The sequence below is a fragment of the Pseudomonas sp. EMN2 genome, from assembly GCF_009650555.1.
Classification (GTDB): domain Bacteria; phylum Pseudomonadota; class Gammaproteobacteria; order Pseudomonadales; family Pseudomonadaceae; genus Aquipseudomonas; species Aquipseudomonas sichuanensis.
In genome coordinates, this window is the sequence record NZ_VZZR01000049.1 from 1 (window position 1) to 54,312 (window position 54,312).

Annotated in this window: 54 protein-coding genes and 1 riboswitch; of the genes, 15 read left to right on the forward strand and 39 right to left on the reverse strand. The window is 65.1% G+C overall.

Features of this window, described 5'->3' with window-relative positions; all coding sequences use genetic code 11:
* Positions 1 to 25: 25 nt before the first annotated feature.
* Positions 26 to 3,430 (reverse strand): Ig-like domain-containing protein, encoded by a 3,405-nt coding sequence (locus F6X61_RS15405; RefSeq protein ID WP_153787343.1) that lies wholly within the window; start codon positions 3,428 to 3,430, stop codon positions 26 to 28.
* A gap of 238 nt (positions 3,431 to 3,668) precedes the next feature.
* Here F6X61_RS15405 and F6X61_RS15410 point away from each other — a divergent pair, with 238 nt between their 5' ends.
* Positions 3,669 to 4,415, forward strand: coding sequence for a sulfite exporter TauE/SafE family protein (locus F6X61_RS15410; protein ID WP_153787344.1), 747 nt, complete (start codon positions 3,669 to 3,671; stop codon positions 4,413 to 4,415).
* 97 nt (positions 4,416 to 4,512) lie between these two features.
* Entirely contained in the window at positions 4,513 to 5,241 is a 729-nt protein-coding gene (locus F6X61_RS15415) for a hypothetical protein (protein ID WP_153787345.1), read from the forward strand.
* Between the two features lie 22 nt (positions 5,242 to 5,263).
* Here the strand turns inward: F6X61_RS15415 and F6X61_RS15420 are convergent, their stop codons facing one another.
* Positions 5,264 to 5,587, reverse strand: coding sequence for a DUF2790 domain-containing protein (locus tag F6X61_RS15420; RefSeq protein WP_153787346.1), 324 nt, complete (start codon positions 5,585 to 5,587; stop codon positions 5,264 to 5,266).
* Positions 5,588 to 5,696: 109 nt separating this feature from the next.
* The gene (locus tag F6X61_RS15425) at positions 5,697 to 6,158 is read right to left on the reverse strand and encodes a PaaI family thioesterase (protein ID WP_178125828.1); all 462 of its coding nucleotides are present in this window, start codon (positions 6,156 to 6,158) and stop codon (positions 5,697 to 5,699) included.
* 208 nt (positions 6,159 to 6,366) lie between these two features.
* Here F6X61_RS15425 and F6X61_RS15430 point away from each other — a divergent pair, with 208 nt between their 5' ends.
* The 3 genes from F6X61_RS15430 to F6X61_RS15440 all read left to right on the forward strand — a co-directional run bounded on the left by F6X61_RS15430 (position 6,367) and on the right by F6X61_RS15440 (position 8,459).
* A complete protein-coding gene (locus F6X61_RS15430; RefSeq protein WP_153787348.1) occupies positions 6,367 to 6,612 on the forward strand; it encodes a type II toxin-antitoxin system prevent-host-death family antitoxin in 246 nt (81 codons plus the stop codon).
* The gene (locus F6X61_RS15435) at positions 6,602 to 6,883 is read left to right on the forward strand and encodes a type II toxin-antitoxin system RelE/ParE family toxin (protein WP_153787349.1); all 282 of its coding nucleotides are present in this window, start codon (positions 6,602 to 6,604) and stop codon (positions 6,881 to 6,883) included. The genes F6X61_RS15430 and F6X61_RS15435 overlap by 11 nt, the downstream gene beginning before the upstream one ends.
* A gap of 238 nt (positions 6,884 to 7,121) precedes the next feature.
* The gene (locus F6X61_RS15440) at positions 7,122 to 8,459 is read left to right on the forward strand and encodes an OprD family porin (RefSeq protein WP_153787350.1); all 1,338 of its coding nucleotides are present in this window, start codon (positions 7,122 to 7,124) and stop codon (positions 8,457 to 8,459) included.
* Positions 8,460 to 8,549: 90 nt separating this feature from the next.
* On the opposite strand, the gene F6X61_RS15445 is transcribed toward F6X61_RS15440, so the two are convergent.
* From F6X61_RS15445 to F6X61_RS15455, 3 genes are all read right to left on the reverse strand, one after another.
* Entirely contained in the window at positions 8,550 to 9,122 is a 573-nt protein-coding gene (locus tag F6X61_RS15445) for a ComF family protein (RefSeq protein WP_153787351.1), read from the reverse strand.
* Positions 9,123 to 9,281: 159 nt separating this feature from the next.
* The gene (locus F6X61_RS15450) at positions 9,282 to 10,097 is read right to left on the reverse strand and encodes a protein phosphatase 2C domain-containing protein (RefSeq protein WP_153787352.1); all 816 of its coding nucleotides are present in this window, start codon (positions 10,095 to 10,097) and stop codon (positions 9,282 to 9,284) included.
* Positions 10,098 to 10,190: 93 nt separating this feature from the next.
* Positions 10,191 to 10,787, reverse strand: coding sequence for a hypothetical protein (locus tag F6X61_RS15455; protein ID WP_153787353.1), 597 nt, complete (start codon positions 10,785 to 10,787; stop codon positions 10,191 to 10,193).
* Between the two features lie 132 nt (positions 10,788 to 10,919).
* On the opposite strand from F6X61_RS15455, the gene F6X61_RS15460 reads away from it, so the two are divergent.
* The 3 genes from F6X61_RS15460 to F6X61_RS15470 all read left to right on the forward strand — a co-directional run bounded on the left by F6X61_RS15460 (position 10,920) and on the right by F6X61_RS15470 (position 12,752).
* A complete protein-coding gene (locus F6X61_RS15460; protein WP_153787354.1) occupies positions 10,920 to 11,276 on the forward strand; it encodes a glyoxalase/bleomycin resistance/extradiol dioxygenase family protein in 357 nt (118 codons plus the stop codon).
* A gap of 88 nt (positions 11,277 to 11,364) precedes the next feature.
* The gene (locus tag F6X61_RS15465) at positions 11,365 to 12,198 is read left to right on the forward strand and encodes an AraC family transcriptional regulator (protein WP_153787355.1); all 834 of its coding nucleotides are present in this window, start codon (positions 11,365 to 11,367) and stop codon (positions 12,196 to 12,198) included.
* Positions 12,199 to 12,272: 74 nt separating this feature from the next.
* Positions 12,273 to 12,752 (forward strand): VOC family protein, encoded by a 480-nt coding sequence (locus tag F6X61_RS15470; RefSeq protein ID WP_153787356.1) that lies wholly within the window; start codon positions 12,273 to 12,275, stop codon positions 12,750 to 12,752.
* A gap of 57 nt (positions 12,753 to 12,809) precedes the next feature.
* Here the strand turns inward: F6X61_RS15470 and yddG are convergent, their stop codons facing one another.
* From yddG to F6X61_RS15495, 5 genes are all read right to left on the reverse strand, one after another.
* Entirely contained in the window at positions 12,810 to 13,709 is a 900-nt protein-coding gene (gene yddG / locus F6X61_RS15475; RefSeq protein WP_153787357.1) for an aromatic amino acid DMT transporter YddG, read from the reverse strand.
* 106 nt (positions 13,710 to 13,815) lie between these two features.
* Positions 13,816 to 15,987, reverse strand: a complete 2,172-nt coding sequence (locus F6X61_RS15480) for a TonB-dependent siderophore receptor (RefSeq protein ID WP_153787358.1) — start codon at positions 15,985 to 15,987, stop codon at positions 13,816 to 13,818.
* A 157-nt stretch (positions 15,988 to 16,144) separates the two neighbouring features.
* Positions 16,145 to 17,017 carry a TIGR03915 family putative DNA repair protein gene (locus tag F6X61_RS15485; RefSeq protein WP_153787359.1) on the reverse strand — a complete coding sequence of 291 codons (873 nt, stop codon included), beginning with the start codon at positions 17,015 to 17,017 and terminating at the stop codon, positions 16,145 to 16,147.
* Positions 17,008 to 18,228 carry a putative DNA modification/repair radical SAM protein gene (locus F6X61_RS15490; RefSeq protein ID WP_153787360.1) on the reverse strand — a complete coding sequence of 407 codons (1,221 nt, stop codon included), beginning with the start codon at positions 18,226 to 18,228 and terminating at the stop codon, positions 17,008 to 17,010. The genes F6X61_RS15485 and F6X61_RS15490 overlap by 10 nt, the downstream gene beginning before the upstream one ends.
* Positions 18,229 to 18,313: 85 nt before the next feature.
* Entirely contained in the window at positions 18,314 to 19,177 is an 864-nt protein-coding gene (locus F6X61_RS15495) for a toll/interleukin-1 receptor domain-containing protein (protein ID WP_153787361.1), read from the reverse strand.
* Positions 19,178 to 19,412: 235 nt separating this feature from the next.
* Between F6X61_RS15495 and mqo the strand changes: the two genes are divergently transcribed.
* Positions 19,413 to 20,996, forward strand: a complete 1,584-nt coding sequence (gene mqo, locus F6X61_RS15500; RefSeq protein ID WP_153787362.1) for a malate dehydrogenase (quinone) — start codon at positions 19,413 to 19,415, stop codon at positions 20,994 to 20,996.
* A gap of 183 nt (positions 20,997 to 21,179) precedes the next feature.
* Here mqo and F6X61_RS15505 read toward each other — a convergent pair whose 3' ends face one another.
* Positions 21,180 to 21,668, reverse strand: a complete 489-nt coding sequence (locus tag F6X61_RS15505) for a signal peptidase II (protein ID WP_153787363.1) — start codon at positions 21,666 to 21,668, stop codon at positions 21,180 to 21,182.
* A gap of 192 nt (positions 21,669 to 21,860) precedes the next feature.
* Between F6X61_RS15505 and F6X61_RS15510 the strand changes: the two genes are divergently transcribed.
* Positions 21,861 to 22,907 carry a class I SAM-dependent methyltransferase gene (locus F6X61_RS15510; RefSeq protein WP_153787364.1) on the forward strand — a complete coding sequence of 349 codons (1,047 nt, stop codon included), beginning with the start codon at positions 21,861 to 21,863 and terminating at the stop codon, positions 22,905 to 22,907.
* A 105-nt stretch (positions 22,908 to 23,012) separates the two neighbouring features.
* Here the strand turns inward: F6X61_RS15510 and F6X61_RS15515 are convergent, their stop codons facing one another.
* Together F6X61_RS15515 and F6X61_RS15520 are read right to left on the reverse strand one after the other, a co-directional pair.
* Entirely contained in the window at positions 23,013 to 24,257 is a 1,245-nt protein-coding gene (locus F6X61_RS15515; RefSeq protein WP_153787365.1) for a saccharopine dehydrogenase family protein, read from the reverse strand.
* 30 nt (positions 24,258 to 24,287) lie between these two features.
* Positions 24,288 to 25,385: a carboxynorspermidine decarboxylase gene (locus F6X61_RS15520; protein WP_102683737.1), complete on the reverse strand. Its 1,098-nt coding sequence runs from the start codon at positions 25,383 to 25,385 to the stop codon at positions 24,288 to 24,290.
* Positions 25,386 to 25,619: 234 nt separating this feature from the next.
* Between F6X61_RS15520 and F6X61_RS15525 the strand changes: the two genes are divergently transcribed.
* Complete coding sequence (locus F6X61_RS15525) at positions 25,620 to 26,117, forward strand: metallophosphoesterase family protein (RefSeq protein ID WP_153787366.1); 498 nt, start codon at positions 25,620 to 25,622, stop codon at positions 26,115 to 26,117.
* Here the strand turns inward: F6X61_RS15525 and F6X61_RS15530 are convergent.
* The 14 genes from F6X61_RS15530 to lpxO all read right to left on the reverse strand — a co-directional run bounded on the left by F6X61_RS15530 (position 26,096) and on the right by lpxO (position 40,915).
* Positions 26,096 to 26,761, reverse strand: a complete 666-nt coding sequence (locus F6X61_RS15530; RefSeq protein ID WP_153787367.1) for a M24 family metallopeptidase — start codon at positions 26,759 to 26,761, stop codon at positions 26,096 to 26,098. The genes F6X61_RS15525 and F6X61_RS15530 overlap by 22 nt on opposite strands.
* A 40-nt stretch (positions 26,762 to 26,801) precedes the next feature.
* On the reverse strand, positions 26,802 to 27,419 hold the full coding sequence (locus tag F6X61_RS15535) for a TetR/AcrR family transcriptional regulator (RefSeq protein WP_153787368.1): 618 nt from the start codon (positions 27,417 to 27,419) through the stop codon (positions 26,802 to 26,804).
* 89 nt (positions 27,420 to 27,508) lie between these two features.
* Positions 27,509 to 28,426 carry a pyridoxal-phosphate dependent enzyme gene (locus tag F6X61_RS15540; protein ID WP_153787369.1) on the reverse strand — a complete coding sequence of 306 codons (918 nt, stop codon included), beginning with the start codon at positions 28,424 to 28,426 and terminating at the stop codon, positions 27,509 to 27,511.
* A gap of 14 nt (positions 28,427 to 28,440) precedes the next feature.
* Complete coding sequence (locus F6X61_RS15545) at positions 28,441 to 29,133, reverse strand: transcriptional regulator (RefSeq protein ID WP_153787370.1); 693 nt, start codon at positions 29,131 to 29,133, stop codon at positions 28,441 to 28,443.
* Between the two features lie 156 nt (positions 29,134 to 29,289).
* On the reverse strand, positions 29,290 to 30,993 hold the full coding sequence (locus F6X61_RS15550; RefSeq protein WP_153787371.1) for an amidase: 1,704 nt from the start codon (positions 30,991 to 30,993) through the stop codon (positions 29,290 to 29,292).
* Between the two features lie 184 nt (positions 30,994 to 31,177).
* Positions 31,178 to 31,762: a hypothetical protein gene (locus F6X61_RS15555; RefSeq protein ID WP_153787372.1), complete on the reverse strand. Its 585-nt coding sequence runs from the start codon at positions 31,760 to 31,762 to the stop codon at positions 31,178 to 31,180.
* Positions 31,763 to 31,777: 15 nt separating this feature from the next.
* Positions 31,778 to 32,353 carry a hypothetical protein gene (locus F6X61_RS15560; RefSeq protein ID WP_153787392.1) on the reverse strand — a complete coding sequence of 192 codons (576 nt, stop codon included), beginning with the start codon at positions 32,351 to 32,353 and terminating at the stop codon, positions 31,778 to 31,780.
* A gap of 157 nt (positions 32,354 to 32,510) precedes the next feature.
* Positions 32,511 to 33,350: a glutathione-dependent disulfide-bond oxidoreductase gene (yghU, locus tag F6X61_RS15565; RefSeq protein ID WP_153787373.1), complete on the reverse strand. Its 840-nt coding sequence runs from the start codon at positions 33,348 to 33,350 to the stop codon at positions 32,511 to 32,513.
* 302 nt (positions 33,351 to 33,652) lie between these two features.
* On the reverse strand, positions 33,653 to 34,858 hold the full coding sequence (locus F6X61_RS15570; protein WP_153787374.1) for an NAD(P)/FAD-dependent oxidoreductase: 1,206 nt from the start codon (positions 34,856 to 34,858) through the stop codon (positions 33,653 to 33,655).
* A gap of 222 nt (positions 34,859 to 35,080) precedes the next feature.
* Positions 35,081 to 36,136 carry a GlxA family transcriptional regulator gene (locus F6X61_RS15575; RefSeq protein WP_153787375.1) on the reverse strand — a complete coding sequence of 352 codons (1,056 nt, stop codon included), beginning with the start codon at positions 36,134 to 36,136 and terminating at the stop codon, positions 35,081 to 35,083.
* Between the two features lie 158 nt (positions 36,137 to 36,294).
* A complete protein-coding gene (locus tag F6X61_RS15580) occupies positions 36,295 to 38,412 on the reverse strand; it encodes a TonB-dependent siderophore receptor (RefSeq protein WP_153787376.1) in 2,118 nt (705 codons plus the stop codon).
* 109 nt (positions 38,413 to 38,521) lie between these two features.
* A riboswitch (cobalamin riboswitch) is annotated at positions 38,522 to 38,728 on the reverse strand.
* 129 nt (positions 38,729 to 38,857) lie between these two features.
* Entirely contained in the window at positions 38,858 to 39,427 is a 570-nt protein-coding gene (locus F6X61_RS15585; RefSeq protein ID WP_153787377.1) for a GNAT family N-acetyltransferase, read from the reverse strand.
* Positions 39,428 to 39,506: 79 nt separating this feature from the next.
* Entirely contained in the window at positions 39,507 to 39,851 is a 345-nt protein-coding gene (locus tag F6X61_RS15590) for a carboxymuconolactone decarboxylase family protein (protein ID WP_153787378.1), read from the reverse strand.
* Between the two features lie 164 nt (positions 39,852 to 40,015).
* Positions 40,016 to 40,915: a lipid A hydroxylase LpxO gene (gene lpxO, locus F6X61_RS15595; protein WP_153787379.1), complete on the reverse strand. Its 900-nt coding sequence runs from the start codon at positions 40,913 to 40,915 to the stop codon at positions 40,016 to 40,018.
* Between the two features lie 205 nt (positions 40,916 to 41,120).
* Here lpxO and thpR point away from each other — a divergent pair, with 205 nt between their 5' ends.
* Positions 41,121 to 41,666, forward strand: a complete 546-nt coding sequence (thpR, locus tag F6X61_RS15600) for an RNA 2',3'-cyclic phosphodiesterase (RefSeq protein WP_153787380.1) — start codon at positions 41,121 to 41,123, stop codon at positions 41,664 to 41,666.
* Between the two features lie 6 nt (positions 41,667 to 41,672).
* Here thpR and F6X61_RS15605 read toward each other — a convergent pair whose 3' ends face one another.
* The 4 genes from F6X61_RS15605 to F6X61_RS15620 all read right to left on the reverse strand — a co-directional run bounded on the left by F6X61_RS15605 (position 41,673) and on the right by F6X61_RS15620 (position 46,386).
* Entirely contained in the window at positions 41,673 to 44,111 is a 2,439-nt protein-coding gene (locus tag F6X61_RS15605) for a TonB-dependent receptor (RefSeq protein WP_153787381.1), read from the reverse strand.
* Between the two features lie 93 nt (positions 44,112 to 44,204).
* Positions 44,205 to 45,182, reverse strand: coding sequence for a FecR family protein (locus F6X61_RS15610; RefSeq protein WP_153787382.1), 978 nt, complete (start codon positions 45,180 to 45,182; stop codon positions 44,205 to 44,207).
* Positions 45,179 to 45,685, reverse strand: a complete 507-nt coding sequence (locus tag F6X61_RS15615; protein ID WP_153787383.1) for a sigma-70 family RNA polymerase sigma factor — start codon at positions 45,683 to 45,685, stop codon at positions 45,179 to 45,181. Before F6X61_RS15615 ends, F6X61_RS15610 begins: the two co-directional genes overlap by 4 nt.
* 101 nt (positions 45,686 to 45,786) lie before the next feature.
* Complete coding sequence (locus tag F6X61_RS15620; protein WP_153787384.1) at positions 45,787 to 46,386, reverse strand: NAD(P)H-dependent oxidoreductase; 600 nt, start codon at positions 46,384 to 46,386, stop codon at positions 45,787 to 45,789.
* 92 nt (positions 46,387 to 46,478) lie between these two features.
* On the opposite strand from F6X61_RS15620, the gene F6X61_RS15625 reads away from it, so the two are divergent.
* From F6X61_RS15625 to F6X61_RS15635, 3 genes are all read left to right on the forward strand, one after another.
* Positions 46,479 to 47,075 carry a TetR/AcrR family transcriptional regulator gene (locus F6X61_RS15625; protein ID WP_153787385.1) on the forward strand — a complete coding sequence of 199 codons (597 nt, stop codon included), beginning with the start codon at positions 46,479 to 46,481 and terminating at the stop codon, positions 47,073 to 47,075.
* 79 nt (positions 47,076 to 47,154) lie between these two features.
* Positions 47,155 to 47,724 (forward strand): SPOR domain-containing protein, encoded by a 570-nt coding sequence (locus F6X61_RS15630; RefSeq protein WP_153787386.1) that lies wholly within the window; start codon positions 47,155 to 47,157, stop codon positions 47,722 to 47,724.
* Positions 47,725 to 47,839: 115 nt separating this feature from the next.
* Entirely contained in the window at positions 47,840 to 48,265 is a 426-nt protein-coding gene (locus F6X61_RS15635) for a GTP pyrophosphokinase (RefSeq protein ID WP_153787387.1), read from the forward strand.
* Between the two features lie 25 nt (positions 48,266 to 48,290).
* Here the strand turns inward: F6X61_RS15635 and F6X61_RS15640 are convergent, their stop codons facing one another.
* The 7 genes from F6X61_RS15640 to F6X61_RS15670 form a co-directional block, all read right to left on the reverse strand.
* Positions 48,291 to 48,533 (reverse strand): DUF1654 domain-containing protein, encoded by a 243-nt coding sequence (locus F6X61_RS15640; RefSeq protein ID WP_153787388.1) that lies wholly within the window; start codon positions 48,531 to 48,533, stop codon positions 48,291 to 48,293.
* A gap of 245 nt (positions 48,534 to 48,778) precedes the next feature.
* Positions 48,779 to 49,213, reverse strand: coding sequence for a GNAT family N-acetyltransferase (locus F6X61_RS15645; RefSeq protein ID WP_153787389.1), 435 nt, complete (start codon positions 49,211 to 49,213; stop codon positions 48,779 to 48,781).
* Positions 49,206 to 50,372, reverse strand: a complete 1,167-nt coding sequence (locus F6X61_RS15650; protein ID WP_110993191.1) for a cupin domain-containing protein — start codon at positions 50,370 to 50,372, stop codon at positions 49,206 to 49,208. Before F6X61_RS15650 ends, F6X61_RS15645 begins: the two co-directional genes overlap by 8 nt.
* Before the next feature lie 81 nt (positions 50,373 to 50,453).
* Positions 50,454 to 51,824 (reverse strand): adenylosuccinate lyase, encoded by a 1,371-nt coding sequence (gene purB, locus F6X61_RS15655; protein WP_125859280.1) that lies wholly within the window; start codon positions 51,822 to 51,824, stop codon positions 50,454 to 50,456.
* Between the two features lie 201 nt (positions 51,825 to 52,025).
* A complete protein-coding gene (gene hflD, locus F6X61_RS15660; RefSeq protein WP_110993193.1) occupies positions 52,026 to 52,652 on the reverse strand; it encodes a high frequency lysogenization protein HflD in 627 nt (208 codons plus the stop codon).
* A complete protein-coding gene (gene mnmA, locus F6X61_RS15665) occupies positions 52,649 to 53,773 on the reverse strand; it encodes a tRNA 2-thiouridine(34) synthase MnmA (RefSeq protein WP_153787390.1) in 1,125 nt (374 codons plus the stop codon). Before mnmA ends, hflD begins: the two co-directional genes overlap by 4 nt.
* A 58-nt stretch (positions 53,774 to 53,831) precedes the next feature.
* On the reverse strand, positions 53,832 to 54,272 hold the full coding sequence (locus F6X61_RS15670) for an NUDIX hydrolase (RefSeq protein WP_153787391.1): 441 nt from the start codon (positions 54,270 to 54,272) through the stop codon (positions 53,832 to 53,834).
* Positions 54,273 to 54,312 lie beyond the last annotated feature (40 nt).

The window sequence follows — 54,312 nt, forward strand, 5'->3', positions numbered from 1 at the left end:
CAAGCCCGCTCCCACGGTTTTTACTTCACTTGATGCTCAACGGTGCAGTCACGGTCTGCCCCAGCGCCGACTTCACGGTCACCGACGGTGGCGAGGCCGGGCCACTGCCGGTGGTGGTCACCGACAGCTTCCAGCGTGCCCCGGTACCACTCACAGTCAGTGTCGCCAGGCCCAGATCGAGCGGGCCGCTGGTGGTGTTGGTGCTGACGCGGATGCTGTTGCCACTGGCCACGCTGGTGGTGCCGGCGATTTCCCAGGTCCAGCGGCTGTTGCTGCGCAGTTGCACGCTGGCGCTGCTGACCACCACCGTGTCGGCCTGCACGGCGGGCGATACGGCGATGCTCACCGTGGCCGGGGCCAGCGACTCCAGGCCTTTGGCATCACGCGCCAGGTAGGTGAAGCTGGCGGTGAACGGGGTGGCGACAGTGTCCGGCGGGGTATAGGTCACCTGGGTGCCGTTGCTGCTCACCGCGCCCATGCCCGAGTCGGGCTGGGCCAGGCCACTGACCGTCAGCGGCAGGTTGCCGTCGGGGTCGGTGTCGTTGGCCAGCACGTTGAGCACGATCGGCTTGCCGGCACTGGTGGCGGCGCTGTCGTTCATCGCCACGGGCGGCTTGTTGCCGGGGTCTTCATTGCCACCACCGTCGCCGTCGGCTTTGCGGAAGGTCGGCAGGGCGGCGGAGTTGACGTATTGCACGCCATCCCAGCCGGGCAGCGGCGTGGGCATCAGCTGGAACTGGCCAGGGTGCTCGATGTCCCAGCGCAGCAGCATCGAGGTGTCTTCATGCTGGGTGTTGTGGCAGTGCTCCATGTAGGTGCCGGCGAACTCGCGGAAGCGAATGGCCATTTCCACTTCCTCGGACGAGTCTTTGTCCGGGCCGATGCGGTACACGTCCTTGCGCGCCCACTTCTCCCATTCCGGCGGCGCCTTGCCGTCGCGGCTGAGGATCACGCCTTCCTCGAAGTGCACGTGCACCGGGTGGCTCCAGCCGTTGCCGCCGTTCTTGATCTTCCATACCTCGAGTGTGCCATCGCCGCTGAAGCCCGCGTCGGTGGCCTCGTTGGCCAATTGCGGAGCGGCGCTGATACGCCGTGGGTCCATGCTGTAGCCGAAGCCGCCGTCGGTCTTGATGGTCCAGGGCGTGCTGTCGGTGCCATCCGAGCGGCCGAAGATGAACTCGCGGTGGCGCGCGGCCTTGATCTTGGCTTGGTCGCCTGCGTCGCCGGGGTTGATGCTCAGCGGGATCATCACCAGCCCTGCGGCCTTGCCAGGCTTGGCCGGTTCATACAGGGCCGGGTCCATGCTCACGTCCTGGCCGCTGTAGGGCTGTACCAGCAGTTGCAGGAACTTGCCCACCGCCGGGTCGCCGCCGTCCCATTCGGGGCCGTTGCTGGTCTGCTTGATCACGGGCTTGTACTTGCCCGACAGCACGTCGGCCAGAGGGATGGGCTGTTTCGGCCCTTTGCCGGTTTCATGCTCCATCAGGTTGACGAAGTACAGCTTGTCACCGGCCTTGATGCCGTTCTTGGCGAAGTTGACGATGATGTCGTAGCGCTCGGCGATGCCCTGCAGCGGCAGGATGGCGTTGTTGTCCTGGCGGTCGCCATCGCCGTTGAGGTCCATGCTGCCGTCGAACGGCACGGCGTGTTCCATGATGTTGCCGTCGTTGGCGATCATGTGGAACGGCACGCGGTTGTACGACACATTGGAGCCGCTCGGGCCCTTGAACTCGCCGGTGTTGCCGGCCACTTCACGCACGATGGCAAACTTGAAGTAGCGCGACACCGAGCCGTTGAGCAGGCGGAAGCGGTAGCTGCGCGCGCGCACTTTCAGCTTTGGCTGGTACTGCCAGTTGACGAGGATCTGGTCACCGAGGAAGCCATCGGTGTTGAACGGGTTGAACCACAGCTGGCCATTGGCATCCCAGGCCTTGTCGGCGATCACCAGGTTGACATCGTAGTCGCGGTTGCCCCAGGGCATCGCGCTGCCGCTGGGGAAGCGCAGGTTGACGCCGTCCTGCAGGGCTTCGTTGCCGCGGTCGATGGCCGAGTAGTAGTTCATCATCACCGCGTTGCCCTTGTAGACGTTCTGCGCGGTGAAATCGAGCATGTGGTCGTGGAACCAGTGGGTGCTCATGGTTTCGCGCCAGTCGCCGCGGATCTTGATGCTGCCGTTCTCGCAGGTCTTCAGGCCCGGTGAGCTGTCATTGACGAACAGGGTTTCGCCGGGCGAGCAGGGGAAGGCGGCGCGTGGGTCCTGGGCGCGGGTGTTGATGGTGTCGTAGCCGGCCAGCTGGATCGGCCAGCGGTAGTCGTAGTACTGGCCGGGGAAGAAGTAGGCGTTGGCGAAGCCGTCGCTTTCAGCCGGCGAGTGGCCGTTGTGTTCGTGGGTGGAGATGGTGTGCAGGCCGAAGCCGTAGTTGGCCGACGGGTCGATCGGCAGCGCGTTGTAGTGGCGCATCAGCACCGGCTGGCCGTAGCGCACCATCAGCAGCTTGACCGGGAAGGTGCCGTCGAAAGTCCACAGCGCCTTGTGGTTCTGCAGCGGCATCTTCGGGTGGAAGCGTGTGTCGATGCCTTTGGTGGTACCCAGGGTGGTGGGAATATCCGAGGTCTGGTAGTACAGGCCGCCGGGGCCGAATTCGCCCTTGCTGTAGCCGTGCAGCTGCTTGCGGTCGCGCAGGCCCTGGTTGATGCGCGCACCGGCCTGCGCGGTCTTGAACGCGGCCTGCGGGTAGAACTCGTTCCAGCGTTGGTGCGACCAGCCCTTTCCTGGCGGGCGGCCTTCGGCGGGCGAGCCTACCGAGTTGCGGTTGAGGAACATCTCGATCTGCGCCTTCCACGGGTTGCGGTCGAGCACGTTGGCATACTGCGACGGGAACGGCGTCAGCCCGGGCTGGGTGAGGAAGGCTTCCAGGGCGTTGCCGTTGGGGCTGCTGCGGGCCACGATGTTCGGGTCCTGGGCGGGGGCCGGGCCGAGGATGGGTGGCGGGAACGTCAGTTGGTAGGGCGGGGTGGCCGGGTCGAGTTTTTCCGGGCCGAATTCTTCGAACAGCAGCAGTTGCTGGGTAAACGGCTCGGCGCCGAACAGCGGGCTGGGCTTGCCGTTGGTAGGGTACTTGCGTGATGTCTGCTGCGCCGGCTGTAGCACGTTGTCGGTGGTTACCGTGGCGCGGTCGCCGTAAACCCCATTGGTCAGCTCCAGCGAGCCTTGGTTGGCTTCGGGCATGCTTTTCAGCGCTTCAAGGGCCGCCGCTGCCGCCACTGGGTCGGCGGGTGGGTCGCTGTAGGCGGAAGGGTCGGTAGGCGGTGGCTGGCTCACGTCGTCCAGCGACCCGGCAACCGCGCCCACCAGCCCGAAGCTGAGCAGCAACGCCGTGATCGAGGACAACCTGAACATCTGTAGGGATGTTGCTGCTGGTTTCTTCATTGCGGTATGCCCCGTGTTGTGCAACGGGCATCTGTTGCCCACCCTCGGGGGTGGCGCCGTGCCCTGTAGGTGGGATGAGCAACGGCTGTGCCAACGGCAATGTGGCCATGGGCCAGGTATTTCAAGATGTTACAAAAGATGCGAACGCGATACGCTCAGGCTTTGCCGCAAAGCTGGGGATAGTCACCCACTGATGGGTGGGGAATGCTGCCCCACTGGCCACCTTTACGGAGTGTTCATGGACCCGCTGTTACTGATCGCCCTCGGCGCTGTCGTCGCCGGTTTCGTCCAAGGCCTGTCGGGCTTTGCCTTCGGCATGGTGGCCATGTCGTTCTGGGCCTGGGGCCTGGAACCCCAGGCGGCGGCGGTGCTGACCGTGTTCGGCAGCCTCAGCGGCCAGCTGATCGCCGTGTTCAGTGTGCGCCGGGGGTTCAGCTGGGGCCTGCTGTGGCCCTTCGTGCTCGGCGGCCTGGCTGGCATTCCGCTGGGAGTTTGGGTGCTGCCGTACCTGGACATGTTGTGGTTCAAGGCGGTATTCGGCAGCCTGCTGGTGCTGTGGTGCCCGCTGATGCTGCTGGCGCCGCGCCTGCCCAGGTTGCGCGGCGGGCGCCTGGCCGATGGCGCGGTGGGCATGGTCGGGGGTGTACTGGGCGGTATCGGCGGCTTCACCGGCACCGTGCCGACACTGTGGTGCACCTTGCGCGGCTTCGAGCGCGACACCCAGCGCGCGGTGATCCAGAACTTCAACCTGTCGATGCTGGCGGTGACCCTGCTCACCTACATCGGCAGCGGGCTAGTGACGGCGGCGCTGCTACCGTCATTTGCCGTGGTGGCGCTGGCGATGGCGCTGCCAACCCTGTTCGGCACGCGCTTGTACCTGGGCATCAGCGAGCTGGCCTTTCGCCGGATCGTGCTGGGGCTGCTGACCCTGTCCGGGGTGGCGATGCTGGTGGTGGCGGTGCCGGGGTTGCTGAGCAGAGGATGAGCCAGCCAGGACAAAGATGCCTTGCCCCGGCCCCCGCTTCTTGGCACCCTTGCCCGCCATTGCCTGTCGCCAACCCTGAAGTACAAGGAACCCCAAGGTGAGCTGGGAAAAAGTCGGTAAAGCCCTCGCGGGCCTGCTGGTCGTCGCGGTCGCCGCCACCGCGCTCTACGCCCTGCTGCGCGACGACGACCGCCTCGAAGCGCGCCTGACCTACGCCCACCTTACCTACCCGGGCCAGTTCAGCGAACGTATCAGCACGGCCAACGCGTTGCTCAAGTACGAGCGTCTGCATGGGCTCGTCCGCCAGATCGGCAACGGCACGCTCGCTGACCCGCAGGTCGACAAGCTGGTGGAGCTGGCCCAGGCTCCGTACCTGCAGTTGTTCGCCAAACCCTTCGAGGCGGGGCTGGTGGACCACCGCACCGGGCTGCTGATCGAACTGCTCAACCACCGGCAGCGCCCTCTGCAGGCCGTGCACATCCGCCTGCCGGCGAAGGGCCTGGTGCAGATTCGCGACGCCGCTGGCAACGATACCCTGCTGGAGGCGCCCACCAACCTTATCGAAATCCCCAGTATCGAAGCGGCGGGCGAGAGCCGGATATGGGTGTATTTCGACACTGACTACTCGCAGGTCCGCCAGGGCGGCATCAGCATCCGGCATGCCGACGGCAGCGCCGATATCCAGGTGTACCGTGAAGTGCTCGGCTTTGCGGCGCTGGTGGCACGCTACAGCGTTGAGCTGATGGTGCTGCTGGGGGCGTTGCTGTCGTGTGTGCTGTGGCTGGGCTATCGCAGCCTGGCACAACGTGGGCGTGTCGGCGTCTGAGGCCAGGCGTGGCGCCAGCAGGTCATTTGTTGTTGATGCACTGCGACTGCATCACGTAGCGGAGGGTGCGCAGGGTGCCCTGGCTGTCCTCGTATGTCATCAGGCGGGGCACGACGTTGCAGTCGCGTGGGTCGGCCGACTGGCGCACCAGGCGGGCAACGTCCAGGCGCATGCCGTAGCGGTAGTCGACGATCTCCGGCATGGGCTTGGCGCGCTCAGCCGCGTAGGCGGCCACGGCTTGCTGGTGGTCCTCCAGCAGTTGTTCGTTGGGCCGGGTGGTAAAGCCTGTGGCCTGGGCCGAGAGGGATAGCGCCAGCAACGCGGCGCTCAGGGTCAGTCGTAGCATGGTGGGCCTCCGAAAGGGGTACGGTTTCGAAGCCCAGGCTAGCCAGCGCCAGCCAACAGGGGCATGACGCCAGGGTTACAGATGCGCAAGGTATGGCACTGCAAGGGCGTCAGCCCGGCTCGACGGTGCCCTGCAAGACCCCACCCGGCGGCAGGGGGATGACCTTGTAGCAGGCCTTGGCGGTCGCCAGCAGCGTACCGTCTTCGGCGTGCAGTTCACCGCTGGTGTAGTGCAGTTTGCCGGTGCGGCGGGTGACTCTGGCCACACCGGCCAGGTGGCCCGGCAGGGCCGGGGCCAGCAAGCGGGTTTCCAGCCTGGCACTCAGCGCCACCTCTTCAGGGCCGAGGGCGGCCAGCACCGCAGCGCCCATGCAGTCATCCAGCATGGCCCCGAGCATGCCGCCGTGGATGCACTGCAGCGGCGTGGTCAACGCAGTCGAGGCATGGAAGCGCACCCGCACCTGGCGCTTGTCCGGCTCATAGAAGATGAACTCCCAGCCCAGCAGCGAAGACGCATGCGGGCAGGGGTGGTCGCCATTGGCAACCTTCCAGAACAACGTGGCGCTTTGCATGGCGGGCACTCCCTTCGGGCCGGCAGTTGGCATGTTTCGGGAGGGGCTGACGTGTGTCTACTGGTAGAAATGCCAGGTGACGGGGGAGAGAGGCTGCGTCATTGTGGCGGGCCCAAAGCGTCGTTAGCTGATTATGGAAAGCGACCTTTACGGCTTGAATGAGCCCTAAATAAAGACCAAAATCTAGCCCTTCATTGAGGGCTTTATCATGCAGAACATCTTTGCCGACATCACCGTCAGCGTCTCGGAATTGAAGAAGAATCCCACGGCAGTCATGGCAGGTGCACAGGGGCAGCCTGTGGCAGTGCTCAATCATAATCGCGTCATGGGCTACATGGTGCCCGCTGAACTCTATGAGGCGATGATGGAGCAACTGGAAGACATCGAACTGGCGGAGCTGGTCAAGGCACGTGCGCACGAGAAGGGCGTGCCGGTAAAGCTGGATGACCTATAAGCTCGAGTTTCTGCCCTCTGCGTTGAAGGAGTGGGAGAAACTCGGCCATACCGTGCGTGAGCAAGCCAAGAAGAAGCTGCGTGAGCGGCTGGTACTGCCCAGGGTGCCAGCGGACGCGATGCGCGACTTGCCCAACCACTACAAGATCAAACTCAAGTCCTCAGGTTATCGGCTGGTCTATCGGGTAGAGGATCAGCGAGTCGTTGTGCTGGTGGTGGCGGTAGGCAAGCGTGAGCGTGCGGCGGCCTATCGCTCTGCTCTGAAGCGTTGAAGCAAGCCCTCCTGTCTCGCAAGCCTCACCCACCTCAAGTACCTGCCCACCCAGCATCCCATTGCCAGGCGCCAGCGCGCATGACGCAATTGTAATCCGCCCATCACCTTGCCGTTATCCGCCAGCAGCGAGCATCAGCCTCGGCCGAAGGGGCTGGGTGCACGCGCATCTGGCCAGACCAGGGACGCTCCAGCGCCGAGGCCGTACAACTACAACAGCCGCAGCGAAGGAGCATCGCATGAGAAACGGTCCGACACTTTCCCTGGCCGCCCTGGTGGCAATGGCCGGCCCCGCCGCCTGGGCCGGCGACGCGCAGCAGGAGGGGTTTATCGAAGGCAGCCGCCTGAATGTGCTCAACCGCAACTTCTACTTCAACCGTGACCACCGCGACGGCCCGGCGCCGACCTACAACAGCGGCAAGGCCAGCGCCAACGGCTACTCCGAGGCCTGGGCCCACGCCATCATCACCCGCTTCGAGTCCGGCTTCACCGAAGGCACCGTGGGCGTGGGGCTGGATGCCTTCGCCATGCTCGGGCTGAAGCTCGACACCGGCGGTGGGCGCAATGGCGGGCGCAGCTCGTTCGACGTGCTACCGGTGGACCGCGACGGCCAGGCCCGGGACGAATACAGCAAGGTCGGCGGCGCCGCCAAGTTGCGCCTGTACGACACCGTGCTGCGGGTGGGCGATGTGTTCCCGGCCAACCCGATGGTGGCCGCCGGCGACTCGCGCCTGCTGCCGGAGAGCTTCCGTGGCGTGACCGTGGAGAACACCAGCCTCAAGGGCCTGACCCTGCAGGGCGGGCGCTTGCACGCCATGAGCCAGCCGGTGTCCAGCGACCTGCGCGACAACTTCGTGACCTTCTACGGCGGCCCGGTGGATTCGCCTTGGATTGCCTACGGCGGTGGCGACTACGCGATCAACGACTACGTCAGCGTCAGCCTGTTCGGCAGCCGCCTGAAGGATGTGTGGAACCAGTACTACGCCGGCACCAGCGTGACCTGGCCGCTCAGCGACGAGCTGGCGCTGATCGGCGGGTTCAATTTCTACAACGCCAAGGATGAAGGCCGTCAGCGCCTCGGCCAGTTCGACAACGACATCTGGAGCGCCAAGCTCGGCGTGCGCTACGGCGCCCACACCCTGGCGCTCAGCCACCAGCGCAACAACGGCGACGATGACTTCGACTACCTGCGCCAGTCCGATTCGATCTTCCTCGACAACTCCATCCAGTACAGCGACTTCAACTCGCCCAAGGAGCGCTCCTGGATGCTGCGCTACGACCTGAACATGGCCGCTTACGGCGTGCCGGGGCTGACGTTCATGACCCGTTACGGGCGCGGCAGCGACGCCGACTACAGCAACGCCAACGCCTTCTACATGCGTCGCGACGGCAACGGCGACCCGCTCACCGACCAGAAGCGCTGGGAGCGCGATATCGAGGTCAAGTACGTGGTGCAGACCGGCGCGGCCAAGGATCTGTCGCTGCGGGTGCGCCAGGCCACCACCCGGGCCACGGCGTTCGAGTCTGACCTGGATGAGGTGCGGCTGATCGTCGAGTATCCGTTGTCGATTCTGTGACTACCCGTATTCACCTTCAGAAGCCCACGCGCTCCTTTGGTTACAGGTGAATGTTTTGGCGCCTCCGTCAGGCGCCTTTTTTTTGCCTGCTCAGTGCCTGCGTGTCAGGGCAACCAGCGAGATGCTGCGAATGCTGGCGCATTCGCGCAGGGCAGTGCAGGCAGCCTCCAACGAGGCGCCGGTGTCGACCAGGTCGTCCAGCAGCAACACATCGGCGCTATGGCGCAAGGTGTCGTTGACGATGAAACAGCCGGCCAGCGCCTCGGCCCGTTGTTCATAGTTGGCGAGGTCGGACATCAATGCGGTGGGCCAGGTTTTCAGCAAAAGCTGGTCGCTGTAGGTGCTGCCCAGCAACACCGCCACCTGCCTGGCCACTTCGTGGACCGGCTGGCAGGGGCGTTGCCTGCTGGCAGGCATGGGGATGACCAGATCGAAGCGTTGCCCGGCCAATGCGGCCGCTACCGAACGAGCCAGGAAGGCAACCTGCTGGAAGTCATCGCGGTACTTGAGCTGGAACAGCGCCTCGCCGATGTCGGTGCGCAGGATTTCAAACTGCATGTGACCCTGTGCGTTCAGGCCGATGGGGGTACTGAGCACGGTATGCCTGTCAAGGCTGATGCCTTGGTCCCAAGGGCCATGGGAGGGAAGGGGTTGGATCAGCATTGCACGCTTCCTTGTACATGAGTCGATAGGGCGGGTGTTTGTCCGCTGCACTTGTAGTTCGCGGAAACATCTTGCGTCCGACTTTGCGCGTAATCGACTTCATGCTTTCTGTTTTGCGTGTAGTCCTTTTCTGATGGCTGCCGTTCTCTGCGGCTGGCCTCAGCCCACCCTCAACCAGATCGCCGACGCATCGTCACTCATTTTGAAGCGCGGGTAGCGCACACAGGCGGCGTCTTCATGCTCGATGCTGCGCAGGGTGCGGGCCAGGTCGGCCAACCCGTGGGTCAGCAGGTGGGTGATGAATGCGGCCGGGTCGCAGGCCTGGTAGGTGTCGAACAACGCGGCAAAGCCGTCGCTCATCAGCAGCACATCGTCGCCCCTGGCCACCGGAGTGCGGCTGTAGCAGGTGCCGGCGCGGGCCTGTTCGGGTTCGACACCCAGCACGGCCCGAGGCCGCTCGCGGGCGGCGCGGCGATCGGCCAGCACCGCGGGAGTGCGCACACCGAAGGCGCCGGTGCCGGGGCCCAGGGCGGCGGCTTCGGCACGTTCGGCCTCGCGGTCCGGGGCCGGGGTAAGGAAGGCAACGCCCCGGGCGCTGCGGTGCAGCACAACGCAGTCGGCCAGGTGCGCGCAGACCAGCTCGTCGCCCTCCAGGGCCACGGCGGCGAAGGCTGCGCGGGGCAGCTCCCACGGGGCCAGCGGCTCGCGCTGGCGGGTTTGCTCGTAGTCCTTGGCCAGGGTGTCGAATACCTGCTCGCAGATACCTTGCAATGGCCCGCAAGCGCCAGCGAAGGCACGCTGCGCCGCGCCCGCCAGCCAGGCCGCACCGCCGCGCTCGCCGAGCAGGCCGGCCGGGCCGAGGTCGGTGGCACCGTCGATGACCCAGGCATGGCGCTCGGCGCAGCCGAGGCGGTCATCGTTGGGCACATCCGGCTTGCCGGCCAGGCTCAGGGTCTGGATCAGGTCGAAATGCATGGCGGTCTCCGTGTCAGGCCAAGGCTGGGTTGCTCTGTGCAGCACCGACCTTGAACGCTGCGGCGCCCGGCGTCAAACCTGGCGCCGGCCAGGTCATTTGGATAGCGGCTTGTCCCAGCAGTCTTTGTACAGCGCGCAGACCTTGTATTGGCGGTCCATCAGCGCCATGCGTTGCATGTGATTTTGCAGGGTGGTGATGGTGGCCTTCTTGTCATCCGTTATATAGGTCAGCAGGCGCTCGATCATGCGTTGGGTCCAGGCCCGGCTGCTGGCCTTGTCCAGGCTGTCGGGCGCAGTGGCGAGGCGTTGCAGGGTCTGGTCGTCAGCGCGGTTGAGCTGGTCGGTGTAGACAGCGGTGTAGGCGGCGCGCCCGGTAACCTTCTGCTGCTGCATGTCGGTGCGCAGGGTGTCGAGGTTCTGTTTGTACAGTGCCCAATACTCATCCGGCACAGGCAGATTGCGCTCTTTGCGCAGCGTGGCCACAGTCTCGTCGGTGCTCGGATAGACAGCTGGTTTGTCCTTGGGATTGACGAGCGGGTCCCGCGCCAGGGTCTGTTCGATCCATTGGCTGCGTTGCGGTGTACCTGGCAGCACGGGGCCAAGCGGTGGAGCGGGGGGCTGCGTGGCACAGGCACCGAGCAGCAGTGTGGTGGCCAGAGTCAAGATGGCCGGGATGGAGCGCGACAACATGAATCCTCCTTGATAGGGGCGGGTGATAGGCGAGGCATTGTGCCACTATCGCTGCCCGCTGCCAGCCCTTGTCGCCTTGGGTTGTTAACGGTGATGATCCTCAGCCCAAGGATTTTCATCGACGAGGCCAGCATGCCCATTGCCCTGCTTCTGCGTTGCACCGATCTGGAAGGCACACGCGACTACTACCGCGACGTACTCGGCTTTAGTGTCAGCGACAGCGCACAGTCGACCCTCACCGCACGCCTGCAGGACTGCACGCTGGTGTTCACCCAAGACGACTTGTGGCAGCAGCCGATGGCCTGCTCCGGCACCTTTTACCTGATCATCGACGATGTCGATGGCTACTTCGCCCAAGTCAGGAAGCGAGCCGACATCGCCTGGCCGTTGCAGGACATGGCGCATGGCTCGCGAGAGTTCGGGGTGCGTGACTGCAACGGTTACCACCTGGCCTTCAGTCAACATCGAGCCGAAGGACAGGCTCGCTGAAACAGGCTGCGATGGCTGCGCGCAAGAACGATCAAGTGGTCCGCCAACACCCTTGGTAGTGTGGCTGCGCTGACTGAGGAGCAAGGGAATGCGAAGCATCGAACACATCCTGTGGTACATCGAGACGGCCCTGGACACCGACCTGGACCTGGGCCGTGTCGCTCGGCACTTCGGGCTTTCGCCGTTCGCCCTGGCACGCCAGTTCGCCGCTGCCACCGGCTGGCCGGTGATGCGCTATGTGCGGGCCCGGCGCCTGAGCCGTGCCGCGCAGGCCTTGCGCGGTGGCTGCCCGGACATCCTTGAAGTAGCGCTGGCCGCTGGCTACAGCTCCCACGAAGCGTTCACCCGGGCCTTCTGCGAGCTGTTCGGCATGCCGCCGAGCCAGTTGCGCGGCCAGGCCCACGACCCCTCTGCCTTGCTGGAGCCCCTGCGCATGAAAACACTCGACTTCATCCCGCTTGCCGAACCGCGTTTCGAACACCGCGATGCCTTCATCATCGCTGGCCTCGGCGGGCGCTTCACCTTCGAGCGCAACGAAGGTATCCCTGGCCTGTGGCAGGCCTTCGACCCTTACGTGGGGCGGGTGCCGGGCCAGGTCGGTGATGCCACCTACGGGGTGTGCTGCAACCCCGGCGACGACGGCAGTTTCGAGTACATCGCTGGGGTAGAGGTGGCCAGCAGCCGCGACCTGCCGCCGAACTTCAGCCACTTCCGGCTGGCGCCACGGGATTATGCGGTGTTCCGCCACCAGGGCCATGTGTCGATGATCCACCAGACGGTCTACACCGTGTTCAACCAGTGGTTGCCGGCGTCCGGCTACCAGGCCGCCGATGCGCCGGAGTTCGAGCTGTACAGCGCCGATTTCGACCCGCTGCACGGTGGCGGTTACGTCGACCTGTGGATCCCCCTGGCCGGCCGCTGATCGCGTACCGCCAGTGCTGGCGGGCAGGGGGGCTAGACTCCTGGGACCTTCGCAAGGCCACAGGAGACCTGCACATGACCCCGAAGAACAGCATCTGTCTGTGGTACGACACCGATGCCGAAGAGGCCGCGAATTTCTACGCCCGGACCTTCCCCGACAGCCGGGTGACCGCCGTGCACAAGGCCCCCGGCGACTACCCGTCGGGCAAGCAGGGCGATGTGATCACCGTCGAGTTCACGGTAATGGGCATCCCCTGCATCGGCCTCAACGGCGGCAAGGCGTTCAGCCACAGCGAGGCGTTCTCGTTCCAGGTGGCGACCGACAGCCAGGAAGAGACCGACCGCTATTGGAACGCCATCGTCGGCAACGGCGGTCAGGAGAGCGTGTGTGGCTGGTGCAAGGACAAGTGGGGGCTGTCGTGGCAGATCAGCCCGCGCGTGCTGACCCAGGCCGTCGCCGGCAGCGACCGGGCGGCAGCCAAACGGGCCTGGGAGGCGATGATGGACATGGGCAAGATCGACATCGCAGCCATCGAGAAAGCCATCAAGGGGTGAGCCGGTTCGGCCAAAGAATCACCTAGCCACTGTAGGAGGGCAGGTGACCGAGCCGGATCAGGTACCAGCGCGAGGTTGGCGGGTCGCCTGCCAGCACAGCAAGGAACCCAGGGTGACCAGCAGCGCTCCCTGCCAGAACTGCAGGGCCAGGTGCGCCCCGAGCCACAGCGCGGCGAACGCCGACGACAGCACCGGGGCGAAGTACGAGGCGGTGGCCAGCAGGGTCAGGTTTCCGCGCAGGATCCCTAAGTTCCACAGCGCGTAGCCACCGGCGATGGACAGGCCCGCCCCGAGCAGTTCCAGGCTGGCGCCAGTACTGAAGGCCGGCAGTGTTTCTGCGCTGATGGCGTACTTGAGCCACAGCACCGCTGCGGTGAGCAGGAAGAACAGCACCACATGGTTCTGCCCGTCGGCGTAGCGGCGAGTGATGTTGCAGTACAGCGCGAAGGTGATCGCGCAGCTGGCCGCCAGGCCATAGCCCAACGGGTTGGAGCGGATGTTGGCGAGCACGCTGGCCAGCGACAGGCCATCGCTGCCGACCACCCAGAGAATGCCGAGCAGTGCCAGCGCGGTGCCTGGCACGATGTACCAGCGCGCCGCCTGGCGGTTCATCACGATCGCCAGCAGCACGGTCAGGCTCGGCCACAGGTAGTTGACCACCATCAGCTGGATCGCCTGGGTGCTGTCCAGGGCGTAGCCCAGCGCCAGTGACAGGCAGATCTCGTAGGCGACGAACAGTGCCGAACCGCCCAGCAGATACCAGGGCGAAGCTTTGCGCAAACGTGGCTTGCCCAGCAAGACCAGCAACAACAGCGCGCCCAGGGTGTAGATCAGCGCCGCTCCGCCAATGGCGCCGAAATGCTGGCTGACGCTGCGGATCAGGCCCGAGGCGGTGCTCCATAGCAGGATGGCGGCGAGGCCGCAGAGGGTGGCGTTGCGTCCGGTAATCCTGGCCATGGGCGGGCTCGCTGGAAAAGGCGCGGAGTCTAACCGGGTAGACAGTTTGTATACAAGTCTGGCCGCAGGGCAGGAGGGGAGCGGCGCATCCATGCGCCTGTGAACGTCAGAAGCTGTACTTGGCGGTCAGCATGAAGTTGCGTGGGTCGCCAAAGGTGTCGCCACCGTAGTCCACCGAATCGGAAATCGACGAGTAGTAGTGCTTGTCGAACACGTTGTTGGCGTTGAGCTGCAGGTCCAGATGCGGGCTGACCTGGTAGCCGGCCATCAGGTCGGTGACCGCATAGGCGCCCTGGATCAAGCGGTAGCTGCTGCCATCGGTGAGGGCGATGTCGTTGTACATGCGGCTCTGCCAGGTGACGCCGCCTCCCACGCGCAGTTTTTCCAGCGGGCCCTGGAAGCGGTACGTGGTGTAGAGCTTGAACTGATGCTCGGGGGTGTCGGAGTTGAGCGGTTTGTTGATGTTCTGCGGGTTGTTCTGGTCTTTGATGGTGTGGACGCGGGCATAGGTGTAGCCGCCACCGATTTGCCACTGGTCGGTCAGCGCGCCCTGCAGTTCGAAGTCGATGCCCTGGCTGCGCACCTCGCCGGAGGCCTGGTAGCAGCTCAGTTGCGGGCAGTCCGGCAGTTTCACCTCGACCTGGCGGTTTTCCTGGTCGATGCGGAACACGGCCAGGCTGGCGTTCAGTGCGCCGTCGAAGTACTCGCCCTTGATGCCGACCTCGTAGTTCTTGCCGACGATCGGCGTTACCGGCTTGCCGGAACCGTCGCGTCCGTCCTGCGGGGTAAAGATGTCGGTGTAGCTGACGTAGACCGAGTGATGGTCATCCAGGTCGTAGATCAGGCCGCCGTAGCGGGTGACCTTGCGGGTGACCTTGTAGTCGCCGGCATCGTTGTCGCGCTGGTCGTAGTCGTACCAGTCCAGGCGCCCGCCGAGGATCAGCTTGAGCGGGTCGGCCAGGCTCAGGCGGGTGGTGCTGTAGACGCCTTCCTGGTTGATCAGGTAGCGGTTGTTGCTGGTATGCACGAAGCCGGGCTTGCCGCCATTGAGGGGGTAGTCGGTGTTGTACGGGCTGTAGTTGTCCTCGTTCATGTCGTAGAGGCGCTTGCTGGCGCCGACCACCAGTTCGTGGGTGCGGCCCAGGGCCTGGAACGGGCCACTGGCGAAGGCATCCAGGCCCAGCTGGTTCTCGTCGTGTTTGGACTGGTAGACCGTGCGGCTCAGGGTCTTGGCGGCGTTCCAGCGCGACTGGTACGAGCCGCGGAACAGCGCGTCCTGCTCGCTGTAGTTGGCGTTGACCTGCAGCTTCCAGTCGTTGGCCAGGCGGTGGCGCACTTCGGCGAACAGGGTGTTGATCTCCTGGTCCTTTTTCTCCCAGTCGGTGCCCGGGTTGTACGAGCGCGACAGGTCCAGGTGATGGCCGCCGAGGTCAGAGGGGATGGCGCCCCAGAAGAAGTTGGTCTTGTCCTTCTGGTTGGAGAAACCGAGGGTGAGGGTGGTGTCCTCGCTCAGGTCGGCTTCGGTGATGGCGTAGAACAGGCCGTGATCTTCTTCCTGGCCATCGCGAAAACCGTTGGCGTCGCGGTACGAGGTGACCACCCGGCCGCGCAGTGTGCCGCTGTCGTTGAGCGGGCTGGAGGCGTCGATTTCGCCGCGGTAGTTGTCCCAGCTGCCGGCGGCGCCGGTCAGGGTGACTTTCTGCTCGGCCAATGGGCGCTTGCGCACCAGGTTGATGGCTGCCGAGGGAGTGCCGGCGCCGGTGACCAGGCCGGTGGAGCCGCGCACCACTTCCACCCGGTCGAACATCGCAAGGTTGGGCTGGGCGCCGACCACCCAGCCGGTGTACGCGCTGGGGATGCCGTCGTACATGATGTTGTCGACGTCAAAGCCGCGGGCAGTGTAGCTCTGGCGGCCCGGGCCGCTGGACTGGTTGAGGAACAGGCCCGGCGTGTACTTGGCCACATCGTTGATGCTGGTCATGGCCTGGTCGTCCATGCGCTGGCGCGTGATAACGGTCACCGACTGGGGTGTTTCGCGCATGGTCAGTGGCAGCTTGGTCGCGGTGGACATTGCCCCGGTGGTGTACGACTGCGAACCTTCGGTGGTGCTGCCCAGGCGGCTATCGTCGATGGCCGTGGCACCCAGCTCGACCACGGCCGGCGCATCGGCTTGCGGCGTTTCGGCGGCGACGGCGAGAGGCAGGGAAGCCATGCAGACAGCCATGGCCAGCAGGTTGCGCGTGGGCGTGAAGCGGCGGGGCAAGCGAAGCGAAGACATGCCGGGCTTTATCCTTATTGCTAGTGCTTATGAGAACGATTAGCAATAAGTCTGTCAGGATTTCTCGCTCGGTCATAGCCCGAACGGATATAAATTTGACGTAATTTTCACAATTAGCATTCGGACGAATGATTTGCGCAGGGTTGACGCACGCTGCTCAAGGCTTGGAGGAAGGTGACCTGACAGGCCGCGCGGGGCTGGCGGTGATCTGTTTGCCAGGCTGTTGCGCCACTTCCCGTGCCTGGCCGTCCCGCTGCTTGCCATGGCGCGCCTGGCCCACCAGTTGCGGAATCAGTGGCCCTTCCGGCAGATGGCGCCAGAACCGCCCGGGCAGGTGCTGGCGCAAGGCGTCCGGGTTGAGCCGGGCCGGGTTGAAGGTGTGGCGGTAATAGGTCAGCCACAGCTCGGCGTCGGGGTCTTCGGCAGTGCGCGCCCATTGCTGCCAGGCTTCGGGGCAGCGCCGCTGGTATTCAAGCGACGCACCGTCGTAACGTACGCCGTCGCGGGGCGTGGCGATCAGCCAGCGCTGGCGCCCCAGGCGCTCGGCAAAGTGGCCGCTGGCACTGTCGAGGATGTCGTGGGCCGGTTCGTGGTAGGCCACCAGGTCCAGCTGCAGGTGTTCGGCCAGCGCCGCAGGCAATGGCACGAAGCGCACGAAGGCATGCAGGTGGTGGGCTTCGCGGCCGACCTGTTTGATGCGCCGTTGCAGCTCGCTGCCCAGGCGGTCGCCGGCGAGCATGGCGGTGCGGTCGCCGTGGGCGACGCGCCAGAGCACTTCGTACAGCAGGTTCCAGCGCTGTTCACCGCGGTAGCGCCCGGCCTGTTCCAGTTGCGCCAGCAAGGCCGCCGGCACCCGGGCATGGAAGGGGCCTGGGCCTTCGGGCAGCGCCTGGGGGACGGCCAGCAGGTCGTCCATCGGGCCCTGGCCCCAGGTGACTTCGGCCGGGTCGATACCGTGGCCGAGCAGGCGCCTGGCCTGGTCGCGCCAGGTGGCGAAGCAGTCGTCGCAATCGAGCGCGATCACCCCCACAACCCCATCTGCACGGGGGCCTGGGGTTCGCGCAGGCGCTCGCGCAACAGCCCGCTGCGCAGTTCGGCCTGGGCCGGTCGGTAGTCGCTGGTGACGATGAACGGGCGGGCTTTTTCCAGCATGCAGCGCAACTGGATCAGGTCGTCGTAGCGGATTCGCCGTTCGCGACGCAGGGCCACCATGCGTTGCACGCTGCGCAGGCCGATCCCGGGGATGCGCGCCAGCAGCGCAGGTTCCGCGCGGTTGACGTCGAGCGGGAACACCTCGCGGTTGGCCAGCGCCCAGGCCAGTTTCGGGTCGATGTCCAGCGCCAGGTTGCCACTTGCGCCAAGCAGCTCGCCGGCCTTGTAGCCATAGCCGCGCAACAGGAAATCGGCCTGGTACAGGCGGTGCTCGCGCAGCAGCGGCGGGGCGGCCAGGGGCACGCTGGCGGGGCTGTCGGGGATCGGGCTGAAGGCCGAGTAGTACACGCGCTTGAGGCCGTAGCCCTGGTACAGCGACTCGGCGTTGCGCAGCAGGGTGCTGTCGTCGGTGGCATCGGCGCCGACGATCACCTGGGTGCTTTGCCCGGCGGGGGTGAAGCGCGGCGCTCGGGGCTCGTTGGCCACCGCTTGCTGGCCCTGGTGGATCACGCCCATGGCCTGGCGGATGGTGCTGGCCTGCTTCTCCGGGGCCAGGCGCTGCAGGCTGGCATCGGTGGGCAGCTCGATATTGACGCTGAGCCGGTCGGCCAGGCGCCCGGCTTCTTCGATCAGCAGCGGGTCGGCATCCGGGATGGTCTTGAGGTGGATGTAGCCACGGAAGTTGTGCTCCTCGCGCAGCAGGCGCGCAACCCGGATCAACTGCTCCATGGTGTAGTCGGCCGAGCGGATGATCCCGGAGCTCAGGAACAACCCGCTGATGCAGTTGCGCCGATAGAAATCCAGGGTCAGGCGCACCACTTCTTCAGGGCTGAAGCGTGCCCGCGGCACGTTGCTGGAGCGGCGGTTGACGCAGTATTGGCAGTCGTACAGGCAGAAGTTGGTCAGCAGCACCTTGAGCAGTGACACGCAGCGCCCGTCGGGGGTGTAGCTGTGGCAGATGCCTGTTCCGTCGGTGGCGCCCAGCCCGTCACGGCCACGCGAACCGCGCTTGGGCGCGCCGCTGCTGGCGCAGGAAGCGTCATATTTGGCGGCGTCGGCGAGGATGCCGAGTTTGGCGATCAGTTGCATGCACATATCTCATGAATGCTGTTTATGCATACAGTATTGATGAGATATCGAGAAGACAAGTGTCGTGTATACGCCGCAGGGTTTTTCAGTGCAGTTCGCGCTGTACAACGCGCAGGAATGCCGTCGCCATTTCATCGATGCTCAGCGTCGACGATGAGAAGGCAACCTTGTCTGCCAGGCTGTGGCTGTAACGGGAAACTTCCAGGTGCTGCACCTCGTGCCAGATGGGCAAGACCACTTTCTCGCCGGACATGGAACGGTTGACCAGCGCGTCTAGCTCGTACTGGGTCCATTGTTTGGCAAAGAACGAAGGAGACAGCACCACGATGCCAAACCGCGAATGACCCAGGCCATGGTCGATGGACCGGCGCAGGCTGTCGCCAATCTCCAGCGTGAACTCGTCGTACCATACCCGCAGGCCCAGAGCCTGCAAGGCGTTGACCAGGGGACGGACGAAGGCTTCCTTGTCTTCGCTGGCGTGGGAGATGAAAAGATCGTAGGTGTCGGTTCGTGGCATTTGCTCGATTACCTGTGTCTGGTAGGAGACAGCGTGGTTGTACACCGCCTGGAGCTTGGCCCATTCGACTTCGGCCAGGCGTTCGTCGGTGCTGTAGAAGACTTCGTGCATGGAAATCTCCAGGTCGCTGAGGAAGAACACGAAGCGGTTCTCGCGTTTGACGGCGTTCTGCTCGACCCATTTCCATTCAAAGTGCGAAATGATGCTGACCGGGCGTTGCAGGCACTGGGCTGCGCCGAGCTTGCCGATGCGGATCGTGGCCTCAGGCAGGTTGAAGGCCAGATACGTTCTGCCTTTACCGTTGAAAATGTACTCGAACCCTTGCTGGCGCAGGACGAGCAACCCTTGCTTGCGTCGCCGATGATCGATCACCGCGGCCACCATCAGGAACGTCAACAGCACCACGAATAGCGGGATCCCTAAAATGTCCATCAATGCATGTCCTTGTCCATTGCCTGTGCCGTGGTCCGTAAAGCCATCCAGCATCGTGCAAGCATCGCGTACTTTGCAACCGAACTTGCCTCAATGTCGCGGCTTTCCCTACCCGAGCAGCCCGGTCAGCTAAGCTTGCAGCCGAATGCTCTGGTCATGGGCCATGTCGGGCGCATGGGCAGGCGGGCACGGGCAGGAATCGGAGCGGGACGCGCTGCGACTCGCGGGAGCGACCATGAAAATCACCAAGAGAAGCAGATGGGGGCTGGCCGTCCTCATCGTTGTACTGGGCCTGGCTAGCGCCCAGGCGGCGGACACGAAGAAGGTCGATGTGATGTTGGTGGGCGGCGGCATCATGAGTTCCACCCTCGCCGTGTGGCTCAATGAGCTGGAGCCGGGCTGGTCGATGGAAATGGTCGAGCGCCTGGACAAGGTTGCCGAAGAAAGCTCCAACGGCTGGAACAACGCCGGCACCGGGCACTCAGCCCTGGCCGAGCTCAACTACACGCCGGAGAAGGACGGCAAGATCGACATCAGCAAGGCGGTGGAGATCAACGAATCGTTCCAGATCACCCGGCAGTTCCTCGCCTGGCAGGTGAAGCAGGGGGTGCTGAAGAACCCTCGCTCGTTCATCAACACCACCCCGCACATGAGCTTCGTCTGGGGCGATGACAACATCCGGTTCCTGCGCAAACGCTACGAGGCGCTGCAGGCCAGCCCGCTGTTCAAGCCCATGCAGTATTCCGAAGACCACGCGCAGATCGCCAAGTGGGTGCCGCTGATGATGGAAGGGCGCGACCCCAACCAGAAGCTCGCGGTGACCTGGACGCCGATCGGCACCGACGTCAACTTTGGCGAGATCACCCGCCAGTACGTGGGCTACCTGCAGACCCGGCCAAACTTCGACCTCAAGCTGTCCACCGAGGTCGAGAACATCACCCGCAACGCCGATGGCAGCTGGCACGTCGAGTACAAGAGCCTCAAGAATGGCAGCACCGCCGCCACTGACGCCAAGTTCCTGTTCATCGGTGCCGGCGGCGCCGCGCTGCCGTTGCTGCAGAAATCCGGCATCGACGAGGCCAAGGACTATGCCGGCTTCCCGGTGGGCGGCTCGTTCCTGGTCACCGACAACCCGGCCATCGCCCAACGTCACATGGCCAAGGCCTACGGCATCGCCGCCACCGGTGCGCCACCGATGTCGGTGCCGCACCTGGATACCCGGGTGCTCGATGGCAAGCGGATGATCCTGTTCGGGCCGTTCGCCACCTTCTCCACCAAGTTCCTCAAGCAGGGTTCGCTGCTGGACCTGCTGGGCAGCACCACGGTTCACAACACCTGGCCCATGGTGCGGGTTGGGCTGCGCGAGTTCGACCTGGTGCAGTACCTGATCGGTCAGGTGCTGCAGTCCGACGACGACCGTTTTGCTGCGCTGCAGACCTATTTCCCCGAGGCAAAGCCGGCGGACTGGCGCCTGTGGCAGGCCGGGCAGCGGGTGCAGATCATCAAGAAGGACGAGAACCAGGGCGGAGTGCTCAAGCTGGGTACCGAGATCGTCACCGCCAAGGACGGCAGCATCGCCGGGCTGCTGGGCGCCTCGCCGGGGGCCTCGACCGCGCCACCGATCATGCTCGACCTGCTGGGCAAGGTGTTCAAGGACAAGCTGGCCACGCCTGAATGGCAGGCCAAGGTGCGGCAGATCATTCCGTCCTATGGCATCCGCCTGAACGAGCACCCGGACAAGGTGCAGGAGGAGTGGGACTACACAAGTGCAGTGCTGCAGCTGGCGCCGGCCAGTGAGGTTGCAGCGCCCACACAATGAACCTGTACGTCCGCTGTAGGAGCGGCCTTGTGTCGCGAAAGGGCTGCGCAGCAGCCCCGGCGTTCCCGCATCCCGCTGAAATCCTGGGGCCGCGCTGCGGCCCTTTCGCGACACAAGGCCGCTCCTACAGGGATTGAGTGAGCCAACTGCAAGCCGGGAAGGCCTCAAGGCTCAAACCGTCGCTCAGCGCTTGGCTGGCCTGGTCAGGGCATCGACCAGCAGCACCGCCGCGCCGGCCATGATGGCGATATCCGCCAGGTTGAACACGCCGGTGTGCAGCGACCCGATGTTGAGCACCAGGTAGTCGACTACATGCCCCTCGCGAAACACCCGGTCGATCAGGTTGGACAGCCCGCCCACAGCGATGAACCAGGCGGCGAAGGCCTTGATCGGCGTCGCCTGCCAGTGCCTGAACGCCCAGACGCTGGCCCAGCAGCACACCACCCCCACGGCGACCACGAAGATCAGTTGCTTGAGCAGCACCGGCATGCCGGCACCCAGGCTGAGGAAGGCGCCGGGGTTGAGGCTCAGGGCCAGGTCGAGCCAGATGCTCTGGTTGCCCAGCACATAACTGTGGTTGTCGAGGGCTACCAGGGCGATCAGCTTCACCCACTGGTCGATGATGATGAAGGCAACGCCCAGGACAAGGACGAGGGTACGGCTGGAGAACATGGTGGCAATTCCTTTGCTGCGCGGGTGCGGCCGTCCGGTAGTGGCGGGTGTGCCGGCAGCGCGGCGAAGATAACGCAGGCGGGTCTAGACTTAAAGCCCGGGCCCGGTTCTGCTGCGGGCCTATCATCGATCCGACCACCGCCCCGGACCGGACGTCGCCGACGGTGGCCTTCCTGCAGAGGAGGTCAGGTCATGGACGAGGCAAGGCTTCACGAATTCATGGGCAAGCTGGTGGGCGACATGGGCGCCGCGGCGACCCTGGCCAACGTGGTGCTGGGCGACGAGCTCGGCCTGTACCGGGCGATGGCCGACAGCCAGCCGGTCAGCCCCGAGGTGCTGGCTGAGCGCACCGGCTGCCAGCCACGGCTGGTGCGCGAATGGCTCAATGGCCAGGCCGCGGCGGGTTACGTGGTGCACGATCACGGTAATTTCACCCTTCCCGAAGAGCAGGCCATGACCCTGGCGCTGGAAGACTCGCCGGCCTACATGGCCGGCGGCGCGGCGGTGCTGGCGGCGCTGTTCCACGACAAGGACAAGTTGGTGAAGGCCATGCGCGGCGATGGCGCGCTGGCCTGGGGTGACCACCACCCGTGCATGTTCAGTGGCACCGAACGCTTCTTCCGCCCGGGCTATCGCACCTTCCTGGTGGCCGATTGGCTGCCGGCGCTGGAGGGCGTGGTCGGCAAGCTTCAGGCCGGCGCGCAGGTGGCGGATGTGGGGTGCGGTCATGGTGCCTCCACCATCGTCATGGCCCAGGCGTTTCCACAGTCGCATTTTGTCGGCTATGACTACCACGCGCCGTCGGTGGCCACCGCGACCGAACGGGCACGGGAAGCCGGTGTGGGCGGGCAGGTGAGCTTCCAGCAGGCGTCGGCCAAGGACTACCCCGGCCACGATCTGGACCTGGTGTGCTTCTTCGATTGCCTGCATGACATGGGCGACCCGGTTGGCGCTGCGCGGCATGCGTACAAGGCACTGAAGGCCGATGGCACGGTGATGCTGGTCGAGCCGTTCGCCGAGGACAGCCTGGACGCCAACATCAACCCGGTGGGGCGGTTGTTCTATGCCGCGTCGACGTTCATCTGCACGCCCAATTCACTGTCGCAGGAAGTCGGGCTGGGGCTGGGGGCGCAGGCGGGGGAGGCACGCTTGCGGGCGGTGTTCGAGGAGGCGGGGTTCAGCAGGTTCCGGCGGGCGACGCAGACGCCGTTCAACCTGATTCTGGAGGCACGCAAGTAACACGTGAATCTGCAGCGGCCAAATCGCGGGGCAAGCCCGCTCCCACGAGGCTGTGACTGTATAGAAACAGAAGGGGCGCCATCTGGCGCCCCTTCCTGTTGCTGCTTAGGCTTGCGCGTCCCACGGACGGTCGCCGTTTTCATCCTTGACGCGGGTCGGCAGGCCCATCACGTCCAGCGCCTTGAGGAACGGCTCGGCCGGCAGTTCCTCGACGTTGACCATGCGGCCGGCGTCCCACTCACCGCGGGCGACCAGCAGGGCGGCAGCCACCGGCGGCACGCCGGCGGTGTACGAGATGCCCTGGCTGTCGGTCTCGGCGTAGGCTTCTTCGTGATCCGCCACGTTGTAGATGAACACTTCGCGCGGCTGGCCGTCCTTGGTGCCCTTGACCAGGTCACCGATGCAGGTCTTGCCGGTGTAGCCCGGGGCCAGCGAGGCCGGGTCGGGCAGTACGGCCTTGACCACCTTGAGCGGTACCACTTCCAGGCCTTCGGCGGTTTTCACCGGTTGCTCGCTGAGCAGGCCGAGGTTCTTCAGCACGGTGAACACATTGATGTAGTGCTCGCCGAAGCTCATCCAGAAGCGCACGTTCGGCACGTTCAGGTTCTTCGAGATCGAGTGCACTTCGTCGTGGCCGGTGAGGTACAGGTTCTGCGAACCCACTACCGGCAAGTCGTCGGTGCGCTTGACTTCGAACATGGTGTTGCTGGTCCACTGGCTGTTCTGCCAGCTCCACACTTGCCCGGTGAACTCGCGGAAGTTGATTTCCGGGTCGAAGTTGGTGGCGAAGTACTTGCCGTGGGAACCGGCATTCACGTCCAGGATGTCGATCGAGTCGATCTGGTCGAAGTACTGTTGCTGCGCGAGTTTCGCGTAGCTGTTCACCACACCCGGGTCGAAGCCGACGCCGAGAATGGCGGTAATGTTCTTTTGTTGGCACTCTTCGAGGTGTTTCCACTCGTAGTTGCCGTACCACGGCGGGGTCTCGCAGATCTTGCCCGGCTCTTCGTGGATCGCGGTGTCCAGGTAGGCGACACCGGTATCGATGCAGGCACGCAGCACCGACATGTTGAGGAAAGCGGAACCGACGTTGATCACGATCTGCGATTCGGTCTCGCGGATCAGTGCCTTGGTCGCCTCGACATCGAGGGCATTGAGCGAGAAGGCCTGGATGTCGGCGGGTACCTTGAGGCTACCCTTGGCCTTGACGCTGTCGATGATGGCCTGGCATTTGGAGATGTTCCGTGACGCAATCGCAATACGACCCAGTTCGTCGTTATGCTGTGCGCACTTGTGGGCCACCACCTTGGCGACACCTCCTGCACCAATGATAAGAACGTTCTTCTTCAATTCAGCTGCTCTCCTTCATGAAAGCCTGTCTTACGACAGGCTCGAAACGTAGTCTTCGAAACCGAACTCGCGCACCACCTCGACGCTGCCGTCGAGTTGCTTGACCGCGATGGACGGCATCTTCAAACCGTTGAACCAGTTTTTCTTGACCATGGTGTAGCCCGCCGTGTCGACGAACGACAGGCGATCGCCAATGGCCAGTGGCTTGTCGAATTGGTACTCGCCGAAGATGTCGCCGGCCAGGCACGACTTGCCGCAGACCATGTAGGTGTGCGCGCCATCGTTGGGGGCCATCTTGGCGTTGAGGCGGTAGATCAGCAGGTCGAGCAGGTGCGCTTCGATCGAGCTGTCGACTACGGCCAGGTGCTTGCCGTTGTATAGGGTGTCGAGCACGGTCACTTCCAGCGAGGCGCTGTTGGTGATGGCCGCTTCGCCCGGCTCCAGGTACACCTGCACGCCGTAGGTTTGCGAGAACTGCTTCAGGCGCGCGCAGAAGGCGTCCACCGCGTAATCTTCGCCGGTGAAGTGGATGCCGCCACCGAGGCTGACCCATTCGACCTTGTGCAGCAGGTGGCCAAAGCGCTCTTCGATGTGCGTGAGCATCTTGTCGAACAGGCCGAAGTCACCGTTCTCGCAGTTGTTGTGGAACATGAAGCCGGAGATCTTCTCGATCACCTTCTCGATCTTCTCCGGGTCCCACTCACCGAGGCGGCTGAATGGGCGCGCCGGGTCGGCCAGCAGGTAGTCGGAGCTGCTCACCTGCGGGTTGACGCGCAGGCCGCGCACCTTGCCTTCGGATTGCTCGGCGAAGCGCTCGAGCTGGCCGATGGAGTTGAAGATGATCTTGTCGCAGTTCTCGAGCATCTCTTCGACTTCATCGTCGGCCCAGGCCACGCTGTAGGCGTGGGTTTCGCCGGCGAACTTCTGGCGGCCGAGCTTGAGCTCGAACAGCGAGGACGAGGTGGTACCGTCCATGTACTGCTGCATCAGGTCGAACACCGACCAGGTGGCGAAGCACTTGAGGGCAAGCAGGGCCTTGGCACCGGAGTGTTCGCGCACGTAGGCGATCTTCTCCATGTTGCTCAGCAGCTTGGTTTTATCGATGAGGTAGTACGGCGTCTTGATCATTTAAAGGCCCCCGGCCAGGCCGGCCAAAAAAAGGACACGCATTGTGCCTTCACTTGCCACAGTTCGAAAGGGCGCAAGGTGCTTTTCGTCCGAGTCGCCGCTCATTGCATATACAAAGCGCCATCATGCAGTTGCCCGGGGCCCGCTATCAGGGGGCGCCTGGCGCGCAATGGCCTTATTGAAACAGACGAATATGACCATCCTGATCAAAGGCCGGCAGCGAGGGCGCGGGCAATGAAAGTAGGCGTTATTTCCGATACCCATGGCTTGCTGCGCCCCGAAGCGCTGGCGGCACTCGAGGGCTGCGCGCTGATCGTGCACGCGGGCGACATCGGCAAGCCGCAGGTGCTTGAGGCGCTTGCAGCGCTTGCACCGCTGCGGGTGGTGCGTGGCAACAACGACGTCGCGCTGCCCTGGGCCCAGGGGCTGCCGGATGTGGAGCGATTCGAGGTGCAAGGCTGGCAGGTGCTGTTGGTGCACGACCTGGCTGATGTGCCGGCGTACCTGGATCAGGGCGTGCAGTGGGTGATCACCGGGCATTCGCACAAACCGCTGATCGAGCGCCGTGACGGGCGCTTGTACCTCAACCCAGGCAGTGCCGGGCCCCGGCGCTTCAGCTTGCCGGTAACCCTTGCGCTGATCGAGGTCGGTACGGATGGGTTGATGCCTGAGATAATCCCTCTGCTCACGCCGGCTCCGGTCAAGGCAGGTCAGGCCAGCAGGTCCTCGTGAAACGCGCCGTAGGGCAGCTCGGGGTGGGCGATCTGGATTTCCAGGATCCACAAGCCTTCGCCTGGCTGCCCGTCGAAAGCGCCCAGGTCACCGGCCCGGTAGATGGCATGGGGGAAGTCGCTGACGCGGTGGCCCTTGATTTCCAGGTTCAGCTGCCAGCCCATTTCCTGCGCGCGCTCGGCGGCAAAATCGTACAGCTCGATGCCCGTCACCCCCTGGTTGCGCCAGTGCGCCTGAACCTCGTCGAACAGGGTCTTCACCGCTGCGGCGCAGGCGATCATCTGTGGGTCGTTGCCGGTGACGAAGGTGGTGCCGGCATCACCCTCATGGCCTTCCCAGACCACGCCCATGTCGATGAAATAGATGTCGTCCGTGCCCAGCACCGGGTCACCGTCGGAGCGTTGCTTGAAGGTCTTCAGGGTGTTGGCGCCGAAGCGGATATGGGTGGGGTGCCAGATCCGCTGCATGCCCAGCGCTTCCAGCACTTGCTGGCCCAGCGCGCGGGCCTCGGATTCACGCATGCCGGGGCGGATGTCCTGGGCGATGCGCTCGACGGCCTGCCAGGTCATGCGCTGGGCATGTTTCATCAGGTCCAGCTGATAGGGGGCACCCACAGCTTCCTTTGCAGTGTTGGTGGCAGTCATGCCGGTACTCCTCATCAGGGTGCATTTCGTTATGATTTTTTTATACAGCGATTAGTTGCGCAACCTCAACCTCCGGGCGCAAGCCGCGCAGGAACAGGTCGGCCAGCGCCTGGGTCGAGGCCCGCGTCGGCTTGAGCCGCGCTGAGCTGCCGGGCGCCTCGCCGAAACGGAAACTGGCCAGGGGCGTGGACCAGAGGAACAGTAGCAGATGCTCCGGCGCGGTCCGGGCAATCAGGCCGCGCTCCATCCACTGCGCAAGGCAGGCCAGGTTCTGTCGGGCGCTGTGGCGCAGCGCCTCGCTACGTTCGCCGGGCAAGCGCTGCCCGCCGTGGAGCATTTCCTTGAGCCAGACCCGCGTGGCATGGGGGTGCTGGCGGGCCACCTCGGCCTTGGCCTTGAAGTAGCGGGGCAGGGCGTGCTCGGGATGATCCTCTGGCGCAAGGCTGCGCGAAGCGAGCAGCAAGGGCTCCATCACCAAGTCCAGCACGGCGGTGTAGAGCTGCTGCTTCTTGCGAAAGTAGTAGAAGACATTGGCTCTGGGCAGGCCGGCGCGGGTGGCGATGGCATCGACCCGGGCGGCGGCGAAGCCGTGTTGGGCGAACTCTTCACTGGCGGCTTCGAGGATCAGTTGCAGGTTGCGGTCACGGATACTGGACATGGCTGAGGCAGGACTTCTAAATCGCTATGTTCAAAAGTATATAGCGATAGTCGGTTAGCCTGCCAACAGCTTGTACCCGCGAACAGGGCCTACGCCACCTGGCCCAGCCAGGCGCGGATCTGCTCCAGTGTGGCGGTCGCGCCACCGCAGACGATGACCAGCACATTGCCATAGGCCTGGAACACCTCAGGTCGCTGCAGCAACGCCAGCGCCGCACCGCATGCCGGTTCGACCAGCACCCGGTGATCGTGCAGCAGCCTTTCGCAGGCTTGCAGCGCTTCGCGGTCGCTGACCAGATGGCTATGCACGCTGTGGGTACGGCTGCAGGCCAGCGCCTGCTCGGCCACCCGCTTGGCCCCCAGCGAGGTGGCCACCGATTGGATACCGGGCAGCTCCACGGTATGCCCGGCAGCCATGGCCGTGTGCAGCGACGCCGCGCCCTCGGTCTCCACCGCCAGCACCGGCACGTCGTGCCAGCCATTGCGTTGCAGGCCCTCGACCACACCGCTGAGCAACCCGCCGCCGCCTACCGAGAGCACCACGGCATCGGGCTTGAAGCCTGCCGCCGCCACTTCGTCGATCATGCTGGCATGGCCGGTCCACAGCAGTGGGTCGTCGAACGGGTGGATGAAGGCATCGTCCGGCCCCAGCAGGGTCTGGGCATGGGCGTTGGCCTCCTGCCACGAGCTGCCGTGCACCACGACCTTGGCGTCCTCGAGGAGCAACAGCTCCTTGGCCCGTTCGGTGGTGGTTTCGGGTACCACCACAGTCACCGGCACCCCCAGCTTGCGCCCGGCATAGGCCACCGCCAGCCCGGCGTTGCCGCCCGACGACGAGACGAAATGCTGCGCGCCACGGGCCTGGTGTATTTCACAGGCATGGCCGACCCCGCGCAGCTTGAACGAGCCGCAGGGTTGCAGGGCCTCGAGTTTGAGCCACACCGGGCGGCCGGCACGTTGCGACAGGGGGCGGGATTCGATCAGCGGGGTTTGGATGTGCAGTGGCATGGGAACTCCGGGTTTCAGTCGCGGGCAGCCGGCGCTTGCTCGCCGCGCAGCTGCTCCAGGTAGTTGTAGATGGTGTAGCGGGTCACGCCGAGGGCCTCGGCGGCCTTCTCCACACCGCCCTTGACGATGAACAACCCGCGCTCCTGCATCACCCGCACCGCCTCGACCTTGGCCTGTTTGTTCATCCGGCCCTGGCCGCTGCGTTGCAGCGAGTCGTGGATGATCTCGGCCATCAGCACGGCCATGTCGGCGGGCTCGCTGCTCACGGCCGGGGCGGGCATCGCACCCAGTGGCTGGAAGTGCTGAAGGAAGGCCATGGCGGCATCGAGGCCGGTGACATCGGTGTTCACGCACAGGCTGGCAAACGGATGCCCGCCGCTGTCGCGGAAGATTGCCGTGGCGCTGCGCAGGTGGCGGCCTTTGAGTGTGGTGGGGTAGTCGGGCAGTACCACAGGCGTGCAGCCTGGCTGGCCATTGGCGGTCTGCATCAAAGCCTTGAAGCCCTGGTCCTGTTCGGGGGCGGCGAGGATCGGGCTGCCGACCTGGCGCCCGGAAAGCTGGCCGTTGACGATGGCCACCACCGAGTGTTCGGGGTGGTCGAGGTCGTGCAGGAGGATTTCGACGTTGCGCGGGACAACACTGCCCAGGGCCTGGAGGGCGGCCTTGAGTACGGTGAGGGTGAGCTGGCGCTCTTGGGGAGGCGTCATGGTGGCATCGCATTAATCAACAGTTAGTTGATTTTTGCATGCCTTGTTGAAATATTCCAGCGGGTAGAAAGCATCGCGGGGCAAGCCCGCTTCCACGTCAGACCACATTGCATGGGGGTGACGTGGGAGCGGGCTTGCCCCGCGATGATCCTTCGATCAGCCCAGCTTTGGCGTACGCGGCGGGATCATGCGGCGCGAGCCGGTCGCCTCGAAGGCAGCGGCAAATTTCAACAGATTGTTGTCACTGTAGGCCTTGCCGGCGAAGGTCAGCCCCACTGGCATGCCGATATCGGCCATCACGCCCATGGGCACGGTCACGGTCGGCACACCCAGGTGACGGATCGCCAGGTTGCCGTTGGCCACCCAGATACCGTTGCTCCAGGCGATGTCCGCCGAGGCAGGGTTCACATCGGCATCGGCCGGGCCGACATCGGCCACGGTGGGGAACAGCACCGCGTCCAGGCCCTGGGCGTCCATCCAGTCTTCCAGGTCCTGCTTGCGGGTCTGTTCCAGGCCGCGCAGGCCGTCCGGCACGGTGGCGATCTGGTCCCAGGTCTTCAGGCCGCGCTTGGCCATGTTGACGTACTCGTCCATGCCAGCGGCCAGGTCATCCTCGCGGTTGGGCAGGGTGCCCGGGTCGTGGGGGAAGATCTGCGGGCCGTCGACGTCGGCCAGGCGGTTGAGCTTGGGGTCGTCGTTTGCCCGCAGGAAGTCGTCGAAGGCCCAGCCGGACAGCTCCCACAGCTCGTCATGCAGGAATTCCTTGCTGACGATGCCGCGGTTGTACACGGTCGGCGCGCCGGGGCGATCGCCCTCGCAATTGGACACCAGCGGGAAGTCGGTTTCGACCACTTCGGCACCGGCCGCTTCCAGGGCCTGGCGTGCCTGCTGCCACAGCTCGATCACGCTGGCGCGGGTGTTGATACGTTGGCCGGTTGGGCCGCCGATGCCCGGCTTCTCGGACGTGCCGGCTTCGGCGTCGGCGTTGATGTACATGCGCGGCACGGCGAAGCGCTTGCCCTTGAGCGAAGCCGCATCGGCAGCCAGTGCCAGGTAGGAGGCCGGGCGCACGCTGGAGGCGGCGGGGATCGGCACCCACGGCTGCAGGCGCCACAGGTCGCCGCGCTTGTCGGCGTCGTCGGCCACTACCACGTCGAGGATTTCCAGCAGGTCGGCCATGGTGCGGGCGTAAGGCACGACCACGTCCATGGTCGGGGTCAGCGGCCAGTTGCCGCGCACCGAAATCACCCCGCGCGACGGGGTGTAGGCGCACAGGCCATTGTTCGAGGCAGGGCCACGGCCGCTGGACCAGGTTTCTTCGGCCAGGCCGAAGGCGCTGTAGCTGGCGGCGGTGGCGGTACCGGCGCCGTTGGACGAGCCGGAGGCGAACGGCGCGGTCAGGTAGGCGGCGTTGTACGGGCTTTCGGCGCGGCCATACACACCGCGCTGCATGCCGCCGTTGGCCATTGGTGGCATGTTGGTCTTGCCCAGGCAGATGGCGCCGCCGGCGCGCAGGCGCTCGACGGTGAAGGCATCGCGCTGGGCGACCAGGTCCTTGAACGCAGGGCTGCCGGAGGCGGCGGTCAGGCCTTTGACCAGGTAGCTGTCCTTGGCGGTGTAGGGGATGCCGTCCAGCGGGCCGAGGACTTCGCCACGGGCTCGGCGGGCGTCGGAGGCCTCGGCCTCTTTCAACGCTTCAGGGTTGCGCACCACCACGGCGTTGAGTGCGGTGGCGGTGTCCTTGCCGTCATAGGCGTCGATGCGCGCCAGGTAGGCCTTGACCAGCTCTACCGCAGTCGTGCGGCCAGACTCGAGCGCGTCGCGCAGCTCGGCAATGGAAACCTCGGTTACCTCGATCATGCTGTCACCACAGTTGTGCAGGTGGAAAAATCATGGCGGCGAGTGTAGCAAGAAGGCTTTGCCGGAGCAGGCATGCAGTGGGGAAATGCTTCGTTGCGTCACAGCATTGTGTTGGGCGTGGGCATTGCGCTGGCGCCATTCGCCGGCAAGGCCGGCGAAAGGTTCACCTCAGGTCCTTGGTCGATTACAGCAGCTTGCGCTGTACCGCTTCGTCCAGGGTGCTGCGCGCCAGTTCACGGACCACGTCGCGGGTGTCGGCCTGGAACGGCAGGCCGACGATCAGCACCAGTTGCATCCAGGTGCGCACCGACTCGCTCTTGCTGATACGCCCGACTTCCTTGCCTTCCTTGTCCTTGAACACGGTCTGCAGGGTGAAGGTGTTCTTCGCTGTGGACGGAATGATGAAGAAGGTGAAGCCAGTGATGAACGCCGAGGCCATGACGAACTGCTCATGGTTGGTCAGGGTCGCTTCGGCGTACAGGTCCGATTCGACTTTGCGCGTGCTGACCTGGGTGAAGCGGCCGGATTCCTGGTAGGTCTCGCTGATGGCCTTTTCCCACATTTGCGCCTGGGCACCCGCGGCGGCAGCGGCCGGGTTGTCGTTGACCTGGTACAGCGCGGTGGTGCGCAGGTAGGCGCTGGGCTTGGCCGCTTCGCTGCTGGCTGCAGGTGGCCAGGTGCCGACCGGGGCCAGATCGCCGGTGGAATAGGAAACGCAGCCGCCGAGCAGCAATGCGCCGAGCAGCAATCCTTGTTTAAGCATGTTCATGTATCGCTTCCTGATTTAACGTTTGGCCAATTGCACGGTGGCGGTGTCCAGCAGCTCGCCGACCAGCAGCGACAACTGCTTGCCGCCCATGATGGTCGGTGCCCAGTAGTCGCCGCCGTACAGGCCGACGTTGTGCTTGAAGGTGATCTGGTCCTTGGTACGGGCCAGCTCGACGCCGTCGCGGTCGACGATCACCAGGTCGCCGGCCAGGTCGAAACTGTCGACATAGATCGGGCCGTTGACCCAGATCCACAGGGTCAGGGTCAGCAGTGCACCAGGGAAATAGCCTGGGTGCGGCGCGCGACGGCCCTTGAGCGAAGTCATGTCGAACTTCAGCACCACGTCCTGTTCGCCCAGGCGGGTGGGGTACTCGCTGACCGACTTGAAATAGCCGGCCTTGTCCACGTAGCGGTCGAGGTCTTTGGTCAGCGAGCGGCTGATGGCCTCGCGGGTAGCCTGGTCGAGGCCGGGGGCGGACACCGTGACATCGGCGACCTGCGCGGTGCGCGGGCTGGTGACGGCGGCGGGATGGACTGGGGCGTTGATGGGGCCGGTGACCTGGAAGGACACGCAGCCGCTCATCGACAGCATGGCCACGAGGGCGGTGCTTTTAAGAAGTTGCTTCAAGCCGGTGTGTCCTTGTTCGAGGGAGGCAGATCAAGGATTACGGCTGGGGGGAGTGGAACTTTAGGGCAAAGTGCCACTATTTCGTAAGGGCCACCCAGCATGGCTGAGCGACCCTTCGTGATCAGCCCAGATCGGCTGCCGAGTGGCGCTCGGGAACCTGGCTGGCTTCATCGCCCCAGGTCCGGTTCACCCGGGTACCGCGCTGTACTGCCGGGCGTTGCGCGATGGCCTCGGCCCAGCGTTGCACGTTGGGGTATTCGTGTACCGCAAGAAACTCCGCGGCGCCATACAGGTTGCCGCGTACCAGCTGGCCATACCACGGCCATACGGCGATGTCGGCGATGCTGTATTCATCGCCACCCAGGTAGCTGCTTTCGGCCAGGCGGCGGTCGAGCACGTCGAGTTGGCGCTTGGCTTCCATGGTGAAGCGGTTGATGGCGTATTCGAACTTTTCCGGTGCATACACATAGAAGTGGCCGAAACCACCGCCCAGGTAGGGTGCCGAGCCCATCTGCCAGAACAGCCAGTTCAGGCTTTCGGTGCGACTGGCCGGGTCCTTGGGCAGCAGGGCGCCGAATTTTTCTGCCAGGTACAGCAGGATCGAGCCGGACTCGAACACCCGCACCGGCGGTTCGACGCTGCGGTCGAGCAGGGCGGGGATCTTCGAGTTCGGGTTGACCCCGACGAAGCCGCTGCCGAACTGGTCGCCTTCGCCGATGCGGATCAGCCAGGCGTCGTATTCGGCGCCGGCATGCCCCAGGGCCAGCAGTTCCTCGAGCAGGATGGTCACCTTGACGCCATTGGGGGTGGCCAGGGAGTAGAGTTGCAGCGGGTGCTTGCCCACGGGCAGTTCTTTATCGTGGGTCGGGCCGGCGACCGGGCGGTTGATGCTGGCGAACTGGCCGCCGGAAGGTGCCTCGTGGGTCCAGACCTGGGGTGGGACGTAGGGGGGCTTGCTCATGCGCGGAAACTCCTGGAAGGCGTGATGGAGCATCTATGCCATGGGTTCGGCGCGAGGGGCAAATGCATTGGATGCATAGCTGATATCAAAGCTGAGAGTTTGACGTTGGGGGGCTTATCGCGGGGCAAGACGCATCGGCGCACCCACGCTGAAACCGCGTCGTACCAACAAGGCGTACAGCGATGAAGTCACAGGAGTAAGTGGCCCGAAACAGATGTGGGAGCTGGCAAGCCAGCTCCCACATCTGTTTCGGGCCAGTTATGCCTGTGAGAGCTTCGGCGCCTGCCCGCGATGCGGACGTATCAGGCCACCGGGATCAGCGGATCAGCCGCCGCCAGCGCCGCTGCGCGATCATTGGCAGCCGGTGGGTAGATCCAGATCGAGTTGATCTGGTGCTTGAGCACCTTGGCCTCGGCCTTGTCGGTCGGCGGCGACACCGTGCGCTCCCAGCCTTCGGTGTACACCGCGCCCCAGGCGCCGAGGTCCAGGCAGGTGACGTACTTGGGTTGGCTGTAGGTCATCGACGCCACGCCGATCAGTTCGGCGGCGGCGTTGTTGCCGGCGTAGCGGCCCAGCGGGATGGCGTGCTGGCAGGACATCACCGCATGGTTGCCGACCTCGTCGCACGCGGCGTAGGCCACGTCGCCTGCGGCGTACACCGCGTCATTGCCAATGACCTTGAGGTTGCCGTCGACGTGCAGGCGGCCCTGGCGGTCGCGTTCACCGCTGATCTGTTCGGTGAGCGGGTTGGCCTTGAACCCGACGGTCCAGATCACCGTGCTGGCGTCGATGCGCTGGCCGTTGTCGAGTACTACGCCATTGGCATCCACCGAGGCCACCGTGGCGCCGCAGATCCATTCGATGCCCAGGTGCTCGCTGGCCTGCTCGATGGCCGGGCGGATACCGTCACCCAATGCGGCGCCGATTTTCGCACCGCGGTCGACCACGATCACCCGTGGCGTCACCCGATCACCCAGGATCTTGTGCAGGCGCGACGGCAGTTCGGTGGCGGTCTCGATACCGGTGAAGCCGCCGCCGGCCACCACCACGGTATTGCGTGCCGGGCTGTCGGGCCGGCCGGCGAGGGATTTGAGGTGTTCTTCAAGGCGCGATGCCGAGTCGATCTTGTCGACATCGAAGGCATGCTCGATACCGGCCATGTCGGGTCGGTTGAGCAGGCTGCCACACGCCATGATCAGGCGGTCGTAGCTCAGTTTCGACTCGATGCCGCCGGGCGCGCGGTAGGTCACTTCACGGTTCTTTTCGTCGATGCGGCTGGCGCTGCCTTTGACGAAGCGCACATTGACCGTATCGAACAGCTCCTGCAGCGGCGCGGCCATGGTGTGCACCTCGGGTTCGTAGAAGCGCGGGCGCACATGCAGTTCGGCCTGGGGGGCGAGCACGGTGATGGCGACGTCGTCGCGCCCGTGCAGGTCAAGTCGGCGCGCGGCGCCCAGGGCGCTCCACAGCCCGGCGAAGCCTGCGCCAATGATCAGGATCTGTTTCATGAGGGTGCTCCTGGATGTTCCGAATACCGCGGATAGTTGGAATTGTCGGTTCGGGCACTGCAGTGGGAAAAGGGTACGCCTTGTGCCGCCGGGTGGGGCGTGGTCCGACCTGTGGCCCATCGCGGGGCAAGCCCGCTCCCACGGCAGATCGTGGGAGCGGGCTTGCCCCGCGATGGGGGTGTTTGTCGCAGCAAGGATGCTAAGCGTGGCCGGCGTTGCGCCCTAGGCCAAAGAACCCTGGATTTCGGCCAGCGGCACACTGCGGGCGAAGCGCGAGCGGTAGTCGCGCGGGGTGACCGCCTGGTGACGCTGGAACGCCAGGCGCATGCGTTCCTCGTTGCCAAAGCCGCACTGACGGGCAATCTGCTCGATGTGCTGGGTGGAGTTCTCCAGCAGGCGGCGAGCGGCTTCCAGGCGGAACAGTTCGATGGCCTTGGCCGGGGTGCGACCGGTCTTCTGCTTGTACACCCGGGTGAAGTTGCGCAGGCTCATGCGCGCCTGCTCGGCCAGACGTTCGACACTCAGGCGCGGGTCGCCCAGGTGGTCGTTGAGCCACAGGTGCAGGGCGTCGAAGGCGGCGCTGTCCTCGCCCTGGGCCTTGAGCAACTCGCTGAATTGCGCCTGCCCGCCGGGGCGCTTGAGGAATACCACCAGCTCGCGCGCCACCTGCATGGCCACCTCGCGGCCGCAATCGGCTTCGACCAGGGCCAGGGCCAGGTCGATGCCGGCGCTCACCCCGGCACTGGTCCACACCTGGTCCTGCTGCACGAAGATCGATTCGGCATCCACCTCGATGGCCGGGAAGCGCTGGTGCAGGGCGTCGCACATGGCCCAGTGGGTCGCCGCCCGGCGGCCGTCGAGCAGGCCGGCGGCGGCCAGCAGGAAGGTGCCGCTGCACACCGAGGCGGTGCGCCGGGCGCGGGCGGCGACCAGGCGCAGCCAGCCGACCAGTTCGCCGTGTTCGGGGAGGGTGCGGACGATTTCCGGGGCGCCCGGCACCACCAGTGTGTCTACGGGTTCCTGCAACCAGGGCTGCAAAGGCTCGGTACCGACCGCCAGCCCTTCGGCGGTGGGCACCAGGCCACCAGTGAGGCTGGCGGTGACCACCCGGTAGCCGGGCAAGCCGCGTTCGGCGCGGGCCTTGGTGGCGGCCCAGAACACCGTCTGTGCGCCCGTCAGGTCGAGCAGGCCCATTTGCGGATAGGCGAGGAACAGCAGGGTGCGCGGCTGGTCGAGCGAATGCACGGGCGGGTCGGGAATTTGCGGGATGTCGGTCATGGCGTGCTGCCTGGGCGAAAGGCTTGCCCTAGTCGACCAGTTCGCGCGGTGATGCACAAGCACCTGTGGCCTCATCGCGGGGCAAGCCCGCTCCCACGCAGCACCATGCAATGAGGTCTGGCGTGGGAGCGGGCTTGCCCCGCGATGAGGCCCTTGGCTCAGAAGCGATAATCGACCGTGGCGAAGTACGACCGCGGCGCGCCCAGCAACCACTGCTCGCCACTGTAGGCCGACATCGCGTATTCACGGTCGAACAGGTTGTTCACCTGCAGCCCCAGGCGTACGTCCGGCAATACCTGCCAGCCGATGTTGCCATCGACCACGGTGTAGCCCGGCACGTGCTGGTCGTTGGCGGTGGTGGCGTAGCGCTGGTCGACGTAGCGCAGGCCGATGCCGGCATCGACGGCCTGGCCGAACCCCTTGCTCAGCCACAGGTTGGCGGTGCGCCGTGGCACATCGGTGGGGCGGTTGCCCGAGCGGTCGTAGGCGATGCCGCCGCTCACCTCGTCGAATTCGTCGTACTTCGCCCGCACCAGCGCCGCATTGGCCGACAGCTGCCACTGGTTGCCCAGCGCCAGTTCCAGGTTTGCCTCCAGGCCATCGGAGGTCTGCTGGCCGGCCTGCTGCTTGGTGTGGGTGACCGGGTCGCTGACCAGCAGCTTGTCCTTGACGATGTGATAGGCCGCCAGGGTCCACTCGCCACGGCCTTCCCAGAAGCGCTGCTTGAGGCCCAGCTCGGTCTGCCTGGCTTCGGTCAGGTCCAGGCGCTGCTCGGGACGCAGGGTGATCAGGTCGCCGACGCCGTCTTCGCTGGTGGAGTACTGGCCGTACAACGACAGGTCGTCGGTGACGGCGAACACCAGCCCGGCGCGCCAGTTGCCGCCCTGCAGGCTGCGGTCGCTGCGGCTGTCGTCGAGCAGGTTGCTGCGGTCGATGTGGTTCTGGTCGCGGCGGATGCCGGTGACCAGCGACAGGCGCTCGGTAAGCTGGGTACGGTTTTCGGCGAACAGGGCGAAGGTGCTGGTTTTCGACAGCGACTGCGGCTGGGTCGGGCTGGCGCTATGGAAGGCACCGGGCGCGGGCTGCCAAGGGTCGAGCGGGTCTGTGCTGCCGTCGTCGTAGGGCCAGTTGCTGTCGATGTTGAAGCGGATCCGGTTGTACTCGGCACCGACCACGGTCTTGCTGGCCAGGCCGAACAGAGAGTGGTCGAAGGTGAACGTCTGGCGGTCGCCGATCTGCTCCTGATTGTGCTTGATCTCGAGGAAGCTGCCGCGCTGGACCATCCCGTTGTCGGCGTCCCAGGCGTATTGCTCGGCGTTGCGCCAGTGGCGCCGGCTCTTGATGTAGTAGAGCTGGTTGCTGGCCGAGACGCTGTCGTTGATGGCCCAGTCGGTGGTGAAGCGTGTCCACTCATCGTGATAGCGCTGCACGTCGTTGCTGACGTTGTAGTTCTTCTTGGCCAGGCTGCTGCGCAGATGGCCGTTGATCAGCGGTGTGCCGTAGTAGTTGGCCGGTTGCGCATCGCCGCGTTCGTGGGCGAGGGTGAAGCTGAGGTCGTCGCTGGCATCGAAGCGCAGCGCGGCGCTCAGGGCCAGGCTGCGCGAGTCGGTGCGGTCGATGTAGCCGTTGCCGGCCTGCTGGTTGAGGGTGACGCGGTAGCTCAGGCGCTCGCTCAGGCTGCCGCCGCTGTCCAGGCCCAGTTGCTGACGGTCCCAGGAGCCGTAGCCCAGGCGCAGGTGGTTGCTGATCTCGCCGGCGAAGGGCTTTTTCGGGATCACGTTGACCACCGCGCCCGTGGCGCCTTCGCCGTACAGCACCGAGGCCGGGCCGCGGATGACGTCGATGCGCTCGACCATCCATGGGTCGACCGGGAAGGTCTGGGTGCCGGCACCGGTGTACAGGCGTGCGCCATCGAACAGGGTCATCACCGAGTTCTGCCCGCTGAAACCGCGCGCCGACAGGCCGGTGCCGCCATCGCCGGGGGTGCCGATGAAGGTGATGCCCGGCGAACGGGTCACGGCGTCCTGCACGGTGAGGTTGTTGCGCTGCTGGATCTGCGCTTCGCCGAGGCTGCTGGTACTGGCGGGGGTGTCCAGGGCGCTGAGGTTCAGGCGTGAACCGGCCTGGGTCGGGGTGGCCAGGTCTAGGGTTTGCGCATCGCGGCTGTCGGTGATGGCCGTTGAGGGCAGGGTGAGGGTGCTCTGCTGTTCGGCCTGGGCCGGCAGGGCGACGGCCAGGCAGGCCGCCAGGGAGTAACGCTTGCTGATACGGGACATGTCGTTCCACTGCTGCAGGAAGGAATGGATCCCGGTGGAAAACACGCAAAAGGCGAACCGCGCACGCAGGCGCGCGCACGGATACCGGCCTGCGCCCGCCCACCGCGGGTTGCCAAGTGGAGCCTCAGGCCGGTCTCCGGGCTTGCGAGGGTCGTGAAGCCTTCACCTTCCCATGCTGGCGCACAGTGGTGTGTCGAAGGGTTCGCTCGCTTACCGTTGCGGGGGCAGCGCCGGACTTGTCGCATGGGGCGACGCACCGGCTTCCCGTTTCACCCTGCGCACGGCGGCGTAGGGCACCTGAAACTGGCGCGCATATGACCATTGCGCGGGGAGTCAGTCAAGTTTTGGAACAAATGGAAATATGAGGTAGGTCAAGGGGTTGGGTGCTTAGCGTGCGGGCCTCATCGCCGGCTTGCCGGCGATGGGGGCGCAGCCAATCCATGCTTCAGCGACCGCGCCGGCGCGACACCCGAGCTTCGATATTCTTGCGGCCGATCAGCAGTGGCGGCTTTTCCACGACGGGCTCATCGGCCAGCCACTTGTACATCACCAGGCAGTCCACCAGCCCCAGCTGTGCGTGTCGGAAGGCCCGGGGCAGGCGCCCGACGGTCTCGAAACCGAGCTTGTGCCACAGCGCCACGGCCACCTCGTTGGTCGCCACCACCGAATTGAACTGCAGGGCGAGCAAGCCTTCCTGGCGTGCCAGCTTCTGCGAGTGTTCGCACATCAGCCGCGCTACGCCGCGGCCGCGGGCGTTCTCGCAGACCATATAGCCGCAGTTGCCGACATGCGCGCCGGGGCCGGCGGCATTGGCCTTGAGGAAATAGGAGCCGAGCAGCTCGCCGTCTTCTTCGGCCACCAGGGTACGCAGCGGTGCTTCAAGCCACAGCGCCAGGGCCTGCTCGTAACTCAGTGCGGGGTCGAAGGCGTAGGTCTGGCGGGCCTGGACGATGGCCTGGAAGGTTGGCCAGAAGCGCGGGAAGTCTTCCGGGGTCATGGGGCGGATGTGGATCATGGCGGTTCCTGCGCGGGCTGGGCCGCCAAGTCTGGGTGTCGCGGCGCCGGCGCGCAAGGGCGCTGGCGCCGTGAAGGGGCTAGTTGCCGGCTTTGCCGACCGCATCCATGGCCCGGGCCGAGTACACCAGTGCGGCGCCGGCATTCATCGCCACCGCCACGCCGAGGGCCTCGGCGATCTCTTCGCGGGTGGCGCCCTGCTTGACCGCCTGCTGCGAATGCACGGCGATGCAGCCGTCACAGCGGGTGGTCACCGCCACGGCCAGGGAGATCAGCTCGCGGGTCTTGGCGTCCAGGTGATTGGTCTTGGCCCCGGCGCCGCTGGCGGTCATGTAGCCGGCCACGGTATCGGGGGACAGTTGCTTGAGATCGCCGATGCCGGCCATCAACTGCTTACGGTAGGCGTCCCAGTCCATCATGCTCATCGTCTTCACCTTGTCAGGTTGGTCGGGGGGAGCTTTCAGGCTAGTCGATGATGGGGTTTGGGGGCGTGCTTTCATCTGCTGAAAGCATCGCGGGGCAAGCTCGCTCCCACGTAAAGCGTGGGAGCGGGCTTGCCCCGCGATGGTGTACGTACGGCGCAGCCTGGTCAGATGTAGATGAACACCAGCACCAGTGCGGCGACCACTGCCCACTTCTCCAGGTAGTAGCGCATGCGGTTGCGTTTCTTCAGCGCCTTGCCGCGCTCACGGATCTTGTAGATGCGGGTGAACAGGCGGTTGATGCCGCCGGTCTTGTCATTGGCATCGTTGGGTGCGGCGGCAGCGGCCATGACGTTGCGGCTGAACCAGCGGTTGAAGGCGCTCGCCCAGCGGTACTTGAGCGGGCGCTCGATGTCGCAGAACAGGATGATGCGGTTGTGCTCGGTGGTGTTGGCGGCGTAGTGGATGTAGGTCTCGTCGAACATCACCGCTTCGCCGTCGCGCCACGAATACTTCTCGCCGTCGACATCGATGTAGCAGCCGTCGTCGTTGGGTGTGTCCAGGCCCAGGTGGTAGCGGTAGGAACCGGCGTAGGGGTCGCGGTGGCGCACCAGTTTGGCGCCCGGTGGCAGGGTGGCGAACATCGCCGCCTTGACCGTGCCGATGCCCTGCAGCAGCTCGGTGGTGCGCGGGCACAGGGTCATCGCCGAGGGGTGGCTCTCGCCGTACCACTTCAGGTAGAAGCGCTTCCAGCCGGTCTTGAAGAACGAGTTGAAACCTACGTCGTCGTAGTTATCGGACTTCTTGATCTCGCCGGCATGCAGCAGTTGCTGGGCCTCGGCACGGATCTCCTGCCAGTGGTCCTTTAGCGGTTGCAGCTCGGGGAACGCCTCGACCGGCAGGTAGGGCTTGGCCGGGAGCCTGGAGAACAGGTAAAGGAAACTGTTGACCGGGGCGAGGAAACTGGAGTGGTCGCCCAACTGGCGGGTCAGCTTGTGACGAACCCGACCGCGCAGGTGAACATAGGCGATCGAGAGGACGAAGATCAGTACGAGTGCAATTTTCATGGACGGTTACTTGTCTAAAAAATGGCCATGCGCCATGGCATAAGCTCGCCAGCATAAACAAACATCGTCAGGGTTTGTACTTATTGTTACGTTTATTCCGGGCGACTTAGGTGTAATGGCCTACAGCTTGCGCAAACGATTCAACTGGATTTTTCGATGTATTTTGTGCATTTGAACGCTCCGATCTTCTGACAAGGAACGCCCCATGGTCCAGGAATCACGCCCCAGCGGCGCACCGTTCAAGCGCTTGTTCTTCGCCCTGTCGGTCACTGATGGCCAGCGCCGCGCCATCGCCCAGTGGCGCCGTGGCCTGGATCTGCGTAGCGGCAAGCCGGTGCCGGCGGACAACTTCCATGTGACTTTGCTGTTCCTGGGGGATGTGGATGCGGCCCTGGTGCCGGCGGTGTGTGCCGCCGTCGAGCCGTTGCAGCGCTCGGATGCGCCGCTGCGGGTGGTGCTCGACCGCTTGCAGGTGTGGCCGCGCGCTAGCGCCTTGGTGCTCGAACCCGAGCAGGCGCCAGCGGCCCTGCGCCAGTTGGTCTACGCCCTGCAGCAAGCGGTGCTGCCGCTGGGCATCGAGGCGCAGGTGCGCGAGTACCGGCCGCACCTGACGCTGTCGCGGGATTTTCGCGGGCCGCTGCCGGAGGCGGTGCAGGCGCCGGAGTTCTTCCTGGCGGCGCGCAGCTTCACCTTGTACGAATCGCGCAAGGGCCAGTACTGGCCGCTGGCCGAGTGGCCCCTGGCGGATTGAGGCGGCTCAGAACTGCGGCGTGTATTTCACCGTGAACATGAAGTTGCGTGGCTCGCCGTAGTTGTTGCTGCCATTGAGCTGGTTGAAACCGGCCACCCAGTACTTCTTGTCGAACAGGTTGTTGGCGTTGACCGCCAGGTTCACTTCGGGTGTCAGCTGGTAGGCCAGGCGTGCGTTCCAGACCGTGTAGCCTGCCACTTCATAGTTGCGCTCGTAGCCCAGGGTGTGGCTCTGGCTGGTGAAGCCCAGCCCGGTGCTCCAGCGCTGGCCGTCCAACGGCAGGGTGTAGTCGGCCCAGGCGCGCAGCATGTGCTTGGGGGTCCACTGGCTGAACACACGGCCCTCGTTGTCCGGGTCGTCGAGGAACTTGGTGGTGTTGTAGGTATAGCCGGCGAACAGTTGCAGGCCGCTGAGCACTTCGCCGCTGACCTCGGCTTCGACGCCCTGGCTGCGCACCTTGCCGGCAGCGGTCGAGCAGTACCAGTCATCGCAGGCAAAGCCCGAGGCGACGTCGGTGACGGCACGGTTTTCCTGGTCATAGCGGAACACGGCCAGCGAGGCATTGACTCGGCCGTCGAGCAGTTCGCCCTTCAGGCCTGTCTCGTAGTTGCTGCCCACCACCGGCTTGAGCGGCGTGTTGCCCACGGCGCGCTCGGTCTGTGGCACGAATACATCGGTGTAGCTGGCGTACCAGGCCCATTCACGGGTCAGGTCGTAAACGAAGCCGGCATAGGGCGTGACCTGCCCGGTCTCGGTCATGCGGCTGGTCGGGTGTTGGTTGCCGGGCTCGTTCGGGCCGTTGAAGTCGGTCGAATCCCAGCGGTAGTCGAACCAGCTGACCCGCGCGCCCAGCACCAGGGTCAGGTCTTCCACTGGCTTGACGCGCCAGGCGCCATACAGGCCTTTCTGGCGCACGTCGTAGCTGGCGCGGTTGGCGCGGCCCATGTCGCCGGCGAGCAGGCTGTCGCGGCTAGGTTCCGGGCGGTTGTGATCGATGGCGAAGATGTTGTCGTCGGGATCGTCGACGAAGTTGCGCCAATAGGCATCGTCGGACGTCAGCTTGGCGTAGTTGCCGCCAAGGGTCACCTCGTGGGCCACGGAGCCGGTATCGAAATGCCCGACCAGGTTCATGTCCAGGCCGAGCTTGGTGTTGTGGAAGTCGGTGATCCAATCGGCGTAGCTGACGCCCGTGCCATCGGGGGCCAGGCCCTGATCGATGGTCTGTACGCGCTGGTGGGTGGAGGTATTGGTCTCGTCCATGCGCACGGCGGCGGTCTTGAACGTCCAGTCGTCGTTGAACCGGTGCTCGAGGTCGAGGTAGTAGGTGGTGACGTCGGTCTCGGCGCGGCTCCAGCGCGCACCGGTGTAGGTGGAGCGGGGCAGGTCCACCGCCTTGCCGGTCGCATAGCGGGGGATGCCGCGCAGCATCGGGCGCGACTGCTGGCGGCTGTAGCTGATGCCGCCACCCACGGTGGTCGCATCGTTCAGGTCGATGTCCAGGGCGCCATACAGGGAGTGGTTCTTGCTCCACTGGTAATCGATGAAACTGTCGCTCTGGTCTTCGTCCAGCACCATGCGCCCACGTACCCGGCCATCACTGGTCAACGGGCCGCCGGCGTCCAGCTGCAGGCCGTAGTGATCCCAGGAGCCCGCCTTGCCGGTCAGGGCGACGGTCGGGGTGGCCTGGCCGCGTTTGCGCACCAGGTTGATCGCGCCGCCTGGGCTGCCGGTACCTTGCAGCAGGCCGGAGGCGCCGCGCAGGATTTCCACGCGGTCGAAGAACACCAGGTCCTGGGTTGCCCAGTTGCCCAGCGAGTAGTTGTTGCGCTGGATCGGCACCCCGTCGTACTGCCAGTCGTCGATCTGGAAGCCGCGCGAGGTGATGACCATGCCCGGGCCGATCCCTTGGGCGCCGACCAGGCCGGTGGTGTGGTTGACGGCGTCCAGCAGGTCGGTGATGCCTTGGTCGTCCAGCTGCTTGCGGGTGATGACGGTGACCGACTGCGGGATTTCCTTCAGCGTGTGTACGCCCTTGCCGAGGGTGACGGCACGCGCGGCGTAGCTGCCGCTGCCTTCGCTGGTCGCGTCCAGGTAGTTGTCGGTGACGCTGGTGCTGCCCAACTCCATCACGTCGCCGCCCAGGCTGGCCGGCGCCACGCTGAAGTGGCCGCTGGAGGTCACCCGCAACTGCAGGCCGCTACCGGCCAGGGCGGCCTGCATGGCTTGTTCGGCACTCATTTCGCCGACCACGGCCGGGGCCTGCTTGCCGCGCACCAGGCCGGGTTCCAGGGCGATGATGTGCCCGCTCTGGCTGGCAATGCGGTTGAGCGTGGTGGCCAGGTCAGCCGCCGGCAGGTTGAACGACTGGGTCTGCGCTTGGGCAAAGCCGCTGAGGCTGCTCAGGGCGATGACGAGGGGCAGGGCGCGGGGCCATAGGTTGTGCACGGTGTTCTCCCGAGTTTGAAGTTGGCTGTCAGGAGTTAGGTGCAACGAGAAATGAAAACCGGACACCTTTGCGAATGATTTTCAAAAATATTTTCAGCCAGCAGCTGCCGGCCCGATCAGGGTCAGCCACGGGCCGTAGTGCTCGATGCGGATCGGCAGGGTTTCGCCCAGGGCCTGCAGGGCCTCCCGGGGCTGGTCCAGCGGGAACACGCCTTGTACGCGCAAGTTGCGCACTTCGGGGGCCAGGCGGATGAAACCGGGCTGGTAGTCGCGCAGGGCTTCGATCACCTGGTGCAGCGGCTCGTCGAGCACCTCCAGGCGGCCTTCGAGCCAGGCCGCGCGCTGGCGTTGTTCCTGCGCGAGCAGTTCGATACCGCTGCTGCGCAGCAAGGCGGCCTGGCCTTCCTGCAGATCGAGCTGGCGGCCGTCGGCGAGGCTGGCGCGTACGCTGTGTTGCAGCACCACCACACGGGTCGAGCCCGCCTCCTGGCTGACCAGGAAGCGCGTGCCCAGGGCCTGCACCTGGCCTTGCGCGGTGCGGACCCGCAGCGGGCGATGCGGGTCGGCGGCGACCTGGATCAGCAGTTCGCCGCGACGCAATATCACCAGGCGTTGGCCGGCATCGAACTGCACGTCGACCGCGCTGTGGCTGTTGAGGCTCAGGCGGCTGCCATCGTCCAGGGTGTAACTGCGGCGCTGGCCGCTGGCGGTATGCAGGTCGGCCCGCCAGCCCAGGGCCGCGTCACTGCGCCAACCGGCCCATAGCCCGCCACCCAGCAGGCCGAGGCCGACCATGCTGCGCAGCACGTCGCGGCGGCTGCGGGTGGGTTGCAACAGGAGGCGGCGGGTGGCTTCGGTCTGGCCGGGCGCCCGCGCATCAAGGCCGCGCAGTACCGCGCAAGGGCGGCCCAGGCGCTGTTGCAGCAAGTCCCACGCCTGCTGGTGCCGAGGGTCCTGGCCCAGCCAAAGCTGCAGGCGCGCGGGCAAGTCGGCGTCATGGCCGCCAGCGTTGAGTTCCACCATCCAGTCGATGGCCTGTTCGCTGATGCTGTCGAGCACCTGGCGGCTCATGGCTGCAGCTCGCACAGGTAGCATTGGCGCAGCGCCTGTTTCATGTAGCGGCTGACAGTGTGTTCTGACAGGTTCAGCTTGGCCGCGATGTCGACGTAACTCAGGCCATCGAGCTGGCTATAGAGGAAGGCCGCCTTGACGATATCCGGCAGGCCATCGAGCACCTGGTCGATGGTGACCAGCGCCTCGAGCAGCAGCAGTTGTTCCTCGGCCGAAGGGGCCACTGGCTCTGGCAACAGGGCCAGGCGCTCCAGGTAGGCTTGTTCGAGTTGGCGGCGACGGTGGCGGTCGAAGATCAACCGGCGGGCGATGGTCGACAGGTAGGCGCGGGGCTGCTGGATGCTGTCGGGGTCGACCCGCGCACCGAGCATCTGGCAGAACGCTTCGGCGGCAGTGTCCTCGGCATCGGCACGGTTGCGCAGGCGCTTGTTGATGTGTTGCAGCAGCCAGCGATGGTGGTCGCTGAAGAAGAAGCCCAGCTTGCGGGTTGAAGTGCTGTCCAACGACCGGTTTCCGAGTGTGAATGTAAATTGTTCTCAATGGTGGCCGGGTCGTTCGGGTTCCTGCAATGGGGCGGCGGCTTGCCGCCCCTGGGCAGTGCGGGTCAGGCGACGGCGAGGCTGTCGGCGAACAATCGCTCGCCCAGTTGCCGCGCGCGTTCAAGGCTGGCGCGATTGTCCTGGATTTCGCTGTCGGTGAGCAGCGTGGTGCTGAGCACCTCGGCGCCGCAGTAGTCGAAGATGCCGTGTTCGATCTGCGTCGCCATGGCCTGGTTGTAGCCGTGGCGCTCGAAGGTGCCAGCGTCGGCCCCGGCCACGCCGACCAGGTGCACGGTCATGCCGCCGAGCTTTTTGATCAGCTTGCCGTCGGCGTGGTAGTCGAATGCCCAGCCATTGCTGAACACCCGCTCCACCCAGCCCTTGAGCAAGGCTGGCAGTGACCACCAGTAGATGGGGTAGACCAGCACCAGGGTATCGGCCCGTTCGATGCGCGCCTGTTCGGCCAGCACGTCTGCCGGGGCCCCGGCCTGGCGCCGGTGTACGGCGTGATCGGCAAGGCCGAAGCGCGGGTCGAACTGTTCGGCCCCCAGGTCAGCAAACTCGCTGGTATGGCCGGTGGCCTGCAAACCGGCAGCAATCTGCCCGGCGAGGGCATGGGTGAGGGATGCAGGGTCGTGGTGACCAATGACGATCAGGGCATGCATGGCGAGGACTCCATCAAGGTGTGCAGGAAAACCGCGAGCGCTATATACTCGCGGTAAGTTACCCTTGGTAAGTTACTTTTGGTAGGTAAGCGATGTCAAGCGATGACAAGACCCCCTCGCGCAAGCGCCTTTCCCGTGAGCAGCGCCGCCGTCAGTTGCTCGATATGGCCTGGCAGCTGGTGCGCGAAGAGGGCACCGAAGGCCTGAGCCTGGGCCGGCTGGCCGAGCAGGCCGGGGTTACCAAGCCCGTGGTGTATGACCACTTCGAGACCCGCACCGGGCTGTTGGTGGCCTTGTATCAGGAGTACGACGCCCGGCAGACCGCCATGCTCGACAGCGCCCTGGCCGGCGGCTCGGCCGACCTGGCTGGCCGGGCCCAGGTGATCGCCGACGCCTACGTGAATTGCGTGATGAGCCAGGGGCGGGAGATTCCCGGAGTCAGCGCGGCGCTGGCGGGCTCACCGGAAATGGAGGCCCTCAAACGCGTCTATGAGGGGCCGTTTCTCGACAAGTGCCGCCAGGCCCTGGCGCCGTTCACCGCAGGTGGCGACATCGATACCGCTGGCTTGCGGGCCTTGGTCGGGGCTGCCGAGGCCCTGTCGCAGGCCGCCGCTTGCGGGGAGCTTGCGCCTGAGGCCGCGCGCCAGGAATTGCAGGCGACCATCGTCGCGATGGTCAGCCGGCGATAAGCCTGCGCGGGTGGGATAACCCCCGGCCTCAAGCATTGGTCATGCTAGAATCCGCCCCTTCGAAATTGGAGGTACACGCGTGCGCAAACTGGCTGTGGTAATGGCAGTGTTGGCCCTGGCGGGCTGCAACAACGAGGTCGAAGGGGTACATAACCAGGTGGCCGAGCACCTGAAAAACCCCAAGACGGCCAAGTTCGCCAATGTGCGCTTCGACACCCAGGGCTCCATCTGCGGCCAGGTGCGCGGCAAGGACGATGCCGGGCAGTACGAGGCGTATCGCAGCTACGTGGCGATCAAGCGCGACGGCCAGTATCAGATCATCATCGACGAAACCGGCAATGACCTGCGCATCCGTGAAATCTGCGGCGGCGCCGAGCTGCAGCGCCGTGCCGAGGCCCTGGCTGACCAGCCGGCGCCGGAAGGCTGGGATGTGGAAGTGATCCAGGGCCCGAACATGGGCGCCCTGACCGACATGACCGCGCGCCTGATCGAGAAGGGCATCCCGTCCTGGGTCGAATACCGTGAAGGCAAGCCGGTGGTGTTGATCGGGCCGTACCCGAGCAAGGCCGAGGCCGATGCGCGCAAGGCGGAGGTCATGGCCAAGCTGGGAACCGACTCGGTGGTCATCCAGCACGGTGTCGCGCGCTGACAGTACCGTCAAGAAGTCGTCATGTTGCAGGTGGCTCACCCTTGGCAGGGCCTTGATGTCGAAGGACATTTTTACCGGCTATGCTGAGGGGGCGAACGCTGAGCAGGAGAGCCACATGGCAACGCTGGAACGTGCCATCGCGCTGGCCACCAGGGCACATGAAGGGCAGTACGACAAGGGTGGGGCGGCCTATATCCTCCACCCGCTGCGGGTGATGGCGCGGGTGACCACGCCCGAGCAGCGGATCGTCGCGGTGCTGCACGATGTGCTGGAAGACACCCCGTTCACCCTCTCCGACCTTGCCCGCGAGGGCTTCCCGCTGAAGATACTTGCCGCGCTGCTGGCCCTGAGCCGGCGTGAAGGCGAAAGCTACGAAGCCTTCGTCATCCGCCTGGGCGTCGACCCGTTGGCCCGTGAAGTGAAGCTGGCCGACCTGGCCGACAACAGCGACCTGTCGCGCATCGCCCGCCCGGGCCCGGCGGATCTCGCCCGCCTGGCCCGCTACCAGCAAGCCAGCGCCTACCTGCAAACGCTGGGCTGAGCGCTGTCGGCCACAGGCTGGCCGGTCAGTCTTCCTGCGGTACTGTCCAGAAGATCTGCACGCCGCCGTCATCGCGGTGGGCGAGGGTGACGTTGTCGTTCTCGGCGATTTCTGCGAGCAGGGTGTCCCAGTCTTCGGGCGTTTCCTGTTCGAGGCGGAAGATCAAGGCGGCGCGGCTGCGCTGGGCGATCGGGCTGTTGATGATCTTCTGGATGCGCTGACCCAGTTGTTCATAACTGCTTGGCGTTGCTGCGGGGGTGCTGGCCACGGGGTGTTCCTTGTTGTGCTGTATGCGCATACAGTATTTCACTGTAGGCCATTTCGCAACAAGGCGTGAGAGTAAAGGTATACGTGGTGATCCGTTTGCCGGCAAAGCCAGCTCCTACAGGTACAGCGCTGATCATGGGGCCTGTGGGAGCGGGTTTACCCGCGAACACCAGCGAAGCGGGTGCCAGAGTCCGCGGTGTCCACTTCGCGGGTAAACCCGCTCCCACAGGGGGCGCGGGGGCTCAGTCAGACCAGTTCGCGCGAGTCACGCACCATGTCGACGTGCGGGATGCCGGCCTCGAGGAACTCCTCGCTGACCACGCGGAACCCCAGGCGCTCATAGAACGGAGTGGCGTGCACCTGGGCGCTGAGCATCTGCTGCTTGAGGTCGCGGTTCTGCGCCTCGGTGATGACCGCATGCATCAGCGCATCGCCCACGTGCAGGCCGCGCCAGTCCTTGAGCACCGACACCCGGCCGATGGTGCCGTCGGGCAGCAGGCGGGCGGTGCCGATCGGGTAGTCGCCTTCCATGGCCAGGAAATGCACGGCCGTCGGGTCTTCGGCGTCGAACTCGAGCTCTGGCGGCACATGCTGTTCGGCGACGAACACGGCGCTGCGGATGCGGTGGATGTCGGCGTTGTCTTTGTGCCAGTCGGCCAGGCGAACGCTGATCTTATTCATCGGCGAACCCCAGGCTGCCTTGCATGACCAGTTGCTGGATCAGCATCAGGCCGTCTTCGTCCTGCAGCCACTGGGCAAGGTTGTCGATGTGCAGGGCATCGGCGGCGCACACCAGCTTGAGCAGTTCGCGCAGTTTGGCCGGCAGTGGGCAGCTGCGCCCGCTGGCGAACAGCATCAGGTCGTCATTGAGCTCGGACCAGGCCATGCGTGCGCTTGGGTTGCGGATCAGCACGGCGCCCTGTTCGAGGTAGTTGACCAGATCCTGCTCGCTCAGTTCTTCACCGGCAACCTGCTCGGGGTAGCGCGGCTCGGTCATGAACTGGCCGAACCAGGTCAGCAGCAGGTCCTTGTCGGACATGTGCTTGTCGATCAGCGCCTTGAGGCGGTCGAGGGCATCGTGCTGGATCTCGTGCGGGTCGCTGACCGGCTGGGCGTCGGCGTCGCTGTAGCGCTCTTCTTCGGGCAGGAACTGGCCGAGGAAGTCGGTGAAGTGGGTCAGCACTTCGGCGGCGCTCGGCGCGCGGAAGCCCACCGAGTAGGTCAGGCATTCGTCTTCGGCGACGCCGTAGTGGGCCAGGCGCGGTGGCAGGTAGAGCATGTCGCCGGGCTCCAGGGTCCACTCGTCGCTCTGTTCGAAGTCGGCGAGGATGCGCAGGTCGGCGTGGTCGATCAGCGGGCTGTCGCTGTTGCACATCTGGCCGACTTTCCAGTTGCGCTTGCCGTCGCCTTGCAGCAGGAACACGTCGTAGTTGTCGAAATGCGGGCCGACGCTGCCACCGGGGGCGGCGTAGCTGATCATCACGTCATCGATACGCCAGCTGGGCAGGAAGCGGAAGTTTTCCAGCAGCTCGGCCACTTCCGGCACGAACTGGTCCACGGCCTGGACCAGCAGGGTCCAGTCGCGCTCGGGCAGGTCGCTGAAGGCGTCTTCGGCGAACGGGCCGCGGCGCAGCTCCCACGGGCGCTCGCCGTGCTCGAGCACCAGGCGCGACTCGACTTCTTCTTCCAGGGCCAGGCCGGCCAGTTCGTCGGCGTCGATGGGGCTGATGAAGTCGGGGAAGGCCTGACGCACCAGCAGCGGCTTCTTCTGCCAGTAGTCGCGCAGGAATTCACGGGCCGTAAGGCCGCCCAGCAGTTGCAGTGGAGTATCAGAATTCATGTTCAACCTATTGATAAAACGTAATTTTTGTACGGGAATAAAAACGCCCGGCCAGGCCGGGCGTTGAACGCGACGGTCAGCTTAGACGCGTTTGGCCTGGGCCACGGCGTTGCCGATGTAGGTCGCAGGCGTGAGCAGCTTGAGCTCGGCCTTGGCGTCGGCCGGCATGTCCAGGCCGTCGATGAAGGTCAGCAGCGCTTCAGGGGTGATGCCCTTGCCACGGGTCAGCTCTTTGAGCTTCTCGTAGGGGTTCTCGATGTTGAAGCGGCGCATCACGGTCTGGATCGGCTCGGCCAACACTTCCCAGCAGGCGTCCAGGTCGGCGGCGATGCGGGCTTCGTTGACTTCCAGCTTGCCGATGCCCTTGAGGCTGGCCTCGTAGGCGATGACGCTGTGGGCGAAGCCCACGCCCAGGTTGCGCAGCACGGTGGAGTCGGTCAGGTCACGCTGCCAGCGCGAGATCGGCAGCTTGCTGGCCAGGTGCTGGAACAGTGCGTTGGCGATACCCAGGTTGCCTTCGGAGTTTTCGAAGTCGATCGGGTTGACCTTGTGCGGCATGGTCGAGGAGCCGATTTCACCGGCGACGGTCTTCTGCTTGAAGTAGCCCAGCGAGATGTAGCCCCAGACGTCACGGTCGAAGTCGATGAGGATGGTGTTGAAGCGGGCGATGGCGTCGAACAGCTCGGCGATGTAGTCGTGCGGTTCGATCTGGGTGGTGTAGGGGTTGAACACCAGGCCCAGCTCGTCTTCGATGAAGGCGCGGGCGTTCTGCTCCCAGTCGATCTGCGAGTAGGCCGACAGGTGGGCGTTGTAGTTGCCCACGGCACCGTTGATCTTGCCCAGCAGCGGCACGGCGGCTACCTGGGCGATCTGGCGCTCCAGGCGGTAGACGACGTTGGCCAGCTCTTTGCCCAGGGTGGTCGGCGAAGCCGGCTGGCCGTGGGTGCGCGACAGCATCGGCACGGCGGCGTGGGTGTGAGCCAGGGTGCGGATCGCTTCGGCGATCTGACGCATCAGTGGCAGCAGCACTTCGTCACGGCCAGCGCGCAGCATCAGGGCGTGGGACAGGTTGTTGATGTCCTCGCTGGTGCAGGCGAAGTGGATGAACTCGCTGACCTTGGCCAGTTCAGGCAGTTGAGCGGCCTGCTCCTTGAGCAGGTACTCGATGGCCTTGACGTCGTGGTTGGTGGTGCGCTCGATTTCCTTGACGCGTTCGGCGTGCTCGAGTTTGAAATCGGTGGCCAGGCTGTCCAGCACGGCGTTGGCTTCGGCGGAGAACGCCGGCACTTCGCCGATTTGCGGGTGGGCGGCCAGGCGCTGGAGCCAGCGCACTTCGACCAGGGCGCGGAAACGGATCAGGCCGAATTCGCTGAAGATGGGGCGCAAGGCCTGGGTTTTGCCGGCGTAACGGCCGTCTACAGGGGAAACCGCAGTGAGCGAAGAGAGCTGCATGGGGTGTTCTCGGACAGTCAGGCTTTTGGGGGGCGCATATCATACATGAAAAATGCGCCGGGGTCGGGTGGCTGACCAAAGGTCGGGCCGTTTCGAAGCGTGTGGTATTCCTGTGGGAGCGGCGGTGCGCCGCTGCGACTTGCCCCGCGATGGCGGCGAAGCGTCCGGCATCGCGGGGCAAGCCCGCTCCCACGGTTTACTTCAATCGTTGGTGCGCATCATGCCGTACAGCTCGTTGAGCAATTTGCGGCGGCTGAACACCAACTGCCAGCGGTGCCCGCCCAGCTGGCGCCACAGGCGCGCGGCGCGGATACCGGCCAGCAGCAGGGCGCGAATCTTCGAGGCGTTGTTGGCTTGCTGCAGGAAGCGCATGTCGCCGTGCACCTGGATGCGCTGGCGCAGGGTGCTCAGGGTGTCCTGGTACAAGGCTCCACTGGAAGCGATGACGTTATCGTGAACCAGGCCGAAATGCTCGGCCTGGGACTGGATCTGCGGCAGGCGGTTGCCGATGGTGTCGAGCAGGTCGCCACGCTTGGCCAGTTGGCGTTCCAGGCCGAGCATGGACAGCGCGTAGCGCAGCGGTTCGCGCTGCAGGCTGCTGGGGTCGCGCTCCAGGGCACCGACCAGCGCGCGGTAGCCGTCGCGCAGGTTGAGGTCGTCGCCGCCGAACACTTCCAGGGTGTCCTTGGGGTCGCGCACCAGCAGGCTGCCGAGCATGCAGCCCAGCGTGGCTTCGCTGGCCTGGCCGGTGCGGGCGATGCGGTCCACCAGCACGGCGGCCTGGAACACGCCGCCCAGGGCGATCAATTGCTCCTGCAGGTTGCTCATGCGCGCGGGCTCCACGGCTCGGCAATTTCGATCACGCCGCCGCCCAGGCACACCTCACCGTCGTAGAACACCACCGACTGGCCGGGGGTGACGGCGCGTTGCGGCTCGTCGAACACGGCGCGGTAGCCGTTTTCGGTCTGTTCGAGGGTGCAGTGCTGGTCGCCCTGGCGGTAGCGCACCTTGGCGGTGAGGCGGCGCGGGCTGCTCAGGTCGACGGGGTTGACCCAGAAGATTTCCGAGGCCAGCAGGGCGCGGGAGAACAACCACGGGTGCTCGTTGCCCTGGCCGACCACCAGTACATTGCGGGCCAGGTCCTTGTGCAGCACGTACCACGGCTCGTCGCCGGCATCCTTGAGGCCGCCGATGCCCAGGCCCTGGCGCTGGCCGATGGTGTGGTACATCAGGCCGTGGTGGCGGCCGATCACTTCACCGTCGGTGGTCTGGATCTCGCCGGGCTGGGCCGGCAGGTACTGCTTGAGGAAGTCGCTGAAGCGGCGCTCGCCGATAAAGCAGATGCCGGTGGAGTCCTTCTTCTTGGCCGTGGCCAGGCCGTGTTTCTCGGCAATGGCACGCACTTCGGGTTTTTCGAGTTCGCCGACCGGGAACAGCGTGCGGGCGATTTCCTTGCCGCCGACGGCATGCAGGAAGTAGCTCTGGTCCTTGTTCGGGTCCAGGCCCTTGAGCAGTTCGGTGATCGCGCCGGTGTCGCGGCGGCGCACGTAGTGGCCGGTGGCGATCAGGTCGGCGCCCAGCGACAGGGCGTAGTCGAGGAACGCCTTGAACTTGATTTCGCGGTTGCAGAGGATGTCCGGGTTGGGCGTGCGGCCGGCCTTGTATTCTTCGAGGAAGTGCTCGAACACATGGTCCCAGTACTCGGCGGCGAAGTTGGCGGTATGCAGCTTGATGCCGATGCGGTCGCACACGGCCTGGGCGTCGGCCAGGTCTTCGCGGGCGGTGCAGTATTCGGTGCCGTCGTCCTCTTCCCAGTTCTTCATGAACAGACCTTCCACCTGGTAGCCCTGTTCGATGAGCAGGAGGGCGGAAACGGAAGAGTCCACGCCGCCGGACATGCCGACGATGACGCGGGTCTTGGCGGGGTCTTTGAGTGCTGGGCTGGTCATGGCTACCGATGTGTATCAGGGGGAAAAGCGCGGATTCTATCAAACCCGCGGCGCGGCGTCAGTCGCGCAGCAGCTCGAGGCTGTGCAACGGGCCTTTCAGGTAGTCGTCCAGGCAACGCGGCACCAGCTCACTGCGCCAGCGCGTAGGGTCGGCCAGCAGTTCGTCGCGGGTTAGCCAGACGGCGCGGACGATATCGCTGTCCAGGGCCAGGCCCTGGTGGTGGCGCACGGGGCGGGCGGCGAAGCAGATGCGCTGGTAGGTGACGCCGTTGCTGGGTGCGGTATAGAGGTAGATGCCGACCACGCCGGTGAGCTCGACCTCCCAGGCGGTTTCTTCGAGGGTTTCGCGCAGGGCGGCCTGGGGTAGGGTCTCGTTGGCTTCGAGGTGACCGGCGGGCTGGTTGAAGACGTGCTGGTTGGCTTTGAATTCTTCGACGAAGAGGAACTTGCCTTCGTGCTCGACGATGGTGGCTACGGTGATGTGGGGTTGCCAGGTCATGGAGCGGTTTCCGGGTAGGGGCGTGGGAGCGGGCTTGCCC

Excerpts from the sequence above, each read along its gene's own strand:
- F6X61_RS15405 (WP_153787343.1), bottom strand. The coding sequence starts at position 3,430 with ATGAAGAAACCAGCAGCAACATCCCTACAGATGTTCAGGTTGTCCTCG.
- F6X61_RS15410 (WP_153787344.1), top strand. The coding sequence starts at position 3,669 with ATGGACCCGCTGTTACTGATCGCCCTCGGCGCTGTCGTCGCCGGTTTC.
- F6X61_RS15420 (WP_153787346.1), bottom strand. The coding sequence starts at position 5,587 with ATGCTACGACTGACCCTGAGCGCCGCGTTGCTGGCGCTATCCCTCTCG.
- F6X61_RS15425 (WP_178125828.1), bottom strand. The coding sequence starts at position 6,158 with ATGCAAAGCGCCACGTTGTTCTGGAAGGTTGCCAATGGCGACCACCCC.
- F6X61_RS15430 (WP_153787348.1), top strand. The coding sequence starts at position 6,367 with ATGCAGAACATCTTTGCCGACATCACCGTCAGCGTCTCGGAATTGAAG.
- F6X61_RS15435 (WP_153787349.1), top strand. The coding sequence starts at position 6,602 with ATGACCTATAAGCTCGAGTTTCTGCCCTCTGCGTTGAAGGAGTGGGAG.
- F6X61_RS15440 (WP_153787350.1), top strand. The coding sequence starts at position 7,122 with ATGAGAAACGGTCCGACACTTTCCCTGGCCGCCCTGGTGGCAATGGCC.
- F6X61_RS15445 (WP_153787351.1), bottom strand. The coding sequence starts at position 9,122 with ATGCTGATCCAACCCCTTCCCTCCCATGGCCCTTGGGACCAAGGCATC.
- F6X61_RS15450 (WP_153787352.1), bottom strand. The coding sequence starts at position 10,097 with ATGCATTTCGACCTGATCCAGACCCTGAGCCTGGCCGGCAAGCCGGAT.
- F6X61_RS15455 (WP_153787353.1), bottom strand. The coding sequence starts at position 10,787 with ATGTTGTCGCGCTCCATCCCGGCCATCTTGACTCTGGCCACCACACTG.
- F6X61_RS15460 (WP_153787354.1), top strand. The coding sequence starts at position 10,920 with ATGCCCATTGCCCTGCTTCTGCGTTGCACCGATCTGGAAGGCACACGC.
- F6X61_RS15465 (WP_153787355.1), top strand. The coding sequence starts at position 11,365 with ATGCGAAGCATCGAACACATCCTGTGGTACATCGAGACGGCCCTGGAC.
- F6X61_RS15470 (WP_153787356.1), top strand. The coding sequence starts at position 12,273 with ATGACCCCGAAGAACAGCATCTGTCTGTGGTACGACACCGATGCCGAA.
- yddG (WP_153787357.1), bottom strand. The coding sequence starts at position 13,709 with ATGGCCAGGATTACCGGACGCAACGCCACCCTCTGCGGCCTCGCCGCC.
- F6X61_RS15480 (WP_153787358.1), bottom strand. The coding sequence starts at position 15,987 with ATGTCTTCGCTTCGCTTGCCCCGCCGCTTCACGCCCACGCGCAACCTG.
- F6X61_RS15490 (WP_153787360.1), bottom strand. The coding sequence starts at position 18,228 with ATGCAACTGATCGCCAAACTCGGCATCCTCGCCGACGCCGCCAAATAT.
- F6X61_RS15495 (WP_153787361.1), bottom strand. The coding sequence starts at position 19,177 with ATGGACATTTTAGGGATCCCGCTATTCGTGGTGCTGTTGACGTTCCTG.
- mqo (WP_153787362.1), top strand. The coding sequence starts at position 19,413 with ATGAAAATCACCAAGAGAAGCAGATGGGGGCTGGCCGTCCTCATCGTT.
- F6X61_RS15505 (WP_153787363.1), bottom strand. The coding sequence starts at position 21,668 with ATGTTCTCCAGCCGTACCCTCGTCCTTGTCCTGGGCGTTGCCTTCATC.
- F6X61_RS15510 (WP_153787364.1), top strand. The coding sequence starts at position 21,861 with ATGGACGAGGCAAGGCTTCACGAATTCATGGGCAAGCTGGTGGGCGAC.
- F6X61_RS15520 (WP_102683737.1), bottom strand. The coding sequence starts at position 25,385 with ATGATCAAGACGCCGTACTACCTCATCGATAAAACCAAGCTGCTGAGC.
- F6X61_RS15525 (WP_153787366.1), top strand. The coding sequence starts at position 25,620 with ATGAAAGTAGGCGTTATTTCCGATACCCATGGCTTGCTGCGCCCCGAA.
- F6X61_RS15530 (WP_153787367.1), bottom strand. The coding sequence starts at position 26,761 with ATGACTGCCACCAACACTGCAAAGGAAGCTGTGGGTGCCCCCTATCAG.
- F6X61_RS15535 (WP_153787368.1), bottom strand. The coding sequence starts at position 27,419 with ATGTCCAGTATCCGTGACCGCAACCTGCAACTGATCCTCGAAGCCGCC.
- F6X61_RS15540 (WP_153787369.1), bottom strand. The coding sequence starts at position 28,426 with ATGCCACTGCACATCCAAACCCCGCTGATCGAATCCCGCCCCCTGTCG.
- F6X61_RS15545 (WP_153787370.1), bottom strand. The coding sequence starts at position 29,133 with ATGACGCCTCCCCAAGAGCGCCAGCTCACCCTCACCGTACTCAAGGCC.
- F6X61_RS15550 (WP_153787371.1), bottom strand. The coding sequence starts at position 30,993 with ATGATCGAGGTAACCGAGGTTTCCATTGCCGAGCTGCGCGACGCGCTC.
- F6X61_RS15555 (WP_153787372.1), bottom strand. The coding sequence starts at position 31,762 with ATGAACATGCTTAAACAAGGATTGCTGCTCGGCGCATTGCTGCTCGGC.
- F6X61_RS15560 (WP_153787392.1), bottom strand. The coding sequence starts at position 32,353 with ATGCTGTCGATGAGCGGCTGCGTGTCCTTCCAGGTCACCGGCCCCATC.
- yghU (WP_153787373.1), bottom strand. The coding sequence starts at position 33,350 with ATGAGCAAGCCCCCCTACGTCCCACCCCAGGTCTGGACCCACGAGGCA.
- F6X61_RS15570 (WP_153787374.1), bottom strand. The coding sequence starts at position 34,858 with ATGAAACAGATCCTGATCATTGGCGCAGGCTTCGCCGGGCTGTGGAGC.
- F6X61_RS15575 (WP_153787375.1), bottom strand. The coding sequence starts at position 36,136 with ATGACCGACATCCCGCAAATTCCCGACCCGCCCGTGCATTCGCTCGAC.
- F6X61_RS15580 (WP_153787376.1), bottom strand. The coding sequence starts at position 38,412 with ATGTCCCGTATCAGCAAGCGTTACTCCCTGGCGGCCTGCCTGGCCGTC.
- F6X61_RS15585 (WP_153787377.1), bottom strand. The coding sequence starts at position 39,427 with ATGATCCACATCCGCCCCATGACCCCGGAAGACTTCCCGCGCTTCTGG.
- F6X61_RS15590 (WP_153787378.1), bottom strand. The coding sequence starts at position 39,851 with ATGAGCATGATGGACTGGGACGCCTACCGTAAGCAGTTGATGGCCGGC.
- lpxO (WP_153787379.1), bottom strand. The coding sequence starts at position 40,915 with ATGAAAATTGCACTCGTACTGATCTTCGTCCTCTCGATCGCCTATGTT.
- thpR (WP_153787380.1), top strand. The coding sequence starts at position 41,121 with ATGGTCCAGGAATCACGCCCCAGCGGCGCACCGTTCAAGCGCTTGTTC.
- F6X61_RS15610 (WP_153787382.1), bottom strand. The coding sequence starts at position 45,182 with ATGAGCCGCCAGGTGCTCGACAGCATCAGCGAACAGGCCATCGACTGG.
- F6X61_RS15620 (WP_153787384.1), bottom strand. The coding sequence starts at position 46,386 with ATGCATGCCCTGATCGTCATTGGTCACCACGACCCTGCATCCCTCACC.
- F6X61_RS15625 (WP_153787385.1), top strand. The coding sequence starts at position 46,479 with ATGTCAAGCGATGACAAGACCCCCTCGCGCAAGCGCCTTTCCCGTGAG.
- F6X61_RS15635 (WP_153787387.1), top strand. The coding sequence starts at position 47,840 with ATGGCAACGCTGGAACGTGCCATCGCGCTGGCCACCAGGGCACATGAA.
- F6X61_RS15645 (WP_153787389.1), bottom strand. The coding sequence starts at position 49,213 with ATGAATAAGATCAGCGTTCGCCTGGCCGACTGGCACAAAGACAACGCC.
- F6X61_RS15650 (WP_110993191.1), bottom strand. The coding sequence starts at position 50,372 with ATGAATTCTGATACTCCACTGCAACTGCTGGGCGGCCTTACGGCCCGT.
- purB (WP_125859280.1), bottom strand. The coding sequence starts at position 51,824 with ATGCAGCTCTCTTCGCTCACTGCGGTTTCCCCTGTAGACGGCCGTTAC.
- hflD (WP_110993193.1), bottom strand. The coding sequence starts at position 52,652 with ATGAGCAACCTGCAGGAGCAATTGATCGCCCTGGGCGGCGTGTTCCAG.
- mnmA (WP_153787390.1), bottom strand. The coding sequence starts at position 53,773 with ATGACCAGCCCAGCACTCAAAGACCCCGCCAAGACCCGCGTCATCGTC.
- F6X61_RS15670 (WP_153787391.1), bottom strand. The coding sequence starts at position 54,272 with ATGACCTGGCAACCCCACATCACCGTAGCCACCATCGTCGAGCACGAA.